We start from the raw sequence: 42745 nt of genomic DNA, 5'->3' as shown, positions 1-42745 counted from the left end.
CACCCCCGCCCCCCCCCCCTCCAAGCCCCCGGGACTTCCCCACCCCCGAACGAAAAAGAAAGTACACAACCCGGACCCCGCCCCCCGAAGCTCCGCGGCTCTGGAGCTTCGGGCGCCGGTCTCCGGCTTTCGTGTCCCCGGCTGAGGTATCCCCGACTGTCGTCGCGGGACGCCTCAGTGGGCGCGCACCTCGTAGGCGGTCACCGCGACCGTCTCGTCGTCCAGGCACCGCCCGCTCAGCAGGTCGAAGCGCTGCTTGAGCAGGGGCGAGGCGACGAAGGGGCGGCCCTTGTGGGTGCCGGTCAGGCCGCGGGAGAGGACCGCCGCGCCGACGAACGGGTCGCGGTTGTCGATGCCGTACAGCTCGCCGGCCCGGTCGCGGAACAGGGCGACCTGACGGCCGTCGGGCAGCAGCGCGGCCACACCCCGGCCGGGCATCAGCTGGCTGAGGTCGCAGACCGTGAACCAGTCGTCGTCGATGCGGAGTTGGACCTTGAGGTCGGTGGTCTCGGGTGCCAGGGTCATCGCTGGGCGCTCCCTTCCAGGACGTCGTGCGTGGGTCGCATGCCGATGCTGAGCAGCGGCAGGTCGGGCTTGATCTGGTCGCGCTCGGGGACGAAGCCGACGACCGGGTCGGGCGTGTCGGGCGCGTTGACGAAGGAGACGAACCGGGCCAGCTTCTCCGGGTCGTTGATGGTCTCCGCCCACTCGTCGCGGTAGTGCGCCACGTGGGCCGTCATCAGCGACTCCAGCTCCTCGCAGATGCCGAGGGAGTCCTCGACGACCACGTCCCGTACGTGGTCCAGGCCGCCGGGGATCCGCTCCAGCCAGGTCGAGGTGCGCTCCAGGCGGTCGGCGGTGCGGATGTAGAACATCAGGAACCGGTCGATCAGGCGGATCAGTTCGGCGTCGGACAGGTCCTGCGCGAGCAGGTCCGCGTGGCGCGGTGTCGCGCCGCCGTTGCCGCCGACGTACAGGTTCCAGCCGTTGGAGGTGGCGATCACGCCGAAGTCCTTCGACTGGGCTTCGGCGCACTCGCGGGCGCAGCCGGAGACGGCGGACTTCAGCTTGTGCGGGGACCGCAGGCCCCGGTAGCGCAGCTCCAGGTCGATCGCCATGCGCACGGAGTCCTGGACGCCGTAGCGGCACCAGGTCTGGCCCACGCAGGACTTCACGGTGCGCAGCGACTTGCCGTAGGCGTGGCCCGACTCGAAGCCGGCGTCCACCAGCCGGGTCCAGATGAGGGGGAGCTGCTCGACCCTCGCGCCGAACATGTCGATCCGCTGGCCGCCGGTGATCTTCGTGTAGAGACCGAAGTCGCGGGCGATCTCGCCGATGACGATCAGACCCTCGGGGGTGATCTCACCGCCGGCGATGCGCGGCACGACCGAGTACGAGCCGTTCTTCTGGAGGTTGGCGAGGAAGTGGTCGTTGGTCTCCTGGAGGGCCGCCTGCTCGCCGTCCAGGACGTAGCCGCTCGCGCCGATCGTCGGGGCGAGGGAGGCGATGATCGAGGCGACCGCGGGCTTGCAGATGTCGCAGCCGTCGCCGCCCCGGGCGTCCTCGCGGCCGTAGCGGTCGAGGAGGTCCTGGTAGGTGTTGATGCGCAGGGCGAGGACGATCTCGTACAGCTCCTCGCGGGTCTGCGAGAAGCAGCCGCACAGGCCCTTGTCGACCTCGACGCCGCTTGCCTCCAGCTCGGCGGTGACCAGCTGGCCGAGCACCTTGACGCAGGAGCCGCAGCCCGTGCCTGCCTTGGTGCACTTCTTGACCTCGGGCACCGTCGTGCACTGGTGGTCGGTGACCGCGCCGCGGATCGCGCCCTTGGTGACGTTGTGGCAGGAGCAGATGACCGCCTCGTCGGGCAGCGCGGACGGGCCGAGCTGGACGCTCTCACCGGCTCCGGCGGGCAGGACCAGCGACTCGGGGGAGACCGGCGGGACCGAGCCGGTGAACGCCTTCAGCGTGCCGTACGCGTCCGCGTCGCCGACCAGGATGCCGCCGAGCAGCGTGCCGTCGCGGCCGATGACCAGCTTCTTGTAGAGGCCCGCGCGCGAGTCGGAGTAGACGACATCGAGGCAGTCCTCGGTGGCGCCGTGCGCGTCGCCGAAGGACGCCACGTCCACGCCGAGCAGCTTCAGCTTGGTGGAAAGGTCGGCGCCCAGGAAGGCGGCCTCGTCGGAGGCGATGGTCGCCGCCGCCGTCTCGGCCTGCTCGTAACCTGGCGCGACCAGGCCGTACACCCGGCCGTCGGCGGCCAGCGCGCACTCGCCGATCGCGAACACGTGCGGGTCGGAGACCGTACGGCACTGCTCGTCGACCGTGATGCCGCCGCGCTCGCCGACCGTCAGACCGCAGTCGCGGGCGAGCTGGTCGCGGGGGCGGACACCGGCGGAGAACACCACCAGGTCGGTGGCGAGTTCGGAACCGTCCGAGAGCTTCATGCCGGTGACGGCACCCTCGGAGTCGACCACGATCTCCTGCGTGCCCACACCGGTGTGGACGCTCAGACCCATCTCCTCGATGGTGCGCAGCAGCGCCGCGCCACCGCCCTCGTCGACCTGCACCGGCATCAGCCGGGGCGCGAACTCCACGATGTGGGAGGTGAGTCCGAGACCCTTCAGCGCACCGGCCGCCTCCAGGCCGAGCAGACCGCCGCCGACCACGGCACCGGTCGTGCGGGTCTTCGCGTACTCCTCGATGGCGAGGAGGTCCTCGATCGTGCGGTAGACGAAACAGCCCTTGGCGTCCTTGCCCGGGACCGGCGGCACGAACGGGTAGGAGCCGGTGGCGAGGACGAGGGTCTCGTACTCGAAGACCTGACCGGACCTGGCGGTGACCTTCTTCGCGTCGCGGTCGATCGTCTCGGCGGGGTCGCCGACGTACAGCTCGATGCCGTGCGTCTCGATGAACTCCATGTCCGTCATGGAGAGTTCCTCGGGCGTCTTCCCCGAGAAGTAGGAGGTGAGCGCCACGCGGTCGTACGCCGGACGCGGCTCCTCGCACAGCACGACCACGCGGTGCGTGGCGGTCAGGCCGCGCTCGGCGAGCGCTTCGAGGAAGCGCTGGCCGACCATGCCATGGCCGACGAGCACGATCGTGGGGGTCGTGGACATCAGGAGCCTCCGTCGTTGGTGAGCAGGTGGAGCAGCGGGCCGCCGTCGGACGGGAGCGGCTCTGCTCCCTCCCAGGCGCGCGCGAGCGCGCCGACGGTGCCGAGTTCGCCGACGAGGACCCCGCCGACCAGACGGTCGTCGCGGACGACGACCTTGCGGTAGGTGCCCCGGGTGGCGTCGGTGAGCTGCACGACGTCGTCGCCGGGGAGGGCCTCGGTCTCGCCGAACGCGGCAAGGTCGAGGAAGTCCTGACCGGCGAGGGTGAGCCGGGTCAGGGAACGGGTGCCGGTGTAACGGGCGTCGGTGTCGCCCGCCAGCAACTCGGCGAGAATGTCGGCCTGTTCGAGCGCGGGCGCGGCGAGGCCGTAGAGGGTGCCCTCGTGCTGGGCGCAGTCGCCGATGGCCCGGATGTGCGGGTCGGAGGTGCGCAGTTCGTCGTCGACGAGGACGCCCTTGTGGACGGCGAGCCCGGCGTCCTTGGCGATACCGACGCGCGGGTGGACCCCGCAGGCCAGCACGACGAGGTCGGCGTCGAGGGCGTAACCGTCGGCCATCTCCACCGAGCGGACCGCGCCGTTGACGCAGCGCACGTCCCGCACGCGGCACTCGGTGTGCACCTCGACGCCCAGGTCCTTCAGGTGCCGCCGGACCAGCTTGGAGGCCGCCGGGTCGAGCTGGCGTTCCATCAGGCGCTCGGCCTGCTGGGCGAGGACGACCTGCGCGCCGCGCTGGGCCAGCGCGCGGGCGGCCGAGACCCCGAGCAGTCCGCCGCCGATCACGACCGCCCGCACGCCCGGACGCACCGCCTTCGACAGGCCCAGGCAGTCGTCCATCGTGCGGAACGCGTGGACGCCCTCGGGCAGGACGTGGTCGGGTGTGAACAGACCGCGCAGCGGCGGGAGCACGGCGTTGGACCCGGTGGCCAGGACCAGCGTGTCGTATGCGATCACCGAGCCGTCGGCGCAGCGCACGGCGCGCGCCTCGCGGTCGATGCCGGTGACCCGGGCACGGGTCAGTCCGGCGGGCGCCGGGAGGGCGATCACGTCCGGGCTGTAACGTCCGGCCAGCACCTCGGCGAGCAGGACCCGGTTGTACGGCCGGTGCTCCTCCTCGCCGACGAGCAGCGCGGGCGTGCCGAGCTCACCGAGCCGCCGGGCGAGACGTACGCCCGCGAGGCCGGCGCCGATCACCACCACACGCGTATTCGAGGTCATGTCCTTGAGCGTGCGGTGCCGAAGTTTCCCGACCGCATCACGGTTGTTTCCCGCGAGGAACGCTGCCCTCAGCGGGGCGGGGGCGGGAGTGTGAGGGTTCCCGGGACGCGGTGGGGGCGGGCTGTGAGATCCCGGGAACCTCAGAAGACCCTCTGGTCGATGAACCGGCCAGGTATCCCCTGCAATCTGGCGGGCGGCATGCTGGGCGCCCGTACCGCCCTGGAGAAGGGCAGCGGCTTCGTGCGGATCGTGCTGCTGACGGTGGTGTTCGCGCTGGTGGCGAACCTGGCGTACGAGCAGTGGGGAGCGTAGGAACCGCTCGTCCGGTCCCTCAGCGCTCCCCGGGCGCGAGCAAGTCGATCAGGCCCGTGGTGTCCTCGTCGCCGTGCCCGTCGGCGAGGCGGCGCTCCATCAGGGTCATGAACGGCACCAGGAGATCCGGGCCGACGCCCTGCTCCTCGGCCGTGCGCAGCAGGGTCGCCTTGCCCGCGACCTGCATGGCCAGGTTGGAGACGACGCCCGTGCGGTAGTCGCCGCTCTGCAGCCGGTCGGCGGTCCCGTACGCCGACTGGGCCATCGCGGTGATCCAGGACACGAGCAGCGGCGCGAACTCCTTCGGCGAGATGTCCTCCCGGCGGACCAGCGCGAAGGCGTGCGTGATGCCCGCGAACATGCCGTACATGCCGCTCAGCAGCGCCACGTCGTGCAGCGCGGCGAACCCCGGATCCGCGCCGACGTAGGTGGTCCCGGCCGGGACGGCGAGGGTGTCCCGGTGCTCCTCGAAGAGCGCGGCGGAGCCGCTGTAGAAGACGTACGCCCCGCTCTCGGGGACCCCGATCATCGGCGGTACGGCCATGATCCCGCCGTCCAGGAAACGGGCGCCGCGCGCCTTCGCCCACGTGGCGCGGGAGCGGCCGTCGGCCGGTGTCCCGGTGGTGAGGTTGACCAGGTCCCGCCCGGTCAGGTCGGCCCCCTCGAGAGCCTCCCCCACCGAGGAGTCGTCGAGCAGACAGGCGACGACCAGAGGGCTCGCGGCCACCGCCTCGGCGGCGGTCGCGGCGACCGTGGCGCCCTCGGCGGCCAGGGCCTCGGCGCGGGCGGGCGTGCGGTTCCAGACGGTGAGGGGGTGCCCGGCGGCGAGCCAGGCGCGGGCCAGCGCGGTGCCCATGGCGCCGGTGCCGAGGAGAGTGAGGGGAGCGGGCTGGACAAGTGCGTTGTCGGTCATGGCGATTAGGCTCGTCGCAGGGGAGCGACCCGCTCAAGTACGTACTTACGAGTGGGTGGTTACCGCAGGGAAAGGGTGCAGGCGGGAGGGGTCGGGCATGGTGGTCGGACGGCGGCCGGGGGCGTACGTCTGCGGGATCGACGCGGCGATGGACGTGATCGGCGGCAAGTGGAAGGTGCTCATCCTCTGGGCGCTGCACGAGCGCCCGTGCCGCTTCGGCGAGCTGCGCCGCGCTCTGCCGGGGGTGACCGAGAAGGTGCTGGCCGCGCAGTTACGGGAGCTGGAGGCGGACGGCATCGTCCACCGGGAGGCGTACGACGAGGTGCCGCCGCGCGTGGAGTACTCGCTCACGCCCCGCGGAGCCGCCCTCAACGAGGCCCTGGTCCCGCTCGGCGCATGGGGCAAGGCAAACGTCCTGAACGGCTCACCGGACCGCTCACCGACTGCCCGTGAGGTGAGCGAAGACGACCACGTTCCCCTGATAACCCGTGCTCCGTGAGTAACCCCCACCGCACGTGATCACCCGCAGCTCCGGCCGCCGAGCGGCCCCGTACACCTTCGCATCGGGGAAGTCCCGCGCGTCGTACACCTCGACCGCGTCCACGGAGAACACCGCGATCCCGCCGTCACGCCGGTCCACCTCGATGACGGCGCCCTTCTTCATGGCGCCGAGGTCGTAGAAGACGGCGGGGCCCTCGGCGTTGTCGACGTGCCCGGCGACGATCGCGGTGCCGGTCTCGCCGGGGGTGGTGCCGGACTCGTACCAGCCGGCCAGGTTCTTCCCCTCCGCCGGCGGGACGTCCAGGGCACCGGTCGGCGTGAGGCGCAGGCCCATCAGGGGAGCGTCCACGCCGATGGAGCGGATGCGGATGCGGTCCGGCGGGGAGGGCGGCAGCGCCGGGGCCGAGCGCGGGTCGACGTGCCTGGAGCGGGCCTCGGACGCCGTCGGCTGCGGCGGGGCGTGCGTCTCGGAACCGTTGCGCAGCAGCCAGGCACCCGAGCAGAGGGCGACGGCGGTGACGGCCGCTATGGCGGTGTTGCCGACCCTGCGCATCTGATAGCACCCTCCTCCTGCGTGGCGGAACCCCGTGCCCCCCTCCGGGCCGCGAGGGGCGTCGGACCCGGAGGGGGAGGGGACTTGCGGTACCGGCGGACGGACAGCGGAGGGTGTCCGTCAGATCCCGTCGCCTCTCGCCCGGCGATGCAGGAGCCAGGTACCGCCCGCGGCGGCGACGGCGAGAGCCGCCACACCGGCCGCGGTCTGTACGGGGTCGTGGCCCAGGGCGCCACCGACCCCCGTCTTCACACTTCCTCGCGGATACACCTGGGCGTGCCCGGAGGACAGCGTCACCACCAGGTCACCGGTGACCCACTCATCGCTCTCGGCGCAGGTCACGACGATCTCGTACGTCCCCTGCTGCGCGCTCGGAGGCACCCGGAACCGCCCGATCGCCTCACCCTCGTGCGTGGTCGGAGCGAGCGTGAAGTGTCCCGCGCCGACCGCGCTGGCGTCGCCGGTCGCCGTACCGCCGTCGCCGCAGGCGGCCGTGTTCACCGTGACGTCGCCGCCCGGCACCACCATGGAGGGGAACACCTCCAGGCCACCGGTGTCACCGCCGTACGCGGGCGCGGCGATCGCGCCGGCCGTGGCGACGGCGAGCGCGGTACCGGTCAGCAGCCGGACGGTACGTCGCATGGATGCTCCCTGGAGCTCTCGGTTGCCTGCCCTTCCGAGGTAAGGGGCGCCGGGGCGAGCCCGCTTCCTGAGAGGGCGTCAGAAATGTGGTGAACGGGTGTCAGGGCGACCGCACCCGCCGCCGTTTCAGCAGGTCACCGCCGCGTGTCGGGCGCGCTGTGGAAATGAGCCCTGGGGGCGTGTGAATGGGTGACTGGCCTTCCGGGGGCCACGGCTTGACCTCAACAATGGTTGAGGTATCAGGCTGTGGCACATGAACACAGACACCGCTCACGCGCCCCTGAACGTCACCCTCGTCGTCGGCAGCAACCGCCACGGCCGCTTCGGCCCCGTGGTCGCGGACTGGCTCCTCGGCCGCGTTCGCGAGCGTGACGACATCGCCGTCCAGGTCGTGGACGTCGCCGAGATCGACCTGCCGACCACCTTCGCCCGCTCCGCCGAGGCGACCGCGGCCCTGCGGACGGTCACGCCGAAGCTCGCGGAGGCGGACGCGTTCATCGTGCTGACCCCCGAGTACAACCACTCCTATCCGGCGGCCCTGAAGAACCTCGTCGACTGGCACTTCGCCGAATGGCAGGCCAAGCCCGTCGGCCTCGTCTCCTACGGTGGCATGGCGGGCGGCCTGCGCGCGGCCGAACACCTCCGGCAGGTCTTCGCCGAGCTGCACGCCGTCACGGTCCGCGACACCGTCTCCTTCCACAACGCGGGCGCGTCCTTCGACGACGAGGGCCGACTGCGCGATCCCTCGGGCCCGGACGCGGCCGCGAAGACCATGCTGGACCAACTCGTGTGGTGGGGGCTGGCCTTGAGGGAGGCGAAGGACAGGCGGCCGTACGCGGCCTGAGGGTGGTTCAGCTCGATCGTGTGATGGTCGGCTTCCGGGCTTGCGGCGTGCTGGGCCGTTCGGGCTGCGGTGACCGTGCGAGCTGGGACGCCGGGTATGGCGTCAGCGTGCGGGGCCCCCGTTCCACCGGAGTGATGGTTCGGGGTCTCCCTGCCGGCCTCTGACCCTGTCCCGGCTGCCGCCTCAGTGCGGCAGCCGCGTGGCCAGCCCGTCCAGGACGATCTCCAGGGCGCCGGTGAACTTGTCGTCGCGCAGGGCGACCGGGTCGGCGGTCGCGGCGGCGGCCTCGGTGTAGGCGCCCGAGAGGTGGTCGTGGGCGGCGGCCGCCTCCTGGGCGGCGGGCAGCAGGCGCGCGATGAAGTCCGCCTCGCTCTCGCCGGACCGGGCGACCGTGGTGAGCCAGGCCGCCTCCGTGGTGCTCATGCCGATGACGTACGACAGCACGGCGTCGATCGCACGGCTCGGCTCCGGGAAGCCCGCCGCCGTGAACAGCGCGGCCAGCCGCTCGGAGAACGACATCAGGTTGGGGCCGAGATAGGCGAGGCCCGCCTGGCCGAGCACCGAGGACAGCCACGGGTGTCGCAGCGCCGTCGCGCGGAAGGAGTGCGCGGCCTCGCCGACGGCGGCGCGCCAGTCGGGGCTGTCCGCGTCCGGTACGTGGATCTCGGCGGCGACCTCGTCCACGGCGAGCTCCATCAGCTCGTCCTTGGTCGCGACATGCCGGTAGAGCGAGGTGGCGCCCGCGTTCAGGCGGGCGCCCAGCTTGCGCATGCTCAGTGCCTCGATGCCGTCGGCGTCCAGCATCGCGATCGCCTCCCGGACGATCGCGTCGCGGCTGAGGGCGGGCTGGTCGGTCTCGCGTCGGGTGCGGGCCCACACGGACGGGATGGGGTTCTGCTTGGTCTTCGCGGCGGCCATGACGCTCGCCCCTCCTCTGGTCGCGTACATCGTTCGCAGTCAGCGTACACTGTTCGCAGCGGAGGGGCGAGCGGCGGAGCCACCCGGGCTCAGCCCACGTTCACCGCGCTCCAGGCCGCCGCGACCGCCTTGTACTCGGTGCTGCCGCTGCCGTACAGGTCCTTCGCCGCGTTGAGGGTCGCCGTGCGGGCGCCCGCGTAGTTCGTCGAGGACGTCATGTAGACCGTCAGCGCCCGATACCAGATCTTGCCGAGCTTGTCCCGGCCGATGCCCGTGACCGTGGAGCCGTCGTAGGTCGGGGAGTTGTAGGTGACGCCGTTGACGGTCTTCGTGCCGCTGCCCTCGGCGAGAAGGTACGCGAAGTGGTTGGCGACGCCGGAGGAGTAGTGGACGTCGAGGTCGCCGACCTTGCTGCTCCAGTAGTCCGCCGACTTGCCGTCCTTGGAGGGCTTGTCCATGAAGCGCAGGGCCTCCCGGCCGAAGCCGGAGCGGACGATCTTCTCGCCGATCAGGTAGTCACCCTTGTCCGACGCGTTGTCCGCGTAGAACTCCACGAGCGTGCCGAAGATGTCGGACGTCGCCTCGTTCAGCCCGCCCGACTCGCCCGAGTACGTCAGCGCCGCCGTCTTCGAGGTGACGCCGTGCGACATCTCGTGGCCCGCCACGTCCAGCGACACCAGCGGCCCGAGCTGCGTGCCGTCACCGTCGCCGTACGTCATGCAGAAGCAACTGTCGTCCCAGAAGGCGTTGTTGTACTTGTTGCCGTAGTGCACCCGGTTGAACGAGCCCTTGCCGTCACCGGCGATGCCGTTCCGTCCGTGGACGTTCTTGTAGTAGTCCCACGTCGTGTCGGTGCCGTACTGCGCGTCCACGGCCACGGTCGAGCGGTCCAAGGCCGAGCCCGTGCCCCAGTGGTTGTCCGTGTCCGTGAACACCGTCGAGGGCGCCCGGCTGACGCAGACGTTCCCCAGGAAACACAGGTCCGTCTTGTTCGCCGCGTCCCCGGTGTAGGTGCCGCCGCGCGTCGGATCCGCGAGCTGGTACGTCGATCCCGACAGGGTCGTCTGCACCGCAACCGTGCCGCCGTACAGCGACTTCCCGTCGCCGGACGCGGTCTCGATGTCGTCCCAGGCGTCGATCTGTGCGCCGGTGCGGGCGTCCGTCAGCACCGTCCGCGAGACCGGGTTGCCGAGCGAGTCCTGGGCGGCGGCGTTGGTGCGCCAAGCGAGCCGCGGGCTGCCGTGCAGGGCGTCGACGACCAGCTCCGGCTTGGCGGTCAGCTTCTTCAGGGTCTCCCCGAGGTTCGCGGCCCGCAGCGCGTTCACCGCGAGGTCGGCGGCCTTCGGGGCGGAGAGCGCGGGGGTGATGCTCGCGAGGGAGATGGGGGCGCGCGTGGCCCGGTCCGTACTGCGGTAGGTGCCGTCCTTGGTCAGATGGACTACGAAGTCGCCGCCCAGCACGGGCAGTTGACGGTAGGTGCGGTCGTAGCGCACATGCTGGGTGCCGTCCGCGTCCACGACGACGTCCCGGACGGACGTGCCCTGAGCGGAGGTCAGGCCCAGGCTCTTGGCGAAGTCCGTCAGGACGGACGCGGCGTTCTCGATCGCGGTGGCCCGGGTCGGTTGCTCGGCCGCCTCGGCAGTGGGGGAGAGGGCGGCGGTCAGCAGGGTGGCGGTGGTGGCGGCCACACCGGCGGTGGCGAGACGACGGGAACCTCGGACATGCGGCCGTATCCGGCTCATCGGTCTCCTCGAAAAGGCGCCAGGGGGCGCGTGGGGGGAGGGCGGCGCGTGGGGGGCGGCGCTGATCTTGACCAAGATCTAAGGCGCCCCAGACGTGTCATGTCCATAGCGCGACCGAGGAGGTGTGTGAGGGGAGAGAATCGTTTCTGTGACGCTCCCGTTCTTCGTCTACGGCACCCTCCGCCCCGGCGAGGTCAACCACGACCTCTTCCTGCGCGGCCGCACCCTGTCCGAGCAACCGGCACGGCTCGGCGGCGCGGTGCTGTACGACGGCCCCGGTTATCCGTACGTCGTGGAGGAGCCCGGCGGCGCGGTGTACGGGGAGGTCGTCACCGCGCGACCCGAGGCGTACGGCGAGTTGCTCGTCGCCCTCGACCGGCTGGAGGACTACGCGCCGGGCGACCCGCGCAACCTCTACGAGCGCGTCGAACGGGAGGTCACGCGCGTCGGCGACGGCGGGACCGTGCGGGCATGGGTGTACGTGGCCGCCCCCGCCGTGTCCGCCCGGCTCCGGGCCCGTGGCAGGCGGATCGAGGGCGGGGACTGGTCGGGGCGGGCATGAGCTGAGCCGCTCCCTTCGCGTGCGTACGGCACCGGCCCCGACTCCACCGAGTCGGGGCCGGCACGCACCTTTCGGCCGCCTTCTAGCCGAGGTTCGTCGCCTCGGCCGGGACCTGCGTTCCGCCGTCGCTCGCCCCGCCGTCGCTCGCCCCGCCGTCGCTCGCCCCGCCGTCGGTCGTGCCGCCGTCGGTCGCCCCGCCGTCGGTCGTGCCGCCGGACGTCTCGTCCACGGCGGTCACCATGACGGTGGCGCCCGGGGCGACAGTGGTTCCGGCAGGCGGATCGGTCTGCTGGACACGGGCGGCGGCGGACTGCGAGGAACCTGGGCCATGCGCGGGTGTGAGTCCCAGCGCCTGGAGTTGCGCGAAGGCCTCCCCCACCGCGAGGCCGGTCATGTCCGGCACCTGCACCTCGTCCGGCGGTTCCGGCGAGGGGCCCTCCGCGGCCACGCGCAGGGTCACGGTCGTCCCCTTGGCCGCCGTCGTCCCGCCGCCCGGCTCCTGCCCGACCACCGTGCCCACCGCGGCGCCGTCGGCCGGTTCCTGAACGGTCTCGACCGCGAAGCCGGCTTCCTCGAGCCGCCCGGTCGCCTCGTCGACCGGGCTGTCCATCACGTCGGGAACGGTGAGGTCCCCTGTCGCCTCGCCGTTCGGATCCTTGGGCAGTGCGGTGTCCGCCCCGCCGTCGGTGCCGACCGGCCGCTCGATTCCCCGGCCCGGGGCGTCGATGTCGACGAGGGCGACCGCGTCCAGCTTCGACGTGCCCTCGGGCGGGGCCGTGACCGTCACGACCTTGTCCTTGTCGTACCGGCCCTTCCAGGTCTTCTTCCCCTTTCCGAAGTCCACGTCGACGTCGTCGATCCCGTGGTCCGGCGCGGACAGCGGATTGCCGCAGTTGCACTTCACGACAGGTCGGCCCAGCCGGTCGATGAGCACGGCGACGCCCGCCTCCAGCAGCGCCTCGTAGGGAACCGCTTTGCCCTTGCGGTAGTCGTGGTTCTTCACGAGTGTCGGATTGCGCAGGTAGACCGGCGTCAGATCGTCGACGAACCGCTCGATCCCACTGACGTCGATGTTCTGCACATTCGCCCAGGCCTTCGCCTTGTCACGGTTGCCCGGGTCCTTGAGGAAGCGGACGAGTTGGTCCTTCAGACAGCTCGTTTTGTTCCGGGAGCCTCCGTAGAGCCCCGGCGTGCTGCCGCTCTTGGTCCCCCCGGACAGTGCCTCCACCGCGCTCATCGCCAGATCCATGCCCAGCAGCGCCTTGGAGAAGGGAGAGGCGCCGACCACACCCCGTCCCACCGCCTTCGCCAGGACCTTCGGCTTCGGCTTCGGCCAGGCGCACCCGGCGAGCAGGGCGACTCCCAGCACCAGCGCCAGGGCGCCCGCCAGCGCACGTCCGGCCGTCCGGCCGAGTCCCTTCATCCGCATTCGGTTCTCCGCGATCATCGTGCCCCTCCGGTCGCGCGTCAGGAGACGACGTCGAAGTAGAACTTGTACGTCGATCCCTCACCGGTGTGCAGGGTGAAGAACTTGTACTGAATACCCCGTTCCTCCTGCCAGCCCTGGTGGGCCAGGTCCTGGAGCCTGGTGGCCGTGAACACCTGTGAGGACGTCCCCAGTTGGTCGTCGCCCGTGCCGAACAGGGCGCCGGCCACGTCCGCGAGCAGCCCGGGCGCCCAGTCGGGCACCGAGTAACCGGCTCCCGCCGCTGCCGCTGCCGCCGCCTCGGCGACCGCGTGCGACTCGGCCGACAGAGCGTCGGGGTCGCCGTAGTCCCGCTCCATGCAGGTCACCGTCATCGACATGTCCCGGGGCTCACCCCAGTACAGGATCTTCGTCTCGGCCACCGTCTCTCCGGCGTCGACGTCGTCGTACACCCCGAACATGCTCGTGCGCACGGCGGGCCGGCCGTTCTCCATCGTGGAGATGTTGGAGATGCAGTAGATCTCGTCCGAGTCACTGCCGCCGTCGTAGTCCGTCTCGCCGAAGCAGATCATTCCCTTGTAGCGCATCACGATGATGGCCATGCCTGAACCCCCTGGGCTGGTCGTTCGTCTCTGCGGGAGGCCTGCTCCCGCTGACATCGAGCTTCCAGGCCGCAGGGGGTCGGCACACGAGTAGTCGGCTACTCGCTTCCGGGTGCGCCCGCCTCTCAGGTGTCCGGCTCCACCCGCAACAGGAGTGCGGTGAGTTCACCGCGCCGCGTCGTGCCCAACTTGGCGTAGATGCGGTACAGATGGCCTTCCACGGTGCGTACCGAGACGACGAGCCGTTCGGCGATCTCCCGGTTGCTCAGGCCATGGGCCGCCATCGTGGCGATCTCACGCTCCCGGTCGGTGAGCGGCAGCGGCCGGGTGGCCGCGATCAGCGCGGGAGTGCGGGCGCCCTCGCACAGCTCGGCCAGGCGGTGTGCCCGCGCGGCGGCGGCCCGTGCCTGAGTGAGACGGCCGCACCGGTTGTGAACGGTGGCCGCCTGAGCCGCGGCGTCCGCAGCCGCCCGCAGATCACCCATGTCCTCCAGGGCCACCGACGCCCGGCTCAGGGCCCCCGCGTCGTCGGCGGCCAGGGCGGCTGCCTGCGCGGCGGCGACCGGGGCCCGTGGCCCGTCCACCTGGGTGGCCAGTGCGGCGAGCCGGTCCGCGACGCTCCGGTCCCCGAAGCACACCGCGGTGTGCAGCGCGAACACCTCGTACGCGAGCTGGCCCCGGCCGGCGGCGAGGGCTGCGGCCTCGTGCGCGAGCGCGATCGCGGCGGTGACCGCGCCTTCGGCGGCCGTCGTCCACGCCTCCGCCAGCACCAGGTCCGGGTCGAAGAAGACGGTGACCGGGTGGCGCTCGGTCTCCGCGGCGGCCAACTCCCGCCGGGCCGCCGCCGCGTCGCCCGTCATGGCCAGCGCCTGGACCAGGTTCACCAGGCAGCGGAACGCGAAGCCCTGCGTTTCGGTGGGGACCAGACCGGCGCGGGCCTCCCGTAACCGGCGTACAGCCGTGCGCAACTGCCCGCAGTACAGCGCCGCGTGCCCCGCCAGCGTCATGCCCATCGACTGCATGGGCGGCGGGACGGCGGTGCTCATCCGCAGCCGGTCGAGCCCGAGGACCGCGACCTCGGACAGCCGCCCGGCCAGCCGCAGACCGGTCATGTGCAGGTCGCACAGGCCGACACCGGGCACGGCGGCGTCGAAGGACCGAGAACCCGCCTCGTATCCGCGCGCCGCGACCGGGCCGATCGCGTCCGCGCGGCCCAGCGCCCCCAGACCGCCGACGACGCCGAAGGACGCCAGCACGACCGGCAGATCGGGCAGGTCCGCCCGGGCCAGAGCCGCGGCCCCGTCCTCCACCGCCTGACCGGGGCGTCCCAGGAAGACGTGGAAGGCCGCCCGCACAGCCGTCAGCACGTCGAGCGCGAACGGGTCGGTGACGCCGCGCGAAGCCTCGGCCAGCACCGTTTCGGCCTCCGTCGTCCGGCCGGCGATCCAGAACAGATTGGCCGCACGCGTCACCGCCACCGTCAGGCCCTGCTGTCCGGGGGAGGCGAGCAGGCCGAGGGCCCGCAGCTCCGCTTCCGCCTCGTCGGGCCGGTTCAGCCACGACAGTGCGTAGGCCAGCACGGCCCTGGCCTCGAACCCGCCGGTGACCGCCGCGGCCCGGGCCAGTCGCTCGGCGAGCGGCAGGTCCATCAGCTGGACGGCGCTGTGCGCCGCGCCGGTGAGCAGCTCCGGGTCCGGTGCCAGATCGGAGTCCAGGGCGAGAACGGCCCGCCGCAAGGTGTCATCGGCGCGTCGGCATCCCGTGGCGGCCAGCGCCGTCGCGATGCTGCCGCGGAGCCTGCGCGCCGTGAGCCGGCCCAGGCGGGCGCGCTGGAGTTCGCCGTAGAGCGGGTGGGCGAGCCGGGCCTGAAGCCGCCGCCCGTCCTCCTCCACCTTCACCAGGCCTGAGGTCTCGGCCAGTTCGGCCGCCGCCGGATCCGCCAGCCGGCCGAGCAGAGCGATGCCGAGGGGCTCGCTGAGGGCGAGGAGGTTCACCACCTGCCGTACCGGATCCGACAACCGGCCCATCCGCGCATCCACCAGTTCCGCCAGTCCGGGCGGCACCTGGGGCTGTCCCGACCAGCGCCACACACCGCCGGTCCGGCACAGCCGCCGCGCCTCCAGCTCGCTGTCCACCAGCAGCCGCAGGAACAGCGCGTTGCCCCCGGTCAGCGTCCACATACGAAAGGCCCCCGCGCTGTCCACCGGACCGTCGAGCACGGCCTCCAACAGCGCGGCGGTGTCCCGCTCGGTCAGCGCCGGCACTTCCCGCCGGTCGAGATGCCCGTCCTTCCACAGCGCGGTCACCGCGTCCGGAGCCGGCGCGCCACTGCGTACGGTCACCACCAACGTGGCCGCGGAACGCAGCACCACCTGGTGCACGAGCAGCGCCGACAGATCGTCGAGGAGGTGCGCGTCGTCGACGCCGATCACCGTGCCGCCCCGGCCCGCCCCGGCCACGAGAGCGTCAACCGCCTGCGGCAGTACGCGGGTCGGGTCCTGGGAGGGGTGCCCCAGCAGCCCGGTGAACGCGCCCAGGGGCAGTTCCCGCGCGGAAGCGGTCGCCGTCACCCACGAGGTGGCGGCCCCGCGTTTCCGGGCCGCCGCGAGCGCCTCGCGGGCCAGTCTGGTCTTCCCCACCCCCGGCGCCCCCGCCAGCACCACGCCCCGGGGCCCGCCACCGTGTCTCGTCGCCGCATCGAGGAAGCGCAGCTCCTCCACCCGGCCCGTCATCGGCCAGTCCTCACCCATACCCGAAGAATACGGGGGTGACCTGCACGAAGAGGGGGCAACAGGTTCGAATGACCCACGGGTGTTCGGGGTCGGGGTCCGGTTTCCGTGCCGGACCCGCTACGGCTCCACAGCCTCCACCCGCACCGCGCACACCTTGAACTCCGGCATCCGTGAGGTCGGGTCCAGCGCCGGGTTGGTCAGTGTGTTGGCGCGGCCCTCGCCCGCCCAGTGGAAGGGCATGAAGACGGTGTCCGGGCGGATGCCGGTGGTGATCCGGGCCGGTGCCACCGCGCGTCCGCGCCGGGACACCACGGCCACCGGGTCGCCCTCGGCCGCCCCGAGCCGCGCCGCCAGCCGCGGGTGCAGCTCCACGAACGGGCCGGGCGCGGCGGCGTTCAGCTCGTCGACACGGCGGGTCTGGGCGCCGGACTGGTACTGGGCCACGACGCGTCCGGTGGTCAGCAGCACCGGGTACTCGTCGTCGGGTTCCTCGGCGGCGGCCCGGTGCGTGACGGGAGCGAACCGGGCGCGGCCGTCCTCGGTGGCGAACCGGTCGAGGAAGAGGCGGGGGGTGCCGGGGTGGACGCCCGCAGGGGCGTCGTGCGTCGAGTCGTCGTGTGCCAGGCCGTCGTGTGCTGGGTCGTTGTGTGCAGGGTCGTCGGCGAGCGCGGCCCGGGCGGTGTCCCCGGAGTCGTCCGTCGGGCAGGGCCAGAACACCCCGTTCTCCTCCGCCAGCCTGCGGTAGGTGATCCCGGAGTAGTCCGCGAGCCCGCCCGCGCTGGCCCGACGCAGCTCCTCGAAGACCTCCTCGGGGTCGGTCGGGAAGCCCTTCTCCACGCCGAGGCGTGCCGCCAGCTCGTGCATGACCTCCAGATCGCTGCGGACCCCCTCCGGCGGGCTGATCGCCCGGCGCCGCAGCAGCACCCGGCCCTCCAGGTTGGTCGTCGTGCCGCTCTCCTCCGCCCACTGCGTGACGGGCAGCACGACGTCCGCGAGGGCCGCCGTCTCCGACAGCACGACGTCGCACACCGCGAGGAAGTCCAACGACCTGATGCGCTCCTCGACATGGGCCGCGCGGGGCGCCGACACCACCGGGTTGGACCCCATGAGGAACAGCGCACGGATGTCCGTACCCAGCGCGTCGAGCAGCTCGTACGCGCTGCGTCCCGGCCCCGGCAGGCTGTCGGGGTCCACGCCCCACACCTCGGCCACGTGCCGGCGCGCCTCCGGGTCGGTCAGCTTGCGGTAGCCGGGCAACTGGTCGGCCTTCTGGCCGTGTTCGCGCCCGCCCTGCCCGTTGCCCTGCCCGGTGAGGCAGCCGTACCCGGACAGCGGGCGGCCGACCCGCCCGGTCGCCAGGCACAGGTTGATCCACGCGCTCACCGTGTCGGTGCCCTTGGACTGCTGCTCGGGCCCGCGCGCGGTGAGCACCATCGCCGCTTCCGGTTCGCAGAACAGCCGTACGGCCTCCCGGAGTTGGGGAACGGACACCCCCGTGATCCGCTCCACGTACTCCGGCCAGTGCGCCATCGCCGCAGCCCGGGCGTCCTCCCAGCCGACCGTGCGTTCCTGGACGTACTCCTCGTCGACCCGCCCCTCGGCGACGACCAGGTGCAGCAGCCCGAGCGCCAGCGCCAGGTCGGTGCCGGGCCGGGGCGCCAGGTGCAGGTCGGCCTGCTCGGCGGTCTTCGTGCGGCGCGGGTCGATGACGATCAGCGTGCCGCCGTTCTCCCGCAGCTCGTTGAAGAACCGCAGGGAGGGCGGCATGGTCTCCGCCAGGTTCGACCCGACGAGGATCACGCACCCCGTCCGCGGGATGTCCTCCAGCGGGAAGGGCAGCCCCCGGTCCAGCCCGAACGCCTTCGTCCCGGCGGCCGCGGCCGACGACATGCAGAAGCGGCCGTTGTAGTCGATCTGCGAGGTGCCGAGCACGATCCGTGCGAACTTCCCGAGCGTGTACGCCTTCTCGTTCGTCAGCCCGCCCCCGCCGAACACCCCGCACGCGTCGGGCCCGTGGGCGGCGCGCGCCGCGCCGAGCCCCTCGGCGATCCGGTCGAGTGCCTCGTCCCAGCCGGCGGGCACGAGAGTTCCGCCGGTACGCACCAACGGCGAGGTCAGGCGGACGCCCGACGCCAGGACCGCCGGCGCCGTACGCCCCTTGCCGCACAGCGCGCCCCGGTTGACCGGGAAGTCCGCGCGCTCCTGCACCTCGACGCCCCCCTGTGGCGAGGGCGACAGGTTCATCCCGCACTGCAGGGCGCAGTACGGGCAGTGGGTGGGCGTCGAGGCGGTCTTCATACCGCTCAGCCTGCTTCGCCCGTGTTACGCGCCGGGACGTGGCCCGTTACGCGAGCGGCACAGCGACCTCCCCACCGCGCCACGACCGACGTGAGGCACCAGGTTGACCGAGCCCCGGGTCACCGCCCCACGTCACCGTCCCGCCTCACCGCCCCACGTCACCGTCCCACTTCATCGCCCCACGTCACCGTCCCACTTCATCGCCCCGCTTCACCGCCGGCGGCGAGCGCCCGCGCCACCCCCGACTCCTTCAGCCCGAGGAAACGGGGTTCGGGCTCGAACACCGCGTCCAGCACCGCCTTGCCGGCCGCGAAGACCTCCCGGGCGCCCCCGTAATACCAGGTCACGTCGTGCTTGGCGTCGACGCCGACGCCGTACGACGCGACGCCCGCCTCCTGGCACAGCGCCACCGCCCGCCGGATGTGGAAGCCCTGGCTGATCAGCACCGCCCGGTCGACGCCGAAGATCTTCCGCGCCCGCACGCACGAGTCCCAGGTGTCGAACCCGGCGTAGTCGCTGACGATCCGCGCGTCCGGGACGCCGTGCCGCGTCAGGTAGGCACGCATCGCGTCGGGCTCGTCGTAGTCCTCGCGGCTGTTGTCGCCGGTGACGAGGACGACCTTGATCCGGCCCTCGCGGTACAGCTCGGCCGCCGCGTCCAACCGGTGCGCGAGGTACGGCGACGGCTCGCCGTCCCACAGGCCCGCGCCGAAGACGACGGCGACGTCGGTGCGGGGCGCGTCAGCCGTGGTGCGCAGCCGGTCGCCCGTCACGACGTACATCCAGGTCGACGGCAGCAGCGCGAGCACGCACACCGCCATCACGGCCTGCACCAGCCTGCGCTGCCCGGCACGGGTGCGCGGCAGGCGCGGTCTGCCCGGTCTCAGGTGGCGCATCGGACGGTCCCTCCCCGGTCTGCTCACGCCCTCAGGGACGAGCCGCCGGGCCCTTCGGTTCACTCCCGGTCATGTGACCAGCTTCACTCCGTCGAGTGAAAACGCAGGTCACGTCACCTCACACCCCCATGGCACCCTTCGGTGAACCCCCGGAAAACACCCGTCACCCTCATGCAACGGGAAGGCAACGTCCCGCCCCCACCATCGGTACATGACGGCGACGCCCAGGTCGCAGACACCTCGCGACGAGACCACTGCCAGCCCCGGCGCCCAGCCGCTTCCGGGGGCCCACCTCGACAGTACGGCGCACCTCATGAACCGGATCAGCAGCCAGCTCGCCAGCCAGCTCAACCTCGTCTCCCTCGAGGGCAGGCGCCGCCCCGCGCCGCCCGCCCTCGTCGTCGTGGCGCACGGCAGCCGCGACCCGCGCGCCCTGAGCACCGTCCGCGCGCTCCTCGACCGGGTCCGCGAGCTGCGCCCCGGCCTGCCCGTGCACCTCGGCCACATCGAGCTGAACGACCCCCTGCTGACCGACACCCTCGCCGACCTCGACGCCCACGGCACCACGGACGCCGTCCTCGTCCCCCTCCTCCTGGCCCGCGGCTACCACGTCAAGCGCGACATCCCCGAGATGGCCGCCGCCGCCCACGTCCGCACCCGCGTGTCCGCCCCCCTCGGCCCCCACCCCCTCCTCGTGGACACCCTGCGGGCCCGCCTCGTCGAGGCCGGCTGGAACCCCCGCATGACCGCCGCCGAACGCCGCTCCAGCGCCGTCGTCCTGGCGGCAGCGGGCTCCCGCGACCCCGACTCGGCCGTCGACACCGCCCGTACGGCCCAGCTCCTGGCGGAACGGCTGGGGGTGCCGGTGGTCCCCGCGTACGCCTCGACTGCCAAGCCCACCGTCCCGACGGCGCTCCGCGCCCTGGCGGCGCGGGGCCGGGACCGCGTGGCGATCGCCTCGTACTTCACGGCCCCGGGCCGCTTCGCGACGGAGTGCGCGGAGCAGGCCCCCTGGATCGCGTCGGCCCCCCTGGGCACCCACCCGGCCATGGCCCATCTGCTCCTGCACCGCTACGACCAGGCACTGGCGACTCCGGCAAGCACGACCACTCCGCAACTGGCCTCCGCCTGAGGATGCAGGGGGAGGTTACCGACCCGGGTGTGCTGTCCCGGCACGTCAGTGACAGGCGACAACGAACCCGTACCCGCCAGGCAAACGAACCCGCACCCGCCGGACAACAGAACCCGGCACCCCAGTAGGCGCCCATTTGTCACTACCGCCGCCTACTGTCGAAACATGCCCTATGACCTGCCGTCAACCGAACGCTGGGCCCCCGAACCGGACAAGCGCCCCGGCCGCACGGCGTTCCAACGCGACCGCGCCCGCATCCTGCACTCCTCGGCCCTGAGAAGACTCGCCGGCAAAACCCAAGTGGTGACGCCCGGCACCCGCAACCAGGTCTGGGACGCCTCCCCCCGCACCCGCCTCACCCACTCCCTCGAATGCGCCCAGGTCGGCCGAGAGCTGGGCGCGGCCCTCGGCTGCGACCCCGACCTCGTGGAAGCCGCCTGCCTCTCCCACGACCTCGGCCACCCACCCTTCGGCCACAACGGCGAACAAGCACTGAACGAGTTCGCGGCCGACTGCGGCGGCTTCGAGGGCAACGCCCAGTCCCTGAGACTCCTCACCCGCATCGAACCCAAACGCTTCACCGCCGAAGGATCCGTGGGCCTCAACCTCACCCGCGCCGCCCTCGACGCCGCCACCAAGTACCCCTGGCCCCGAGGCGCCCACCCCACCGACTCCGCCTCACCGAAGTTCGGTGTCTACGAGGACGACAGACCCGTCTTCGACTGGGTCCGCAAGGACGCCCCCGGCACCCGGATCTGCTTCGAGGCCCAGGTCATGGACTGGTCCGACGACGTGGCCTACTCCGTGCACGACGTGGAGGACGGCCTGCACGCGGGCCACATCGACCCCAACTGCCTGCACGCCGAGCCGGAACGCCAGGAGGTCTTCGCCGTCGCGGTCGGCCGCTACGTCCCCGCCGACACCGACCCCGCCGAACTCGCCGCGGCCCTCGACCGCCTCCAGGACCAGGAATGGTGGCCGCACGGCTACGACGGTTCCGCCGCCGCCCAGGCCCGCCTCAAGGACGCCACCAGCCAGCTCATCGGCCGCTTCTGCCTCGCCGCCGAGGGCGCCACCCGCGCGGCGTACGGCGGCGGCCGCCTCACCCGGTACGGCGCCGCGCTCGTCGTCCCGCGCGAGACCCGCCTGGAGTGCGCGGTCCTCAAGGCCGTCGCCGACCGGTACGTCATGCAGCGCGCCGAACAGACCAGGCTCCGCGCCGACCAGCGGATCGTCGTCACCGAGCTCGCCGAGCTGCTCACCGCCCGCGCTCCCGACGGCCTGGACCCCCAGTTCCGCGCCCTGTTCGACACGGCGCCCGACGACCGTGCCCGCAAGCGGGTGATCGTCGACCAGATCGCCGCCCTCACCGACTCCTCGGCCCGCTCGCTTCACGCCCGTCTCACGGGGCATCTGTGAGGTTGATGGGGCACCTGTGACGTTGATGGGGCACCGGTGGGACTGAAGGGGCGCAGGTGACAAGAAACGGGTGCGAAGGTGACCCTCCGTGGCCTGATCGGGCCACTCCCTCTTCCCCCATCACGCTCCGTGCGGGAGGCTCGCATGTGGCGGCACCCGCAGTGTTGTCTGGGAGGACACCCCCCGGACCCCTCGTAGGAGGCATCAAGTGGTCGACGCGGATCAGACATTCGTCATCGTCGGAGGAGGCCTGGCCGGCGCCAAAGCGGCCGAAACGCTGCGGGCCGAGGGCTTCACCGGCCGCGTGATACTGATCAGCGACGAACGGGACCACCCCTACGAGCGACCGCCCCTGTCCAAGGGGTATCTGCTCGGCAAGGAGGCCCGCGACAGCGTCTTCGTGCACGAGCCCGCCTGGTACGCGCGCAACGACATCGAACTGCACCTCGGCCAGACGGTCGACGCCATCGACCGTACGGCGAAGACCGTCCGCTTCGGCGACGACGGCACCCTCGTCCACTACGACAAGCTGCTCCTCGCCACCGGCGCCGAGCCGCGCCGACTGGACATTCCGGGCACGGACCTCGCGGGCGTCCACCATCTGCGCCGGCTCGCGCACGCCGAGCGGCTCAAGGGCGTCCTGGCCTCCCTCGGACGTGACAACGGCCACATCGTCATCGCGGGCGCCGGCTGGATCGGCCTGGAGGTCGCGGCGGCGGCCCGTGAGTACGGCGCGGAGGTGACCGTCGTCGAACACCATCCGACCCCGCTGTACGGCGTCCTCGGCCCAGAGCTCGGCAACGTCTTCGCCGAACTGCACCGCGAGCGCGGCGTCCGCTTCCACTTCGGCGCCCGGCTGACGGAGATCGTCGCCCAGGACGGCATGGTCCTCGCGGCCCGCACGGACGACGGCGAGGAGCACCCGGCCCACGACGTCCTGGCGGCGATCGGCGCGGCTCCCCGCATCGGGCTGGCCGAGTCGGCGGGGCTGGAGATCGCCGACCGGGCGGACGGCGGCGGTGTCACGGTGGACGCCCGCCTGCGCACCTCCGACCCCGACATCTACGCGGCCGGGGACGTCGCGTCCTTCCCGCACGGGCTGTTCGACACCCGCCTGCGCGTCGAACACTGGGCCAACGCGCTGAACGGCGGCCCGGCCGCGGCCCGCTCGATGCTGGGCAAGGACGTCACCTACGACCGCGTGCCCTACTTCTTCACCGACCAGTACGACCTCGGGATGGAGTACAGCGGCTGGGCGCCGCCGGGGACGTACGACCAGGTCGTGATCCGGGGAGACGCGGGGAAGCGGGAGTTCATCGCGTTCTGGGTCAGCGAGGGGCGGGTCCTGGCCGGCATGAACGTGAACGTGTGGGACGTCACAGAGCCGATCCAGGGGTTGATCCGGTCGGGGGCCGTGGTGGACACCGAGGCACTGGCCGACCCGCACGTCCCGCTCGAAAGTCTCGCTGCCTAGGGCCTCTCGTTTGGATCAGGCCGGGCTCGCGGGCCCCGCTCCCTGATCCGGCCTGATCCAAACGAAAGACCCTAGCCGTCGGCACACACCCGTGCTGTGACTCCCGGGGGACAACCCCCGGACCCCCGGCCGGGGGTCGGCTCGCCCCAGGAGTGTCGGTTCGGCCCCGTAGAATCACTTCGTGGCTGGACGGATCAATGATGAGGACGTGAAGGCGGTTCGGGACGCGGTTCCGATCGACGCCGTCGTGTCCGAGTACCTCCAGTTGCGCAACGCGGGTGGCGGCAACCTCAAGGGGCTGTGCCCGTTCCACGACGAGAAGTCACCGTCCTTCCAGGTCAGCCCGAGCAAGGGACTCTTCCACTGCTTCGGCTGCCAGGAGGGCGGCGACACCATCACGTTCGTGATGAAGGTCGACCACCTCTCCTTCTCGGAGGCGGTCGAGCGCCTCGCCGCCCAGGCCGGCATCACCCTGCGCTACGAGGAGGGCGGCTACAACCCCGCCCACCAGCGCGGCGAACGCATCCGCCTGGTCGAGGCCCACAAGATCGCCGCCGAGTGGTACGCCGAACAGCTCGCCACGAGCCCCGAGGCCGACACCGGCCGGGTCTTCCTCGCCGAGCGCGGCTTCGATCAGGCCGCCGCCGTCCACTTCGGCGTCGGCTACAGCCCCCAGGGCTGGGACCACCTCACCCGCTACCTGCGCGGGAAGGGCTTCAGCGACAAGGAACTGCTCCTGTCCGGCCTCGCCCAGGAGGGCCGCCGCGGCCCCATCGACCGCTTCCGGGGCCGCCTGATGTGGCCCATCCGCGACATCAGCGGCGAGGTGGTGGGCTTCGGCGCGCGGAAGCTGTACGAGGCGGACAACGGCCCCAAGTACCTCAACACCCCCGACACGGCGATCTACAAGAAGTCGCAGGTGCTGTACGGCATCGACCTCGCGAAGAAGGACATCGCGAAGTCCAGCCGCGCGGTCGTCGTCGAGGGCTACACGGACGTCATGGCCTGCCACCTCGCCGGCGTGACCACGGCCATCGCGACCTGCGGCACCGCGTTCGGCGGCGAACACATCAAGATCCTCCGCCGTCTCCTCATGGACAACGGCTCGGCCCGCGTCATCTTCACCTTCGACGGCGACGCCGCAGGCCAGAAGGCGGCCCTGCGCGCCTTCGAGGACGACCAGAAGTTCGCCGCCGAGACCTACATCGCCATCGCCCCCGACGGCATGGACCCCTGCGACCTGCGCCTGGTGAAGGGCGACGAGGCGGTCGCGGACCTTGTCGAACCGCGCACGCCCCTCTTCGAGTTCGCGCTGCGCCAGATCGTCGTCCGCTACGACCTCGACACCCCGGCCGGCCGGGCCGCCGCCCTCGACGAGGCCGCCCCGATCGTCGCCCGCATCAAGAACAGCGGCGCCCAGCACGAGGTCGCCGTGCAGCTCGCCGGCATGCTCGGCATCCTCGACACCCAGTTCGTGGTCAAGCGTGTCGCCCAGCTGGCGCGTTGGGCCCGCGACCGGGGCGGCAAGGGCCCCGCGCCGACGTCGCGCAACGCCCAGCACTACGACCCCGCCCCGCGCGCCGCGGCCTCCGGCCCGGCCCTGCAACTGCGCAACCCCGTCTACGCCACCGAACGCGAGCTCCTCAAGCTCGCCCTCCAGCGCCCCGAGCTGGTCTCCCCGGCCTTCGACGCTTACGGCGTCGACGAGTTCACGGCCGCCCCCTACGCCGCCGTACGCGTGGCGATCCTGGACGCGGGCGGCGCGGAGTACGGCACGCAGGACCCGCAGGACTACCTCGTCCGTGTCCGCGAGGCCGCCCCCGACGACACCGTCCGCGCGATGGTGACGGAGCTGGCGGTCGAGGCGATCATGCGGAAGACGGTGGACGAGGTGTACGCCGGCGCCCAGCTGGTCACCGTCCGCCGCCGCGCCGTCGAGCGCCGCATCCGCGACATCCAGTCCCAGCTGACCCGGCTCGGCGCCGGCGGTGACCCCGCCCAACTGGCCGCCGTACAGAACGAGCTGTGGGTGCTGCAGCAGTACGACCAGGCCCTACGGGAGCACGGCGCCGCCGCCCTCTGAGCGTCCCTCGAAGCTCGGCGTCACCGCCCGCACCAGCCGCTCCACGAACTCCCGCTCGGCGTCAGCGAACTGCGGGTACTCGGTGACGAAGTGATCCCACTCGACCTCTCGGACCGCCTCCACCACGTCCTCCAGGAGGATCTCCTGACGGTACGGGTACGGCCACTCGCCGGAGATCCGGAACACCTCGTGCAGCAGCTCGTGGGGGAGCGGGTGCCGCTCCGCCAGGAGTACCGCGTCGTACAGGTCCTTGCCCTGCCCGTGCACGTCGGTGAGCAGCCACATCAGCTTCCACACCAGGGACAGCTCGGGCGTAGCCCCCAGCAGTACCGCCCCGCCCGCCACCTCCACCGGTTCCGGCTCGGCCGGAAGCGGCTCGTTGAAGACGAAGTCGAGCTGGACATGGCCGCCGGGCAGCCCCGGCGCGTCCCACGGCAGGACCATCCGCCGCCCCGGCACCCGGTCGTAGGTCCAGATGTCCTCGGCCACCGCGCCGTCCGCCGAGATCCGGATCCCCTCCCCACGCGTGTCGCCCAGCGCCTGCGCCGCCGTGGCGATCCCCGTGAGCATCCGGCCGGTCCGTGCGTCGTCGATGTCCCAATCCCGCGGTACGACGACGAAGTCCAGGTCACCGGGCTCGCGCGCGGCCTCGCCGAACCACGCCGACATCAGCACGCTGCCCCGCAGGACCAGCGATTCCACCCACTCCGACTCCGCGATCGCGGCCAGCACCAGGTCGAGGGCTTGGCGCCGGGCCACCCGCCAGGCGTCACCGCGGGTGGGGTCGGCGAAGGCGGGGTCGGTCGCCCGGTAGGCGTTCCGGTGGTGTTTCAGGGCCGGGTCGAAGACGGAACGCTGGACGAGGCCGTCGCCCCGCACCGGACGCAGGGTGAGCGGCAGATCGGCGGCCGCGCGCGTGGTGTCGTCCAGCGGCTCCTTGGGAATGTTCGCGCTCATCCAGCGGTATCCCCGCCACGCCCCGGTCATGTCCGTACCCCCACCGTCTCCTCGTCGAGCCATCCGTCGTCCACCGACACATCACTGTCGTGGAGCACGAACTCCCGCTCCACGCCCAGCACGTCGAACCCGTCCAGCTCCACGAGCAACCGCTCCAGAGCCCGTCCCGCACCCTCGGCGTCCACCCCGCGGCAGCGCTGCGTGACGAACCGCTCGTGCCGTCCGCCCTCCCGCACCCGCCGCGCGTTCCACGACAGATGGGCGCCGTGCGGTACGACCCGTGCCGCGAGGGCGGCCAGATCCGTGCCGGCGGCGAGCAGCAGCTTCACATGGTGCTCGAAGTACCGTTCGTCCGCGCACGGCCGACGCGGGACCTCCGCGGCCCACGGCGCCGACTCGATCTTCACCCGCACCGGCTCGAAGCCGTCCGCCCGCAGCCGCGCCGTCACCTCCGTGGACTGCCTGAACTCCTCGGCGTACGACGGTGAACCGGGCAGCGTGAGCATCGGCTGGTCCCGCATCCGGCCCCGGGCCAGCACGATGTGCGTCAGCTTGAGACCGGCCCCGGCCGCCCAACGGCCAAGCCGCTCCGACTCGTCGGGCCCGGCACAGCGGACGGTCACATGAGTTTCGTACAAGGATCCGGACACCCGGGGATCGTGCCAGATCAGGGGCGGGACAGGCACCCGGGTTTCCCGCTCGGATCACCAAGTGGTCACGGGCCGGACGCAAAAAGTCACCGCACGCCCCTCGTGGCGGCGATGTGTCTTACTCCACACTGGGTTCCGGTGCCTGAGTCCCCGCCGCCGACTCCGCCCCCGAAGTGCCGCTGCCGCTACCCCCTCGCAGCGATCATCCTGGAGGTCGCCCCCGTGCAGACCCAGACGCTCACACAGACCGACAACAGTACGGACGGCACGGATCCGGACGCCGAGACCGACGTCCTCCTCGCGGTGCCCCCGCAGAGCCGTCTCACGCACCACCCGGAAACGGAGCTGGAGGCCGAGCCGGCGCCCGGGCCGGAGACGGTCGTGGAGCCCGGACCGGAGGAAGAGGTCACGGCCGAGCCCGCCGAACCGCCCGTCGAGGTGCTGGAGGCCGCCGAGCCCGAGCCCGTCGAAGCGCCGCCCGCCCGCGCCGAGACCAGCGGCCCGTCCTCCGACCTGTTCCGCCAGTACCTCCGGGAAATCGGCCGAATCCCGCTGCTCACCGCGGCCGAGGAGGTCGATCTCGCCCGCCGAGTCGAGGCCGGCCTGTTCGCCGAGGAGAAGCTGCTGCGCACACCTGCCCTGGACACCCGCCTCGCCCTGGACCTCGACCGGCTGGTCGTCATGGGCCGCCTGGCCAAACGCCGCCTGATCGAGGCGAACCTGCGCCTCGTCGTGTCCGTGGCCAAGCGCTACGTGGGCCGTGGCCTGACCATGCTCGACCTCGTCCAGGAGGGAAACCTCGGCCTCATCCGCGCCGTCGAGAAGTTCGACTACGCCCGCGGCTACAAGTTCTCCACGTACGCCACCTGGTGGATCCGTCAGGCCATGTCCCGCGCCCTGGCCGACCAGGCCCGCACCATCCGCGTCCCGGTCCACGTGGTCGAGCTGATCAACCGCGTCGTCCGCGTCCAGCGCCGCATGCTCCAGGAACGCGGCTACGAACCGACCCCGGAAGAGGTCGCCGCTCACCTCGACCTCCCGCCCGAGCGCGTCAGCGAGGTCCTCCGCCTCGCCCAGGAACCGGTCTCCCTGCACGCCCCCGTGGGCGAGGAGGACGAGGTGGCACTGGGCGACCTGATCGAGGACGGCGACGCCGCGAGCCCGGTGGAGTCGGCCGCGTTCCTGCTGCTGCGCGAGCACCTGGAAGCGGTCCTGTCGACCCTGGGCGAGCGTGAGCGCAAGGTCGTACAACTCCGCTACGGCCTCGCCGACGGCCGCCCCCGCACCCTGGAGGAGATAGGCCGCATCTTCGGCGTCACGCGCGAGCGCATACGCCAGATCGAGTCCAAGACCCTCAACAAGCTGAGGGACCACGCCTTCGCGGACCAGCTGAGGGGCTACCTGGACTGAGCGGGGGCCGCCGAGAGACAGGCGGCCCCCACACCCGCCCACGTGGTCGACGCCCGAGCGCCGGATCCGTCACGGGCCCGGGCCTTCACCGCGCCTGATGAAGGGTGTCTGCTCCAACGGGACGACCCGGTCATGTCTTCTCCTGCCGCCGAGCGGGAGGATATGAACGCTCATCACATCACCCGCACGCGGCCCGCAGCCGCGAGGGCGCCGGAACCACCACGGCGGGAACGGGCACCGCCGTCCCCGCCGCTCGCCCTAGTCGACCTCGGCCACCGCCTGCGCGAACTGCGCCTTGTACAGCCGCGCATACGCTCCGTCCGAAGCCAACAGCTCCGTATGCGTGCCCTGCTCCACGATCGCCCCGTTCTCCATCACGAGAATCGCGTCCGCATCCCGAATCGTCGACAACCGGTGCGCGATCACGAACGACGTCCGCCCGTGCGCGAGCTTCGCCATCGCCTTCTGGATCAGCACCTCCGTGCGCGTGTCCACGGAACTCGTCGCCTCGTCCAACACCAGGATCACCGGGTCGGAAAGGAACGCCCGCGCGATGGTGATCAGCTGCTTCTCACCCGCGCTGACCCCCGTGCCCTCGTCGTCGATCACGGTGTCGTACCCGTCGGGCAGCGTACGGATGAACCGGTCCGCGTGGGCCGCCCGCGCCGCCTCCTCGATCTCCCCGCGGCTGACGTCCCGCGAGGCCCCGTAGGCGATGTTCTCGGCGATCGTGCCGCCGAACAGCCAGGTGTCCTGGAGCACCATGCCGATCCCGGCGCGCAGTTCGTCGCGGGACATCCGCGCGATGTCGACGCCGTCGAGGGTGATCCGCCCGCCGGTGACGTCGTAGAACCGCATGAGCAGGTTCACGAGGGTCGTCTTGCCGGCGCCGGTCGGCCCCACGATGGCCACCGTCTGCCCCGGCTCCACCGTCAGCGAGAGGTCCTCGATGAGCGGCTTCTCGGGGTCGTACCGGAAGGCCACGTGCTCCAGGGCGACCCGCCCGCGCAGTTGCTCCGGACGGACGCCCGGCACCGGGTCCGCCCCCTGCTCCTCCGCGTCCAGGATCTCGAAGATCCGCTCGGCCGACGCCACGCCCGACTGCACGAGGTTCGCCATCGACGCGACCTGCGTCAGCGGCATCGAGAACTGCCGGGAGTACTGGATGAACGCCTGCACGTCACCGATCGACAGCGAACCGGACGCCACCCGCAGACCGCCGACGACGGCCACCAGCACGTAGTTGATGTTCGACACGAACATCATCAGCGGCTGCATGACCCCGCTGTTGAACTGCGCCTTGAACCCGGCCTCGTACAGCGCCTCGTTCTGCTCGGCGAACTGCTGCGCCGACTCGTCCTGACGCCCGAACACCTTCACCAGGGTGTGTCCGGTGTACATCTCCTCGACGTGCGCGTTCAGCTTGCCGGTGGAGCGCCACTGCTGCACGAAGTGCGGCTGCGACCGCTTGCCCACGCGCGTGGCGACGACCGCCGACAGCGGCACGGTGACGAGCGCGACCAGGGCGAGGATCCACGACACCCAGAACATCATCGCCAGCACACCGATGATGGTGAGCAGCGAGTTGATGAGCTGGCCCATCGACTGCTGGAGCGTCTGCCCGATGTTGTCGATGTCGTTGGTCGCGCGGGAGAGCACCTCACCGCGCTGCTGCTTGTCGAAGTACGACAGCGGAAGCCGCGACATCTTCGTCTGCACGTCCTCGCGCATCCGGTACATCGTCCGGTTGACGGCCCGGTTGACCAGCCGGGTCGCCACTGCCATCAGCAGCCCCGCCACCGCGAACACGCCGACCGCGAACAGCAGGACGCTTCCGACGGCACCGAAGTCGATGCCCTTGCCGGGGGTGAAGTCCGTGCTCTGGAGCATCTCGGCGACCCCGCCGTCACCGCGCTCCCGCATGGAGTCGAGGACCTGCTCCTTGGTCGCCCCGGCCGGCATCTCCCGCCCGATGATGCCGGAGAAGACGAGGTCGGTGGCGTTGCCGAGGATCTTCGGCCCTATGACGTTCAGGCCCACGCTGATCACCACGCACAGCAGCAGCGCGTAGATGGTGAGCCGTTCCGGCTTGAACCGGGCGACGAGCCGCCTGCCCGACACCTTGAAGTCCAGCGAGCGGCTGTCGGGGCCGCCCCCGGCCATCATCCGCCCCATCGGCCCCGCCATCAGGCAGCCTCCGCTTCCGTCAGCTGGGAGAGCACGATCTCCCGGTAGGTCTCGTTGTCCGCCATCAGCTCCTGGTGCGTGCCGGTGCCGACGACCCGTCCCTCGTCGAGGACGACGATCCGGTCGGCGTCCCGGATGGTCGCCACGCGCTGGGCGACGATCACGACGGTGGCCTCGGCGGTCTCCCGGCCGAGCGCCGCCCTGAGGGCCGCGTCGGTGGCGTAGTCGAGCGCGGAGAAGGAGTCGTCGAAGAGGTAGATCTCCGGGCGCTGCACAAGGGTGCGGGCGATGGCGAGACGCTGCCGCTGACCGCCGGAGACGTTGGTCCCGCCCTGCGCGATCGGCGCGTTCAGCCCGCCCTCGAGACGCTCCACGAAGCCCTTGCCCTGGGCCACCTCCAGCGCGTGCCACAGCTCCTCGTCCGTGGCGTCCGGGTTGCCGTAGCGCAGGTTGGTCGCCACCGTGCCCGCGAACAGATACGGCCGCTGCGGCACCAGTCCGACCGTCCTGGCCAGCACCTTCGGGTCGACCTCGGACACCTCGACGCCGTCGACGAGCACCTGGCCGTCGGTCGCGTCGAACAGCCGCGGGACCAGCCCGAGCAGGGTCGACTTGCCGCTGCCGGTCGAGCCGATCACGGCGGTCGTCTCGCCGGGCCGCGCCACCAGGTCGATGGCCTTCAGCACCGGCTCCTCGGCGCCCGGGTAGCGGAAGCCCGCGCCCCGGATCTCCAGGTGGCCGTGGCGGCGCAGCTCCGTCACGGGACTGACCGGCGGCACCACACTGGAGGAGGTGTCGAGGACCTCGTGGATGCGCTCGGCGCACACCTCCGCGCGCGGCACCATCATGAACATGAAGGTGGCCATCATCACGGACATGACGATCTGCATGAGATAGGCGAGGAACGCCGTCAGGTCGCCGATCTGCATCCCGCCGTTGTCGATGCGGTGCGCGCCGAACCACACCACCGCGATGGAGGAGAGGTTCACCACGGTCATGACGATCGGGAACATCAGCGCGAGCAGGTTGCCGCTGCCCAGAGCCATCTCGGTCAGGTCCGCGTTGGCCTTGCGGAAGCGCTGCTCCTCGTACTCGTCGCGGACGAAGGCGCGGATGACACGGTTGCCGGTGATCTGCTCGCGCAGCACCCGGTTCACCGTGTCCAGCCGCTCCTGCATGGCCCGGAACAGCGGACGCAGCCGCCGCACGATCAGCGTCACGCTGATGCCCAGCACGGGAACGACGGCGACCAGGACGCCGGACAGCGGCACGTCCAGGCCGAGCGCCAGCACGATGCCGCCCACACACATGATCGGCGCCGACACCATGAGTGTGAACGTCATCAGCGCCAGCATCTGCACCTGCTGGACGTCGTTGGTCGTCCGGGTGATCAGCGAGGGCGCGCCGAACTGGCCGACCTCGCGCGCGGAGAACGACTGCACCCGGTCGAAGACGGCCGCCCGCATGTCCCGGCCGAGCGCCGAGGCGGTCCGCGCGCCGTAGTACACGGCACCGATGTTGCACACGACCTGCGCCAGCGAGATGCCGATCATCAGGGCGCCGTAGCTGAGGATGTAGCCGGTGTCACCGTTGACGACACCGCTGTCGATGATGTCCGCGTTCAGCGTGGGCAGGTAGAGCGTGGCGCAGGTCTGCAGGAACTGCAGCAGCACCAGCAGGACGATGGGTTTTCGGTAGGGCCTGAGGTAGGTCCTCAGAAGTCGTATCAGCACGCTGCGTCTCTCGGAGTCGGCGGTGGGGCGGTTGGTTGCCCCTGGCCCCTATCGTCGGACACTCCACCCGCGTTACCTCAACCGATTAAGCCAACAGCGGTCCAAGGAAGGACACCTGCGGCCGCCGGACCTACGGCCTATGTCCTACGGCCCTGCTTTCGCGTCCTACGCCCGGAACGCCCCCGGGTGTGTCTGCTCCCGCACCGACACGAACTGCTGCCGCACGGCCTGCCCGACGGCGAGTTCCTCGCCGGGCTCCAGGACCTGCGCGGCCGCGCCCTGCCAGGCCGGCGGGTTGCGCGGGTCGAGGGTGCCCTGGGAGACACCGAGGGCCCAGGCGGCCTGTCGGGCGGCGCCGATCGCCGCGTAGTCCGCGGGCTGCGGTACGACGACCTGCGCGCCGAACAGCATGGGCGCCGCGGCCTGCACCGCGGACAGCTCGGCCGCCGCCCCGAGAAGGAAGATCCGCCGGACCTCCACGCCCCGGCCGCGCAGCACGTCGAGCGCGTCCGCGAGCCCGCACAGCATGCCCTCGAACGCGGCTCTCGCCAGGTGCTCGGGCCGCATCGACTCGCGCCGCAGCCCCGCCAGGGTCCCGGCGGTGTGCGGCAGGTTCGGCGTCCGCTCACCCTCCAGATAGGGCAGCAGCACCAGCCCGTGCGAGCCCGGCGTCGACTTCATCGCCAGGTCGGACAGGCTCTCCAGATCCGGCACACCGAGCAGCTCGGCGGTGCCACGCAGGGTGCGTACGGCGTTCAGGGTGGTGACGACCGGCAGGTGCATGCCGGTGGCGTCGGCCAGGGCGGTGATCATACCGGTGTTGTCGACGAGGGCCTCGGGGTGGACGGCCATCACCGACCCGGAAGCCCCCAGGGACACCACCGCGTCACCGAGCCCGATGCCGAGCCCGAAGGCCGCGGCCATGGTCTCGCCGGTCCCGGCGGAGATCAGCAGCCCCTCCGGTGTCGTACCGGCCGCGTCCGACGGCCCGATCACCTCGGGCAGCATGACCTGGTGACCGAGGGCCAGCTCGACCAGGTCGGGCCGGTAGGCGCCGGTGGCCGCAGACCAGTACCCGGTGCCGGAGGCGCCACCGCGGTCGGTGGTCCGCCTGACCGGCCGCCCCAGCAGCTGCCACACCAGCCAGTCGTGGGCCTGCAGCAGGATCGCGGAGCGCAGGGCGGCGTCCGGCTCGTTCTTCGCCAGCCACCGCAGCTTCGTCACCGGCTGCGCGGCCTGCGGCACGCACCCCACGGCCTGCGCCCAGGCCTCGCGCCCGCCGAGAGCGTCGACCAGGTCCGCCGCCGCGACCTGTGCCCGTTTGTCACCGCCGACCAGCGCGGGCCGCACGGTGTTGCCCTGTGAGTCCAGCGGCACGACAGCGTTCTGCTGCGCCGACACGCCGATGGCCTGCACGCCCTCGAGCAGCCCGCCGCCGGCCGCCTCCCCGAGGGAGAGCAGCCAGGCCTGCGGATCGACATCGGACGGACGACCGGCACCCTCGGCACCCTCCAGCGGATGCGGCGCATAGCCCTGCCGGAGCACGGCCCCCGTGTCCGCGTCGCAGACGACGATACGAGTGAAATCGGGCGAACTGTCCAACCCGGCGACTATCCCCATGCCGAAAATTCTGCCGCACTGCGGGGGGTGAACGTGTCGGCTCGTCGCCCGCTAAGTGTTACTCGTGCCCCAGTCGTCCGCGCCGTCGTGCGCGCTGCGCTCCCGCAGCGACCGCACCCGGCCCGCCACCGACTCGGGCACCTTGTCGCCGACCTTGTCGCTCACCGCGTGGTACGCCTTGCCCGCGAACTGGCGGCCCTGCTGTGCGGCCGACTCGGCGGTGTTGCGGACCGCGGGGTTCTCCGCGACTCGGCGCGCGGACTTCTTCAGCTGTTCGTAGCGCTCGCGTCCGGCCCGCGTGCCCAGCACGTAACCCAGGACGATTCCGGCGACGAATGTGAGCCGGTAGCGCATGACGGCCACCCTCTCCCTTGCGTAGGTATCTGGTGCGGCATCGGCGCCGGGGGGTACCGATTGGCGAAGCACCCCCCTGCTTGCGCTAATGTATGTGTCGCAGCGAGCGCCCGCCCCCTGGCAGATACCCAGGTAGGTACGTTCGATGCAACGAGGCATTCCTCCGTAGCTCAATTGGCAGAGCAGCCGGCTGTTAACCGGCAGGTTACTGGTTCGAGTCCAGTCGGGGGAGCTCGGTCCTCCGTAGCTCAATTGGCAGAGCAGCCGGCTGTTAACCGGCAGGTTACTGGTTCGAGTCCAGTCGGGGGAGCATGCTGAACGAGGACCCCACCGGGGTCCTTTTTCATGTCCGACTTCATGTCCTGGGAACCGCGACGACGTGCGCCGCAGTCCTCAAGGTCATGAGGACCGCAGGAAGCCGACCATCCGAAGCAGGAGATCGTATGAGCGGCTATGCTGCGGCAGACGGCGCGCACACATGTACGCGACACGCCGCTATGGGGCGGTAGCTCAGCCGGTTAGAGCAGCGGACTCATAATCCGTCGGCCGTGGGTTCGAGTCCCACCCGCCCCACCACTCGCTACGCGAGAAGAATCGATCTGACCAGCAACTATGCGAGCTGGACGGCGAGTTGGGGGACGCTCGTAGAGCGTCTCGATACGTGTTTTCATGATCGGCAGGACAGATTCGGGACGCCGATTACGGTCAAGTCGGTCATAGGCCCCATGGGGTGATTCGTGTCGGGGTGCAGCAGGCCCCCGCTGATCCGTCCTGCATCAGGAAGCAGTCCGAATGGAAACGCCTCGGCATCCTGCGCGCCTCCCTTGAGCGGTCTTTTGTGATCGGTGAGCCGTATGCAATGTTGGCGACGTATCTTGGATGCATACATTGCGTATGTTGGAGGTGTCCCCGCTGTCCGTCACTCAGATTGATCTCGACGACGAGGCGCTGGCCGAGGCCATGCGGCTCATGGGTGCCACGACGAAGAAGGAGACCGTCAACGCGGCGCTTCGGGACTACGTGGCGCGGATCAAGAGGCTCGAGGCCGCGGAGAAGCTGGCCGCGCGAGGTGAGCGCGGCGAGTTCGAGCAGGCCGCAGCGGCGCATGAAGCCGAGAAGCGTGCGCGGCGCGGGGCCTTCGAGTGATCACGTATCTGGTGGACACCTCGGCTCTGTGGCATCTGTTCCGTACTCCAGGTGCGCTGCGCCCCTGGGAGGGATACATCGCCGCCGGGGTGTTCCACCTCTGCGAGCCGACACGTGCCGAATTCCTCTACTCGGCGACCAGCCCGTCTCACCGAGATGAGCTGGCCGAGGAGCTGGACGCGCTCTGTCTGCTCTCTCCAATTCCGAAGAACGCCTGGCGGTGGGTCGACACCGCTCAGTACAAACTGACACAGAGGGGCCAGCATCGGGCAGCGGGAGCGATCGACCTGTTGGTGTGTGCGACAGCTGTACACCATGGGCACACGGTCCTCCACGTGGACAATGACTTCGCGACGGTGGCCGGAGTCCTCAAGGAAGTTCAGCAGCGAGACGCACGAGCTTGATCTCCGGAGGCGGGATCACGTCTGTCGGCCTCTGACCTCGGTGATCGATGTCTCCGGGGCGCATCAGCAGTCCTTCCACAACACCGGCAACGGATCGCGGAGCTATTCCGCCTGCTCGAAGCCGACAAGCTGACGCCCGCTCAGCGCATCCTCGTCGACGAGCTATCCCCGCGTGCGGGGCCGAACGGTGTTGTCACCGGTGTCGGCGTCCACCGCGGACCTATCCCCCCGCGCGTGCGGGGCCGACGTCTTGGCGACCATCCGGCCCGCACATCCAGGAGCTATCCCCGCCTGCGCGGGTCGACCCCATGCCCTGGACGGCCTGCCACAGCAGGGTGGAGCGATCCCCGCCTGCGCGGGGTCGACCACTCCACACGGTCCTTGAGGACGTCGTTGCCGGAACTATCCCCGCCTGAGCGGGGTCGACGGCAGCAGGCGCTCGTTCGCGGCGTCCTCCAGCGAGCTATCCCCGCCTGCGCTGGCTCGACCCTTCCTGATTTGGGACGTTTATGGCGATCAGGCGAGTGTTTGTGTACTTGGTGTACAGCTGCGGCGTAGAACCGGCCGGAGGTACCCCGCGTACGCGGGGCCGAAGGTCAGAAGGGACGCGCTCTTGACCTATGCCCGTGTGGGGCCAGGGAAGCACCCTAGCTGTTGCGGGTCCGCTGGCTGAACTACTTGTCGTGTTTGCCTGGTCAAGCCGGTGACGGGATTGCAGGTGATACCGATGGGGCCGCTGATGCAAGTCCGGACCGCGTTCGCCGACCCAATCGGCCCCGCGCACGCGGGGATAGCCCCAGGGCCAGCGCCCTCTGGCAAGACCTCTGCCCGCTGTCAGTCGGACTTGTCGGCGGAGCCGCCCAAGAGGGCGTTGATGACCCGGTCGGTGGAGGCGGCCATGTCGACGGAGTCGGGGGCGAGCAGCCACTGGATCTGCAGGCCGTCCATGACGGCGATGATGGCGTTGGCCGCGTCTTCGAGGTTGAGGTCGGGGCGCGTCTCGCCGAGTTCGCACGCTTCGGCGAGAGCGTCGGTGACGAAGGTGCGCAGGCCGGTGTAGCGGTCGCGGAAGTAGTCCTGGGCGGGGTGGCCTTCGGTGACGCTCTCCGCCGAGAGGACCGCGTACAGCCGGACGATGCCTTCGCGTTCGGTGTTGCGGCGGACGGTGTCGACGAGGTGACGCAGAAAGGCCAGGCCGCGGGGGCGGTCGGGGCCGAGCTGTTCGATGTCGGTCGCGTCGCGCAGGTCCAGGACGCTGGTGAGCAGTTGGGCCTTGGAGCGGAAGTAGTGCAGGACGCCGGCCTGGGTGACGCCGGCCCGGTCGGCGATCTCCTGGAGTGAGGCGTTGTTGTAGCCGCGCGCCGCGAACGTGTCCATGGCGATCCGCAGGATCTCCTGCCGTCGCTGCTGGGCTTTGAGGCTCTTTCCCGCACGGGGCTGCCGCTCCCCGTTCGGCGCGCTCTCGCTCATCGTGCGGAGTCTACGGGGCTGTCTGTCAGTGGTCACCTTCCGATCAAACCGGAGAAAGAACTTACGCACAAGGACTTACTAAGTACTTAGTAAGTGTGCTTTTCTGCTCTCCGTTCCGCCCGATTCGTGCCGCGCCGCGGCCTGGAAGGACGAGCATGAGCCGCCCTGCCCTCCCTGATGACACCGAGCTCCGTGACCGCGTCCGCGGCCTGGACCTGGACGCCAAGATCCGCCTGTTGACCGGCGCGGACCTGTGGAGACTCCCGGCCGAGCCCCGGCTCGGTCTGTCCGCGGTGACGATGTCCGACGGCCCGCAGGGCGTACGGGGGACAGGCGACGACCCGGACGAGACCGGCCTGCTGGCCCCCGCGCCGAGTGCGCTGGCAGCGGCCTGGGACACCGAGCTCGCCGAGCGGCTCGGGGAGCTGTTCGCCACGGAGGCCCGCCGCAAGGGCGTCGACGTGGTGCTGGCGCCGGTGGTCAACCTCCAGCGCACCCCGGTCGCCGGGCGGCACTTCGAGTACTTCTCCGAGGACCCCCTGCTCACCGGCACCCTGGCCGCCGCCGTCGTACGCGGCCTGCAGAGCCGGGGTGTGAGCGCGTGCCTGAAGCACTTCGTGGCCAACGACTCCGAGACCGACCGCACCGAGTACCGCGCCCGGCTGGACGAGCGGACGCTGCGAGAGGTCTACCTGGCCCCCTTCGAGCAGGTCCTCGCCGAGGCCGAGCCGTGGAGCGTCATGGCCGCGTACTCGGGCGTCGATGACGGGACCGAGTCCGCGCGGATGACCGAGCACACACGGCTGGTGCGCGAGGTGCTGAAGGGGGAGTGGGGGTATGACGGGCCCGTGGTCAGTGACTGGGCCGCGACCCGGTCCACCGTGGCCTCGGCGGTGGGTGGACTGGATCTGGCGATGCCCGGCCCTGAGCCCCTGTGGGGCCGCCCCCTTGCCGAGGCTGTGCGTGCGGGCGAGGTGGACGAACAACTCGTCGACGACAAGGTGCTCCGGCTGCTGCGGCTGGCCCGGCACGTCGGCCGGCTCGACGAGCCCGAGCCGGCCCCCGTCCCGCCCGCTCCCACTCCGGAGGAGTTCCGGTTGCTGCGCGAGGTCGCTGCACGGGGCACGGTGCTGCTCCGCGACGAGGCAGAGCTGTTGCCGCTGGCCCCGGACGGCATCCGCAGCGTGGCGTTGATCGGCCCCAACGCCGTCGCGCCGTACCTCCAGGGCGGCGGCAGCGCCTACGTCCCCGCGGTACGCACCGTGTCCTACGAGGAAGGACTGCGCGCCGCACTCCCCGAGGACGTCCAGCTGACCGTGCACCGGGGCGGCGACGCCCGCCTGCGCCTGCCGTACGCCTCCGCCGAGCTGCTCACCGACCCCGGCAGCGGCGCGACGGGCATACGTGCCGACCACCTGGACGCCGAAGGCAACCGCATCGGCGGCGAGATCCGTGCCACCGGCGACTGGACCACGTACGACGGCTTCGGCCCGGCGACCGACCGGGTGCTGCTGCGCACGGAGCTGACCCTCGACGAACCGGGCACGCACCGCCTGGAATTCGGATGCTCAGGACGCTTCAGCGTGAGCGTCGACGGCGAGGAGGTCCTGGCCGGCGAGGACGACCGGGGAGTGGAGCTGGTGCTGGAGTCCAGCCACAACCACCCGCCCCAGCGGGGGATCGACGTCGAGGTGGGACCGGACGGGCGCAAGCTCGCCCTCGCCCTGGACCTCACCGTCGTGGACGCCGGTGGCTACGGCCGCTTCGTCACCGCCCAGGTCCGGCACGCCCCGCCCGGGCCGACCCCGTACGAGGAGATCGCCGAAGCCGTCGCGGCAGCTCAGGCGGCCGATGTGGCCGTCGTCGTGGTGGGCACCAACGAGGAGGTCGAGTCCGAGGGCTGGGACCGCACCGGCCTCGACCTGCCCGGCCACCAGAACGACCTGGTCCGCAAGGTGATCGCCGCCAACCCGCGCACCGTCGTGGTCGTCAACGCCGGTGCCCCGGTGCTGCTGCCCTGGGCCGATGAAGCCCCCGCGCTGCTGTGGGCGTGGCTGCCGGGCCAGGAGGCCGGTCACGCGCTCGCCGATGTGCTGCTGGGCCGTACCGAGCCGTCGGGCCGACTGCCGTGGACGCTGCCCGCCCGCGCCGAGGACGTCCCCGTTCCCGACGCCCGCCCCAGCGACGGAATCGTGGACTACACCGAGGGCGTCCATGTCGGTCACCGGGCCTGGGACCGGGACGGGCTCGTCCCCGCCTTCCCGTTCGGTCACGGTCTGGGCTGGACCCGATGGGCGTACGAGTCCGTGCCCCTCTCCCCGACTCCCGTCTCCGCCGCCTCCCCGACCAGCCCCGCAGGCGGAGACGGGCTCAATCTGACCGTGGCACTGACCAATACCGGCCCCCGGGCCGGCCGTGAGGTCGTCCAGGTCTACCTGGAGCCACCGCAGGACGGCTCCGACCGGCCGGTGCGCCTGCTCGCCGGCTTCGCCACGATCCAGGCGGCGCCCGGCGAACGCGTCACCGCCGTGGTACGCGTGCCCGCCCGCGCCTTCGAGATCTGGGACGGCGAAACGAGTGCGTGGCGTACTCCGCCGGGGTGCTACCGCCTGCATGTCGGACGTTCCAGCCGTGATCCGCGTCTCACCGCCGAAGTGACCGTCGACGACGGCCGCCGGCACCCCGCAATCTGAGCCACCCCCGGCTGCTCAACCCTTTTGCCCCATCCCGGCCTCACCCTCATCAGCACGACCGCAAGGAGCCGCAACCATGAGCACCCTCCGCCCCGCCGCCAGAACTCTCCAGATCGCCTGTGCCACCGTCGCGGCGGCCCTGCTGGCCACCGGCTGCGGCCGCAGCGACGACTCCTCGGCCGCCGACAACGCCCCGGCCAAGGTCGGCAGCGGCAAGGCCAAGGGCACGCTGGTCATGTGGTCCATGGGCGACAAGGCCGACAAGGACCTTGAGAGCCTGGCGAAGGAGTTCGAGCAGCAGAACCCGGGCGTGAAGGTGCAGATCACCGCGGTGCCGTGGGACGCCGCGCACGAGAAGCTGACCACCGCGATCGCCGGCGGCAACACCCCGGACATGTCGTTGATCGGCTCCACCTGGATGGCCGAGATGGCCGCCATGAACGGCTTCCAGGCCACCCCGGCGTCCTTCAAGTCGTCCGCGTTCTTCCCGGGCCAGTGGGACACCACGAAGTACAAGGACACCTCCTACGGCGTCCCGTTCATCGCCGATACGTCGGTGATCTACTACCGGAGCGACATCACCACGAAGGCCGGCATCAAGGGCGCCCCCGCCGGCGACTGGGCCGGATATCTGAGGGACCTCAAGGCCATCCAGGCCACCGCGGGCAAGCAGAACCCCAAGCTGCGCAACGCCACCCAGCTGCAGGTCGGCTTCAACTCCTGGCTGTTCTGGCTGCCGATGGTGTGGCAGCAGGGCGGTGACATCTACGACGCCGACGCGAAGAAGTTCACGTTCGACACGCCCGCGGTCACCAAGGCCCTGGAGTACTACAGCGGCGTCTTCAAGGACAAGCTCTCGCCGAACGACAAGACCGACGCCCGCCAGAACATCCAGAACGGGCTGATCGGCACCGTGCAGCAGGGCGCCAGCACCGGCGGAGACCTCCACAAGAACGCCCCCGACCTGGACAGCAAGTGGCAGACCGTGCCGCTGCCGAAGGGCACGCAGGCGGCCGGCCTGGCCGGAGGCAGCGACCTGGCGGTCTTCAAGGACGCCAAGAACGCCGACGCGGCCTGGAAGTTCGTCCGGTTCCTCACCGAGCCGAAGAACCTGGCCGCGTACGGGGAGGCGTCCGGCAACCTGCCCGCCGCCGTCCAGTCCTGGTCGGAGGGCGAGCTGAGCCAGAACACCAAGATGGCGGCCTTCGAGACCCAGCTGAAGGTCACCAAGGCCCCGCCGGCCATCACCACCTGGCAGCAGATCGCCGACGCCATCGACTCCGAGCTGGAGAAGCTCGCTTACGGCAAGGCCACCGTCGCCGACGTGCAGAAGACCCTGCAGTCCAAGGCCACCAGCATCGGCACCGGCCGCTGACCGCCGACGCCCGCATCCCTCGTACGGACGGATGACCACGATGCCCACGACCACTCTCGCGGGGCAGGGCACCCAGGAGGGGGACACCGCCGGCAAGCGGCCGGCGGCCACTCCCTCGCTGCGGCGCAGCACAACGCGAGGCCGCCGGACCCGCGCCGCCTGGGTCCTCGCCGCCCCGTTCCTCGCCCTGTTCCTCGCCTTCATGCTGCTGCCGGTCGTCTGGTCGACGCTGATGAGCCTGACCGACACCCAGAGCGCCGACCTGCGCACACCGCTGAACGTGTCGTTCACCGGCTTCGACAACTACGTACGGCTCTTTGAGGACCCTCAGTTCTTCACCGCCCTGCGCAACACCGCCGTCTTCGTCCTGGTGGCCCTGCCCCTGACGCTGGCCGCCGGACTCGCCGCGGCGGTCGCCCTCGACAGCGGCATCCGCCGCTTCCGCGCTCTCTTCCGGGTCGGCTTCTACCTGCCCGTGATCACCAGCATCGTGGCCGTCGCAGTGGTGTGGAAAACCCTTCTGGAACCCCACGCGGGCCTGGTGAACACCGTCCTCGCCTGGTTCGGGATCGACGGCCCGGCTTGGCTGGCCGACACCCGATTCGCCCTGCCCGTCATGATCGTGATGGCGGTGTGGCGCAACCTCGGCACCGTCATGATCATCATGCTGGCGGGGCTCCAGTCCGTGCCCCAGTCTCTGATGGAGGCGGCCGAACTCGACGGTGCCGGGGCCTGGCAGCGGTTCTGGCGGGTCACTTTCCCGCTCCTGCGCCCGGCCCTGCTGCTCACCGCCGTCACCACCGGCATCGGCTACCTGCAGTTCTTCGACGAGCCCTTCGTCATGACCGACGGCGGGCCGCTGGACTCCACGCTGTCGGCCACGCTGTACGCCTACAAGCAGTTCGGCAACGGCAACTACGGCATCGCCTCGGCCGCCGGCTACGTCGTCTTCGTCCTCATCATCGCCCTGACCGTGCTGCAGTTCCGCATGCTGCGGGACAAGGACTGATGCCCCATGACCACCACCACGATCAACACCGCCAAGGTGCTGCGACGCCGCCGCATCCGGCAGGAATGGGGCCGCCCCTGGCTCTACCTGCCGCTCACCGGCCTGCTGCTGCTCATGGTCACGCCGTTCCTGTGGATGCTGTCCAGCGCGTTCAAGTCCGAGGGCGACATCCGCAGAATCCCGCCGGACCTGATTCCCGCCAGTCCCACGCTCGCGAACTACCGGGAGCTGTTCAGCAGCCTGGACTTCACGAGGATGTTCGCCAACTCCGTGATCGTGGCGCTGGCCGTCACCGCCGGGAACCTGATCTTCTGCTCCATGCTGGGCTACGCCCTGGCCAAGCTCGAATTCCGCGGCC

Annotated in this window: 33 protein-coding genes, 3 tRNA genes and 2 pseudogenes (1 of these 38 cut by a window edge); 18 read left to right on the top strand and 20 right to left on the bottom strand. The window is 71.1% G+C overall.

The window, feature by feature from the left end:
• Window positions 1-174: 174 nt before the first annotated feature.
• Genes nirD through AC067M_RS03695 form a run of 3 tightly spaced genes read right to left on the bottom strand, consistent with a single transcriptional unit; the run spans window position 175 to window position 4330 of the window.
• Window positions 175-525 (bottom strand): nitrite reductase small subunit NirD, encoded by a 351-nt coding sequence (nirD, locus tag AC067M_RS03705; protein WP_478695305.1) that lies wholly within the window; start codon window positions 523-525, stop codon window positions 175-177.
• Window positions 522-3116, bottom strand: a complete 2595-nt coding sequence (nirB, locus tag AC067M_RS03700; protein WP_478695304.1) for a nitrite reductase large subunit NirB — start codon at window positions 3114-3116, stop codon at window positions 522-524. The genes nirD and nirB overlap by 4 nt, the downstream gene beginning before the upstream one ends.
• Window positions 3116-4330, bottom strand: a complete 1215-nt coding sequence (locus AC067M_RS03695) for an NAD(P)/FAD-dependent oxidoreductase (RefSeq protein ID WP_478695303.1) — start codon at window positions 4328-4330, stop codon at window positions 3116-3118. The genes nirB and AC067M_RS03695 overlap by 1 nt, the downstream gene beginning before the upstream one ends.
• A 180-nt stretch (window positions 4331-4510) precedes the next feature.
• On the opposite strand from AC067M_RS03695, the pseudogene AC067M_RS03690 reads away from it, so the two are divergent.
• Window positions 4511-4642: pseudogene (locus AC067M_RS03690) on the top strand (sulfite exporter TauE/SafE family protein); the annotation flags it as partial.
• A 19-nt stretch (window positions 4643-4661) separates the two neighbouring features.
• On the opposite strand, the gene AC067M_RS03685 reads toward AC067M_RS03690, so the two are convergent.
• Window positions 4662-5555, bottom strand: coding sequence for an NAD(P)-dependent oxidoreductase (locus AC067M_RS03685; RefSeq protein ID WP_478695302.1), 894 nt, complete (start codon window positions 5553-5555; stop codon window positions 4662-4664).
• A 97-nt stretch (window positions 5556-5652) separates the two neighbouring features.
• On the opposite strand from AC067M_RS03685, the gene AC067M_RS03680 reads away from it, so the two are divergent.
• Window positions 5653-6054, top strand: coding sequence for a winged helix-turn-helix transcriptional regulator (locus AC067M_RS03680; protein WP_478695301.1), 402 nt, complete (start codon window positions 5653-5655; stop codon window positions 6052-6054).
• Here the strand turns inward: AC067M_RS03680 and AC067M_RS03675 are convergent.
• Window positions 5992-6609: a class F sortase gene (locus tag AC067M_RS03675; RefSeq protein ID WP_478695300.1), complete on the bottom strand. Its 618-nt coding sequence runs from the start codon at window positions 6607-6609 to the stop codon at window positions 5992-5994. The two genes, AC067M_RS03680 and AC067M_RS03675, sit on opposite strands and share 63 nt — an antisense overlap.
• 120 nt (window positions 6610-6729) lie before the next feature.
• The gene (locus AC067M_RS03670) at window positions 6730-7251 is read right to left on the bottom strand and encodes a hypothetical protein (protein WP_478695299.1); all 522 of its coding nucleotides are present in this window, start codon (window positions 7249-7251) and stop codon (window positions 6730-6732) included.
• Between the two features lie 253 nt (window positions 7252-7504).
• On the opposite strand from AC067M_RS03670, the gene AC067M_RS03665 reads away from it, so the two are divergent.
• Window positions 7505-8095, top strand: a complete 591-nt coding sequence (locus AC067M_RS03665; protein WP_478695298.1) for an NADPH-dependent FMN reductase — start codon at window positions 7505-7507, stop codon at window positions 8093-8095.
• Window positions 8096-8278: 183 nt separating this feature from the next.
• On the opposite strand, the gene AC067M_RS03660 is transcribed toward AC067M_RS03665, so the two are convergent.
• Both AC067M_RS03660 and AC067M_RS03655 read right to left on the bottom strand, forming a co-directional pair.
• On the bottom strand, window positions 8279-9013 hold the full coding sequence (locus tag AC067M_RS03660; protein ID WP_478695297.1) for a TetR/AcrR family transcriptional regulator C-terminal domain-containing protein: 735 nt from the start codon (window positions 9011-9013) through the stop codon (window positions 8279-8281).
• An 89-nt stretch (window positions 9014-9102) separates the two neighbouring features.
• The gene (locus AC067M_RS03655; protein WP_478695296.1) at window positions 9103-10755 is read right to left on the bottom strand and encodes a M4 family metallopeptidase; all 1653 of its coding nucleotides are present in this window, start codon (window positions 10753-10755) and stop codon (window positions 9103-9105) included.
• Between the two features lie 148 nt (window positions 10756-10903).
• Here AC067M_RS03655 and AC067M_RS03650 point away from each other — a divergent pair, with 148 nt between their 5' ends.
• On the top strand, window positions 10904-11317 hold the full coding sequence (locus AC067M_RS03650) for a gamma-glutamylcyclotransferase family protein (protein ID WP_478695295.1): 414 nt from the start codon (window positions 10904-10906) through the stop codon (window positions 11315-11317).
• 82 nt (window positions 11318-11399) lie between these two features.
• Here AC067M_RS03650 and AC067M_RS03645 read toward each other — a convergent pair whose 3' ends face one another.
• The 5 genes from AC067M_RS03645 to AC067M_RS03625 all read right to left on the bottom strand — a co-directional run bounded on the left by AC067M_RS03645 (window position 11400) and on the right by AC067M_RS03625 (window position 19271).
• A complete protein-coding gene (locus AC067M_RS03645; protein ID WP_478695294.1) occupies window positions 11400-12746 on the bottom strand; it encodes a DUF6777 domain-containing protein in 1347 nt (448 codons plus the stop codon).
• A 38-nt stretch (window positions 12747-12784) separates the two neighbouring features.
• On the bottom strand, window positions 12785-13345 hold the full coding sequence (locus AC067M_RS03640; protein ID WP_478695293.1) for a hypothetical protein: 561 nt from the start codon (window positions 13343-13345) through the stop codon (window positions 12785-12787).
• Window positions 13346-13470: 125 nt separating this feature from the next.
• Window positions 13471-16095 carry a helix-turn-helix transcriptional regulator gene (locus AC067M_RS03635; RefSeq protein WP_478695292.1) on the bottom strand — a complete coding sequence of 875 codons (2625 nt, stop codon included), beginning with the start codon at window positions 16093-16095 and terminating at the stop codon, window positions 13471-13473.
• Window positions 16096-16194: 99 nt separating this feature from the next.
• Window positions 16195-18375: a molybdopterin oxidoreductase family protein gene (locus AC067M_RS03630; RefSeq protein WP_478695291.1), complete on the bottom strand. Its 2181-nt coding sequence runs from the start codon at window positions 18373-18375 to the stop codon at window positions 16195-16197.
• A 197-nt stretch (window positions 18376-18572) separates the two neighbouring features.
• A complete protein-coding gene (locus AC067M_RS03625) occupies window positions 18573-19271 on the bottom strand; it encodes a SanA/YdcF family protein (RefSeq protein ID WP_478695290.1) in 699 nt (232 codons plus the stop codon).
• Between the two features lie 211 nt (window positions 19272-19482).
• On the opposite strand from AC067M_RS03625, the gene AC067M_RS03620 reads away from it, so the two are divergent.
• From AC067M_RS03620 to dnaG, 4 genes are all read left to right on the top strand, one after another.
• Entirely contained in the window at window positions 19483-20403 is a 921-nt protein-coding gene (locus AC067M_RS03620; RefSeq protein ID WP_478695289.1) for a sirohydrochlorin chelatase, read from the top strand.
• Window positions 20404-20568: 165 nt separating this feature from the next.
• Complete coding sequence (locus AC067M_RS03615) at window positions 20569-21822, top strand: deoxyguanosinetriphosphate triphosphohydrolase (protein WP_478695288.1); 1254 nt, start codon at window positions 20569-20571, stop codon at window positions 21820-21822.
• Between the two features lie 208 nt (window positions 21823-22030).
• On the top strand, window positions 22031-23296 hold the full coding sequence (locus tag AC067M_RS03610; protein ID WP_478695287.1) for an NAD(P)/FAD-dependent oxidoreductase: 1266 nt from the start codon (window positions 22031-22033) through the stop codon (window positions 23294-23296).
• 181 nt (window positions 23297-23477) lie between these two features.
• Window positions 23478-25379, top strand: coding sequence for a DNA primase (dnaG, locus tag AC067M_RS03605; protein ID WP_478695286.1), 1902 nt, complete (start codon window positions 23478-23480; stop codon window positions 25377-25379).
• On the opposite strand, the gene AC067M_RS03600 is transcribed toward dnaG, so the two are convergent.
• Both AC067M_RS03600 and AC067M_RS03595 read right to left on the bottom strand, forming a co-directional pair.
• Window positions 25350-26336: a nucleotidyl transferase AbiEii/AbiGii toxin family protein gene (locus tag AC067M_RS03600; RefSeq protein ID WP_478695285.1), complete on the bottom strand. Its 987-nt coding sequence runs from the start codon at window positions 26334-26336 to the stop codon at window positions 25350-25352. The genes dnaG and AC067M_RS03600 overlap by 30 nt on opposite strands.
• Before the next feature lie 26 nt (window positions 26337-26362).
• Entirely contained in the window at window positions 26363-26959 is a 597-nt protein-coding gene (locus AC067M_RS03595) for a hypothetical protein (protein ID WP_478695284.1), read from the bottom strand.
• Window positions 26960-27159: 200 nt separating this feature from the next.
• Here AC067M_RS03595 and AC067M_RS03590 point away from each other — a divergent pair.
• Window positions 27160-28396 (top strand): annotated as a pseudogene (locus AC067M_RS03590) (RNA polymerase sigma factor).
• A gap of 258 nt (window positions 28397-28654) precedes the next feature.
• Here the strand turns inward: AC067M_RS03590 and AC067M_RS03585 are convergent.
• The 4 genes from AC067M_RS03585 to AC067M_RS03570 all read right to left on the bottom strand — a co-directional run bounded on the left by AC067M_RS03585 (window position 28655) and on the right by AC067M_RS03570 (window position 34290).
• Window positions 28655-30583: an ABC transporter ATP-binding protein gene (locus tag AC067M_RS03585; protein ID WP_478695283.1), complete on the bottom strand. Its 1929-nt coding sequence runs from the start codon at window positions 30581-30583 to the stop codon at window positions 28655-28657.
• A complete protein-coding gene (locus AC067M_RS03580) occupies window positions 30583-32316 on the bottom strand; it encodes an ABC transporter ATP-binding protein (protein WP_478695282.1) in 1734 nt (577 codons plus the stop codon). The genes AC067M_RS03585 and AC067M_RS03580 overlap by 1 nt, the downstream gene beginning before the upstream one ends.
• A gap of 165 nt (window positions 32317-32481) precedes the next feature.
• A complete protein-coding gene (locus AC067M_RS03575; RefSeq protein ID WP_478695281.1) occupies window positions 32482-33936 on the bottom strand; it encodes an FGGY family carbohydrate kinase in 1455 nt (484 codons plus the stop codon).
• Window positions 33937-33987: 51 nt separating this feature from the next.
• Window positions 33988-34290: a YtxH domain-containing protein gene (locus AC067M_RS03570; protein WP_133926463.1), complete on the bottom strand. Its 303-nt coding sequence runs from the start codon at window positions 34288-34290 to the stop codon at window positions 33988-33990.
• A 159-nt stretch (window positions 34291-34449) separates the two neighbouring features.
• On the opposite strand from AC067M_RS03570, the gene AC067M_RS03565 reads away from it, so the two are divergent.
• The 5 genes from AC067M_RS03565 to AC067M_RS03545 all read left to right on the top strand — a co-directional run bounded on the left by AC067M_RS03565 (window position 34450) and on the right by AC067M_RS03545 (window position 35840).
• A tRNA-Asn gene (locus tag AC067M_RS03565) sits at window positions 34450-34522 on the top strand.
• A 5-nt stretch (window positions 34523-34527) separates the two neighbouring features.
• Window positions 34528-34600, top strand: a tRNA-Asn gene (locus AC067M_RS03560).
• 189 nt (window positions 34601-34789) lie between these two features.
• Window positions 34790-34866: transfer RNA gene (locus AC067M_RS03555), tRNA-Ile, on the top strand.
• A gap of 336 nt (window positions 34867-35202) precedes the next feature.
• Window positions 35203-35436, top strand: coding sequence for a type II toxin-antitoxin system VapB family antitoxin (locus AC067M_RS03550; RefSeq protein ID WP_478695362.1), 234 nt, complete (start codon window positions 35203-35205; stop codon window positions 35434-35436).
• Window positions 35433-35840: a PIN domain-containing protein gene (locus AC067M_RS03545; RefSeq protein ID WP_478695280.1), complete on the top strand. Its 408-nt coding sequence runs from the start codon at window positions 35433-35435 to the stop codon at window positions 35838-35840. The genes AC067M_RS03550 and AC067M_RS03545 overlap by 4 nt, the downstream gene beginning before the upstream one ends.
• An 834-nt stretch (window positions 35841-36674) precedes the next feature.
• Here AC067M_RS03545 and AC067M_RS03540 read toward each other — a convergent pair.
• Window positions 36675-37310, bottom strand: a complete 636-nt coding sequence (locus AC067M_RS03540; RefSeq protein ID WP_478695279.1) for a TetR family transcriptional regulator — start codon at window positions 37308-37310, stop codon at window positions 36675-36677.
• Window positions 37311-37465: 155 nt separating this feature from the next.
• On the opposite strand from AC067M_RS03540, the gene AC067M_RS03535 reads away from it, so the two are divergent.
• The 4 genes from AC067M_RS03535 to AC067M_RS03520 form a co-directional block, all read left to right on the top strand.
• Window positions 37466-40003: a beta-glucosidase gene (locus AC067M_RS03535; protein ID WP_478695278.1), complete on the top strand. Its 2538-nt coding sequence runs from the start codon at window positions 37466-37468 to the stop codon at window positions 40001-40003.
• 76 nt (window positions 40004-40079) lie between these two features.
• Window positions 40080-41378, top strand: a complete 1299-nt coding sequence (locus AC067M_RS03530) for an extracellular solute-binding protein (RefSeq protein WP_478695277.1) — start codon at window positions 40080-40082, stop codon at window positions 41376-41378.
• A gap of 31 nt (window positions 41379-41409) precedes the next feature.
• Complete coding sequence (locus AC067M_RS03525; protein WP_478695276.1) at window positions 41410-42387, top strand: carbohydrate ABC transporter permease; 978 nt, start codon at window positions 41410-41412, stop codon at window positions 42385-42387.
• A 6-nt stretch (window positions 42388-42393) separates the two neighbouring features.
• Window positions 42394-42745, top strand: the start of a protein-coding gene (locus AC067M_RS03520) for a carbohydrate ABC transporter permease (protein WP_478695275.1). It continues 518 nt past the right edge of the window; only the first 352 of its 870 coding nucleotides appear in the window; its start codon is at window positions 42394-42396; its stop codon lies beyond the right edge, outside the window.

Source organism: Streptomyces sp. NPDC043427, assembly GCF_056436655.1.
The sequence above is the reverse complement of the archived record's forward strand: the minus strand, read 5'-3'. Positions and strand labels throughout refer to the sequence as shown.

Excerpts from the sequence above, each read along its gene's own strand:
- AC067M_RS03675 (WP_478695300.1), bottom strand. The coding sequence starts at position 6,609 with ATGCGCAGGGTCGGCAACACCGCCATAGCGGCCGTCACCGCCGTCGCC.
- AC067M_RS03685 (WP_478695302.1), bottom strand. The coding sequence starts at position 5,555 with ATGACCGACAACGCACTTGTCCAGCCCGCTCCCCTCACTCTCCTCGGC.
- AC067M_RS03530 (WP_478695277.1), top strand. The coding sequence starts at position 40,080 with ATGAGCACCCTCCGCCCCGCCGCCAGAACTCTCCAGATCGCCTGTGCC.
- AC067M_RS03635 (WP_478695292.1), bottom strand. The coding sequence starts at position 16,095 with ATGGGTGAGGACTGGCCGATGACGGGCCGGGTGGAGGAGCTGCGCTTC.
- AC067M_RS03630 (WP_478695291.1), bottom strand. The coding sequence starts at position 18,375 with ATGAAGACCGCCTCGACGCCCACCCACTGCCCGTACTGCGCCCTGCAG.
- AC067M_RS03655 (WP_478695296.1), bottom strand. The coding sequence starts at position 10,755 with ATGAGCCGGATACGGCCGCATGTCCGAGGTTCCCGTCGTCTCGCCACC.
- AC067M_RS03640 (WP_478695293.1), bottom strand. The coding sequence starts at position 13,345 with ATGGCCATCATCGTGATGCGCTACAAGGGAATGATCTGCTTCGGCGAG.
- AC067M_RS03575 (WP_478695281.1), bottom strand. The coding sequence starts at position 33,936 with ATGGGGATAGTCGCCGGGTTGGACAGTTCGCCCGATTTCACTCGTATC.
- AC067M_RS03670 (WP_478695299.1), bottom strand. The coding sequence starts at position 7,251 with ATGCGACGTACCGTCCGGCTGCTGACCGGTACCGCGCTCGCCGTCGCC.
- AC067M_RS03600 (WP_478695285.1), bottom strand. The coding sequence starts at position 26,336 with ATGAGCGCGAACATTCCCAAGGAGCCGCTGGACGACACCACGCGCGCG.
- nirB (WP_478695304.1), bottom strand. The coding sequence starts at position 3,116 with ATGTCCACGACCCCCACGATCGTGCTCGTCGGCCATGGCATGGTCGGC.
- AC067M_RS03665 (WP_478695298.1), top strand. The coding sequence starts at position 7,505 with ATGAACACAGACACCGCTCACGCGCCCCTGAACGTCACCCTCGTCGTC.
- AC067M_RS03570 (WP_133926463.1), bottom strand. The coding sequence starts at position 34,290 with ATGCGCTACCGGCTCACATTCGTCGCCGGAATCGTCCTGGGTTACGTG.
- AC067M_RS03625 (WP_478695290.1), bottom strand. The coding sequence starts at position 19,271 with ATGCGCCACCTGAGACCGGGCAGACCGCGCCTGCCGCGCACCCGTGCC.
- AC067M_RS03645 (WP_478695294.1), bottom strand. The coding sequence starts at position 12,746 with ATGCGGATGAAGGGACTCGGCCGGACGGCCGGACGTGCGCTGGCGGGC.
- AC067M_RS03660 (WP_478695297.1), bottom strand. The coding sequence starts at position 9,013 with ATGGCCGCCGCGAAGACCAAGCAGAACCCCATCCCGTCCGTGTGGGCC.
- AC067M_RS03525 (WP_478695276.1), top strand. The coding sequence starts at position 41,410 with ATGACCACGATGCCCACGACCACTCTCGCGGGGCAGGGCACCCAGGAG.
- AC067M_RS03615 (WP_478695288.1), top strand. The coding sequence starts at position 20,569 with ATGCCCTATGACCTGCCGTCAACCGAACGCTGGGCCCCCGAACCGGAC.
- AC067M_RS03695 (WP_478695303.1), bottom strand. The coding sequence starts at position 4,330 with ATGACCTCGAATACGCGTGTGGTGGTGATCGGCGCCGGCCTCGCGGGC.
- AC067M_RS03535 (WP_478695278.1), top strand. The coding sequence starts at position 37,466 with ATGAGCCGCCCTGCCCTCCCTGATGACACCGAGCTCCGTGACCGCGTC.
- AC067M_RS03680 (WP_478695301.1), top strand. The coding sequence starts at position 5,653 with ATGGTGGTCGGACGGCGGCCGGGGGCGTACGTCTGCGGGATCGACGCG.
- AC067M_RS03585 (WP_478695283.1), bottom strand. The coding sequence starts at position 30,583 with ATGGCGGGGCCGATGGGGCGGATGATGGCCGGGGGCGGCCCCGACAGC.
- AC067M_RS03620 (WP_478695289.1), top strand. The coding sequence starts at position 19,483 with ATGACGGCGACGCCCAGGTCGCAGACACCTCGCGACGAGACCACTGCC.
- AC067M_RS03540 (WP_478695279.1), bottom strand. The coding sequence starts at position 37,310 with ATGAGCGAGAGCGCGCCGAACGGGGAGCGGCAGCCCCGTGCGGGAAAG.
- nirD (WP_478695305.1), bottom strand. The coding sequence starts at position 525 with ATGACCCTGGCACCCGAGACCACCGACCTCAAGGTCCAACTCCGCATC.